Raw genomic sequence first — 55,227 nt, 5'->3', positions numbered from 1 at the left:
CGGCGGAATAGGCGGCGGTGTTGAGGATCAGCACGATCAGCGCCCCGAGCCAGGCCGCCGACAGCGGGTCAAAGATGGAGGACACCGATTTCAGTTGCAGGAACAGGAAGTAGGCAAAGAAGAACTGGATGAACAGCGGCGAGCCACGGAAGATGAATATGAACCATTCCGCCGCTTTGCGCAGCGGCGTGGAGGTGGAATTCTTGGCCAGGGCCACGCCATTGGCGATGACAAACCCGATTATGACGGCGATCGCGCCGAAATAGATGTTCCACAGCATCCCCGAACCGATCAGCACAAACTGGTCGCAGAGGGTGAAATCGCTGCGCGGCAACATGCGTTCGCCGATGCCGAGGGCGCGCAGGCCGTAATCTTGCAGTGTCTGGATACAGCTCATGACGCTTTCCTTTGCGCTTCGCCGGCCAGCGTGGCCTGACCGTGGGAGAGCCGGTCGCGGATCCGGTCCAGCACCAGTTCGGAGAGTTTGGTGAACGCGAGGTAGAAGACCAGAAGGCCGAGGAAATACCACATGCGCCAGTCGCCATGGGGGTATTCGGTGAAGCGGGCCGTCTTGGAGCCGCCGAGTTCACGTGCCCAATAGACGATATCCTCAACCCCCAGCAGGAACAGCAGCGGCGTCGCCTTGATCAGGACCATCCACAGGTTCGACAGACCGGGCAGCGCATAGGTCCACATTTGCGGCACCAGAATGCGCCAGAAGGCCTGTCGGTGGCTCATGCCATAGGCTTCGGCGGTTTCGATCTGGGCGCGGGGCACAGCGCGCATGGCGCCATAGAGCACATTGGCGGCAAAGGCGCCGAAGACGATAGCGAAGGTGACCACCGCAAGGGTGAAGCCATAGACCTCATGGATCCACTGTTCGGAGGTGCTGAGCGGCATCTTGGCGATGTCACAGACCACAAAATCATTGCCCTGGCGCACCGGCGCGTCCCAGTCGGGGCATTTCACCTGATGGCGCAGATATTCGATGCCCTGATCCAGAGCGATGACGAAGAACAGGAAAAAGGCAATGTCCGGCACGCCGCGCACAATGGCGATATAGGCCTTGCCCAGCCAGGAGAGCGGCGCGAATTGCGCGCGGGCAGCCATGGCGCCGCCAAAGCCGAAGGCCAGCGCCGCGGGCGCAGTGACAGCCAGCAGCAGCAGAACCGTCCCGAAGGAGGCGTAGAAGGCAAAATGCTTGCCGGTGGTGAGATAACAGCTCAGCCACTGGAAACCCTCCAGGCTGGCCGGATCGGTGCAAAAGGAGAAGATGGCGGGCCTCGTTCGGACAGGGACCGGTCAGGGCGCCACAGCGGAGCGGGACCGGTCAAGGGCGAAGGGGGGCCATGCCGCCCCCCTTCCTTGATATCAGGATGATGCGAGGGCTCAGAACCGGCCTTCGATTTCCCATTTTTCCAGCAGGGCGTTCAGCGAGCCGTCTGCCTTCATCGATTCGATGGCAGCGTCGAACTTGCCGCGCAGCTCATCATCGGATTTGCGGAACGCCATGCCGATGCCACCGCCCAGCAGCACGTCCTCTGCAACGAAGGACAGCTCGGTTTCGTCGACGATCGGGATCAGGAAGTCCTTGTCGGCCATGACCGCGTCGACTTCGCCAGCTTTCACCGCAGCGACGGTTTCATCCGGGGTGGGGAATTCGACCAGGGTGGCGCCGGTGGAGGCGACATGGGCGGCCTGAATGGTGGAGGCCTGTGCTGCCACAACGGCGCTGTTCACATCGACATCAGCCGACATCGCCGCATAGGCGGAGGGCGACGGGCGGGTGTAGCCGGTGGTGAAGTTCACAACTTCCTTGCGCTCTTCGGTGATCGACATGCCGGCGATGATGGTGTCGTAGTTGCCCGACAGCAGGTTCGGGATGATCGAATCCCAGTCATTGGTGACCCATTCGCAGTCCAGTTCGGCGCGCTTGCACAGCTCGTCGCCCAGCTCACGCTCAAAACCGTCAACCTGACCGTCGTCGTTCAGGAAGTTGTACGGAGGGTAGGCGCCCTCGGTGCCCAGACGCACGGTGTCGGCCATCGCGATACCGGCCGTAAGAGCCAGCGCAGCGGTGCTGAGGATAAGAGATTTCATGAGGTTACTCCCGTTTGGTTTGGTTGTTATGATGATTATTTACCGTGTCGCGTGGAGGCAAGAAAGCCCCGCAGGCGTTCGGAGCGGGTGTTGCCAAAGAGTTCGTCCGGGCAGCCTTCTTCTTCGATGAGGCCCTTGTGCAGAAAGACGATATGGCTGGACACATCTGCGGCCATGTTCATGTCATGGGTCACGATGATCATGGTGCGGCCTTCGGCGGCGAGATCCTTGATCACCCTGACCACTTCCTGTTCCAGTTCGGGATCAAGAGCAGAGGTCGGTTCGTCAAACAGCAGCGCCTCGGGTTCCATGCAGAGTGCGCGCGCAATGGCGGCGCGCTGCTGCTGTCCGCCGGACAGCTGCGCCGGATAGGCATCGCATTTGTCGCCGATCCCCACCTTGGTGAGGTATTTGCGCGCGGCCTCCTCGACCTCGGCACGGTCGCGACCGAGCACGGTCAGCGGCGCCTCCATGACGTTTTGCAGAATGGTCATATGGGCCCAGAGATTGAACTGCTGGAACACCATGGACAAGTTGGTGCGGATGCGCAGCACCTGTTTCGGGTCCGCGGGACGCCGTGCGAGACCGCGTCCTGACCAGCGGATCGGTTCGCCTTTGAAGAGGATGTCACCCTCCTGGCTGTCCTCCAGAAGATTGCAGCAGCGCAGCAAGGTGGATTTGCCCGAACCGGACGATCCAATGAGAGAGACCACATCGCCCCGGTGGGCGGTGATATCAACACCTTTGATCACTTCCAGCTCGCCATATGACTTGTGCAGGCCGCGGATTTCCAGAACTGGTGTTGTGTCGGTCAAGGTGTCTCTCGTTCAATTGTCGTTGAATTCGTCCTTATTGGACCGAAAAAAAGAGCGGATGCAACGTGCAAACCGATAAGGCCGGTGCGGAATTTATCATTTTGGCGGGTAATCTGATCAAATTGTACTCATACATGTGGAGGCTGTGGCAGATGCGAGATCTGCCTGTAATCAATGGGCGAGTTTGTGGCCCTTCGACTGCTCGCGGCGTGGTTGTCAGGCCCTCGCGCACCCTCCGGGCCGGCTCAGCGCGGGCCCTGAGGGTGGGAACCAAGGGGTCAGACTGCGGCCTGCTGGCGGATGGATTGTTCCGTCAGCACCGGCCCGAGCGGTGTCGGGACCGCCAGATAGGCGCCGGGGGCAATATCGCTGACGCCCTTCAGGTACAATACCTGACGGTGGGTCTCGTCCAGCTCGGCGACAGCCTGGGCCACGGCGGCGCGCAGCGGAACCGGGTCGCGGGTCCGGGCGGTGATCAGCGGCAGGCCCGGCGTCGGTTTGGTGCGGGCGATTTCCACAAGCTCCGTCGCCCAGTCGTCATGCTCCTGCATCAGCGCCCAGCTGACGGCATCAAGTGCCGCGAAATCTGCGGTCCCGTCGGCGACGGCGCGGGCGGATGCGCGATGGCTGCCGGATTGGAACAGGCTGCCGGGCAGCAGCGAGAGGTCGCGCAGGTGCATCATCGGTGCGGCCCAGCCCGATTGCGAGAGCGCTTCGTTATAGGCAAAGCTGCCGCCCGCGATGGTCCGAAGATCCGCGCCGGATCGGTCGCGACGGGCGACAAAGACGCTGGTGTAATAGCCCGGCGGACAATCCGCGACGCCGTGGTCCAGCGTGGTGACCAGATTGACCTGTTCATAGAGCCGCGTGCGGTAGGGCAGGCCACAGGTCTGCGCCAGCAGCAGTGTCGAATCGGACCAGATCGACCAGAGGTCGCCGCCTCGGCTCAGGGTTTCGGGGGCCTCGATTGAGGCATCGGCCAGAGCGCTGCGGATCGCCTGCCACAGGGCATCGAGCGCTGCGGCGGTTTCCGGGCGATCATACATCGCCAGGCTGGCAATCATGAGCTGGCCTCGGCGCGTTGGCGGGCGCGGGCGCTGTCCATATCGCTGACCCCGAGCAGGCTGGCGGAAAGCCGCAGGAGCGCATCCTCGGCGTCGTCGCGTTTGCCATCGGCCAGCACCACCTGCCACAGCGCCTCAACCACGGCCATGCGGTTTTCATAGGGCACCGCGTCCTTGATCGCGCGGGTGAAGCGGACGGTGTCGGGGGCCTCGGCCTCCAGCGCCTCGGCCTGTTCGCGCAGCAGGATCGCACCGCCCATGTCGAGGTCGTAACGAGCGCGCAGGATCCGGTCGATCCGGTCCCGTTCGTCATCGGAGTAATTGTGATCGGAGCGCGCAATCCGCACCAGCAGCGCGCAGAGCGCCAGTCGGGCGTCGCGGTCATCCAGCGGTTCGGGCGCGGGCGCCAGAAGCCGTCCCAGCAGTTCCTTGATCATGGTTGCGGTTCCCTGTCTGGAATGGGCGGCGGCGGGGTGTCCTCGGCCGTGCCTACAGCCTGCGGTCGCTGGGCTGCGGCAATGGCTGGCTCCGGGGCGAGCAATTTGCCCTGCGCGCGGGCGCGGGCGGTGTCGCTGTCGGCCCTTGACAGACCCATCGCCTTGCGCGCGTCCTCGACGATTTTCATCTCGCCGGGGTGTTCGTGACCATCGGCCAGCACCACCTCCCAGAGCGCATCCAGCGCCGCGAGCCGTTCCTCAAGCCCGGTGGTTTCGCGGATCAGACGCCCGAATGTGTCGGTTTCCGGCGCGGCGGCATGGAGTTTTTCGCAGGCGGCACGGACCTTTGCCGCCTCGATCGCATCGTGCTGGTAAAGGCGGGCCAGAATGCGGTCGATCAGGCTGATTTCTTCCAGCTGGTAGTCGCGATCCGATTGCGCCACACGCACCAGAAGCGCACCCAGGGCCAGCTCGGCATCCGGGTCCGGCTGGGCGGGGGTCTTTTGCGGTCGAAAGACCTGAAACAGTTTCTTCAGCATGGCATTACTCTACTGTTGAGTGCGTCCAGGGCCAAGCGGGTCCTAGTCGCCGTAGCCTTCGATGATTTCCATGTCGCCGGTTGCGACCGGATCGCGCAGCGCCTTGGCCTGCTGGTAGGCGACAGAATCATAACAGGCCTTGGCGGTGGCGAAATCCTTGAACTCGATGACCACGGTGCGCGCGCGCGTCTGGCCTTCGCGCACTTCCTTGGCACCACCGCGGATCAGGAATTTCGCACCATATTCGGCAAAGGCGGTGGCATTGGCTGCGACATAATCCTTGTAGCGGTCCATATCATCAACGTCGACATGGGCGACCCAGTATCCTTTGGGCATGGGGGGTCCTTTCTGGCGCGGATATCAAGCTGTTGGCACAGGCTGATACAGAACCGGAGCAAAGGCAATGACCGCGTTGTGTGGTTTTTCCCCTTATGGGGACGATTTGACGGGATGGCTCAGCCAGGAGGGCAAATCGGGGCGGCAGATCGCGCCGTTTATGCAGGGCATATGACCTGATCGCGGGCGGTTGCTGCCGCGGCGCAGGATCTCATCTTTGGAGATCGTATCGGGGCAAGCTGGTAGGAATACCAATGGCTTGCCCCGCAGTTTGTTGTGATCAGCCGATCTCGGCAAGGCGCGCGAGCGCTTCCTTCACCTTGGCTTCTTCTTCCTCGCGCAGGTTCAGGTTTTCGCGGGCCTCAGCGACCACCTCTTCGGGGGCGGAGGCCGCGAATTTGGGGTTGTTGAGACGTCCGCGCAGGCCGCCCAGCTCCTTGGCCAGCTTGCCCAGGGTTTTCTCCAGACGCGCCTTTTCGGCGTCCACGTCGATGACATCCGCCAGCGGCAGACCGAAGGAGGCACCGGGGGCGGCGACGCTGGCGCAGCCCTTGGGGAAGGTGTCGACCTGTTCCAGCGTGGTGATGCGGGCCAGTTTCTGGATCATCGCCTCGTTCTTCTCCCAGGCGCTGCGCGCCTGATCGGAGAATTCGGTCACCACCATCGGGATCTTGGCGCCCGCCGGGACGTGCATCTGCGCGCGGGTGGAGCGGATGTTCTCGATCGCGGTGATCACCCAGTTCATTTCGGCGTCCGCATCGGCGTTCACCAGCTCGGTGCCATAGGTCGGCCAGTCTTCATGCACCAGCATGTTTGACCGCTTGGCGGTATTGCCCCACAGCTCCTCGGTGATGAAGGGCATGATCGGATGCAGGAGGATCATGCACTGATCCAGCACCCAGCCCAGCGTCTGCCGGGTTTCGGCGATCACCGCCTCATCCTCGGAGCCGAACAGCGGTTTGCTGAGTTCAATGTACCAATCGCAGACCTTGCCCCAGACAAAGGCGTAGAGGCCGAGGGCGGCGTCGTTGAAGCGGAAGGCCTCAAGGGCGGCATCCACCTCGACCCGGACCTTGGCGGTTTCGCCGATGATCCACTGGTTCACGGCGGCTTTGGCATCAGGGATGTCATAGGCAGGGGTGTCGGCGTCATAGACATTGTTGAAATGGGCGAAGTTCACCGCATTCCACAGTTTGGTGCCAAAGTTGCGGTAGCCCGCAATGCGCTGCATGTCGAGCTTCAGCACGCCACCAAGGCTGGCCATCGCCGCATTGGTAAAACGCAGCGCGTCGGCGCCATATTCGTCGATGATATCCAGCGGATCGACAACGTTGCCGGTGGATTTCGACATCTTTTTGCCCTTGGCGTCGCGGACGAGGCCATGCAGGTAGACGGTGTCAAACGGGATGCGCTGTTCGACCGGCAGATCCTGATCCAGAACCGCCAGCTGCATCATCATCATCCGGGCAACCCAGAAGAACAGAATGTCCTGACCGGTGACGAGGGTCGAGGTCGGGAAGTATTTCTGCATCTCGGCGGTATCTTCCGGCCAGCCCAGCGTGCCGATCGGCCAGAGGCCGGAGGAGAACCAGGTGTCCAGCACGTCGGGGTCGCGGAAAAGTGGGGCTTTGCCATCTCGGGCAAGTTGCATCGCTTCTTCCTTATCCGAAGCAAAAACAACTTCTTGGCTCCAATGACCATAGTGTTCACTGGCTTGTTGAAGCACCTCTTCTTGCGTAGCGCCGCAGAATACCGCCAAATCACCCTTGTGGTATTTGTTCATCGAAGCTTTAGCTGACGTCGGATCTTTGACAAACGAATTGCAAAGGTGTTTCGGCCCATACCAAACCGGGATCTGGTGACCCCACCACAGCTGGCGCGAGATGCACCAGGGTTCGATGTTTTCAAGCCAGTGATAATAGGTCTTCTCGCCGCTCTCCGGCAGGATCTTGACGGTGCCGTCTTTCACGGCGTCCAGCGCCGGGCCGACGATCTTGGCGGCGTCCACGAACCACTGGTCGGTCAGCATCGGTTCAATGACCACTTTGGAGCGGTCGCCAAAGGGCTGCATGATCGGCTTGTTCTCGACATAAGGCGTGGTCTCGGTCACCTCGGTCTCGTTGCCGTCCTCATCCTTTACCGTTCTGCTGGTGGTCTGCATCACGGCGAGACCTTCGGCGGTGATGTCGGCGACCACGCGTTTGCGTGCCTCGAAGCGGTCCAGGCCACGGTATTCTTCCGGCACCATGTTCATCGCGGCGATGCTGGTTTCGGTGAACTCTGCCTCGCCATTGGCGATGGCCTGTGCTTTGGCGGCTTCCTCGGCATAGGGCGCGCCGTCGCTGCGCATATTCGCCTTGGTATCCATCAGGTTATACATCGGAATGCCGCCGCGTTTGGCGACCTGATAGTCGTTGAAATCATGCGCGCCGGTGATCTTTACGGCACCAGAGCCGAAATCCTTGTCCGGGTATTCATCAGTGATGATCGGGATCAGGCGGCGGTGCGCCTTGGGGCCGACAGGGATTTCGCACAGCTTGCCCACAATAGGCGCGTAACGTTCATCCGAAGGATGCACAGCCACCGCGCCGTCGCCCAGCATGGTTTCGGGACGGGTGGTGGCGATGGAGATATAGTCGCGCTCTTCCTCGAGGATGACATTGCCGTCCTCGTCCTTCTCCACATAGGTGTAGGTGGCCCCACCGGCGAGCGGGTATTTGAAGTGCCACATGTGGCCCGCAACCTCGATATTCTCCACCTCAAGGTCGGAGATCGCGGTCTCAAAATGCGGGTCCCAGTTCACCAGCCGCTTGCCACGGTAGATCAGCCCCTTGTTGTACATCTCAACAAAGACTTTGATCACGGCATCGTGGAAGTTGGGCGAATTCTCATGGCCCGTACGGGTGTCGCCCTGCGCGCCGGCCATGGTGAAGGCGGTGCGGTCATAGTCACAGGAAGCGCCAAGGCGCTTCAGCTGGTTGATGATGGTGCCGCCGGATTGTTCTTTCCATTCCCAGATCTTTTCCAGGAACTTCTCGCGGCCCAGTTCTCCGCGGGAGGGCTGCTGGGTCTGGGCCAGCATGCGCTCGACCACCATCTGGGTGGCGATGCCCGCGTGGTCGGTGCCGGGCTGCCAGAGCGTGTCATACCCCTGCATCCGTTTCCAGCGGATCAGGATGTCCTGAAGCGTGTTGTTGAAGGCATGGCCCATGTGCAGGACGCCCGTGACATTCGGGGGCGGGATCATGACGCTGTAGGTTTCGCTGCGCTTGGCGTTTGCACCTGCGCGGAAACAGCCTGCCTTTTCCCAGGCCTCGGAAAGCCGGGTTTCGGCTTCGGCTGCGTTAAATGTCTTGTCCATCGCCATCGGAATGTCCTGCCTGCGTATCCATCTAATCGGCTCATCCCATAGCGAATGGCGGGGGAAAGGGAAAGGCTCGATAGGAGGCGGCGGTGCTGGCGGGGCGGTGTTGGCGGATGATTTTTGAAAAACCAAAATTAAATTGGAACGATCGCGGTGATAACGGCGTTTTAAGCTTAATCCGGCACGGTTGGTGGTGGGGATATCGGGATGCAGATGACAGTGAGTGATGTCGCGCCCGGGTCACCGAGGTGGAGTTCCAAGCCGCCTTTGTCCACAGGGATCTCCCTCGGATCCTGATTGCCGATGTCTATGGTTTCAAGCCGCCCGGGCGCCCTTGATGCGGATACCGCAGGGGCGGCCGGGCGCACGACTTTTCACGTTTTCCAGGGTTTGAATGTGGTGAGGCGCGTTGGCACGTGTTGCGGCGCGTGGGAACACTATTGGCCGGTGCGGTCCAGTTTGGTTGCGAGATGGATCAGGCTTTCGGAAGAGCGCACGCCGCGTGCCTCGCCGATGCGGTCAATGGTTTCGTCCAGCTCCGCCGTGGTCTGCGCCACCACCTGTGCCAGAAGGTCAAAGCGCCCCGAGGTGGTATGGACCACCTCGACGCCGGGTAAGCCGCGCAGCCGGGCCAGCACCTCGGGGCCGGAGCGGGGTTCAATCGAGATCAGCACAGTCGCCTGAAGCGGCGGACGCGCCTGCGACGAGGTGCGCAGCGTGTAGCCGCTGATCACGCCTGAGGTCTCCAGCCGCTCGATCCGTGCCTGCACCGTCGTGCGCGCCAGCCCCAGACGCCGGGCCAGATCCGCCACAGGGCGGCGGGCGTTCTCGCGCAGGAGCGTCAGCAGATGTTGGTCGGTTTCGTCGGTTTGCATGTTTGACCTGCGATATGACGGTGATTTTCGTCACTATAGTCAATGTGACGAGCGAAATCGACGGGGTTTCGGCGGAAACTGATAAAAACACCACCGAATATTCCAATTAGGGCCGTTCCCCATGCAGCAGATCCCACCCCTCTGGCTTTCCCCTGAAACCCATCTGGCGCGCAGCACCCCGGATCATCCGATCCTCTATTTCTCGCCGCGGGTGCTGCATGATGTGGCCAACCGCTTTCAAAAAGGCTTTCCGGGGCTGGTGACCTATGCGGTGAAGGCCAACCCGCATCCTGCTGTGCTGTCCAATCTGGTGGCGGCGGGGATCACCGGTTTTGATGTGGCGTCGCCTGCGGAAATGGATGCGGTGCGCGCGGCAAGCCCCGATGCGGTGATGCATTACAACAACCCGGTGCGGTCGGAGGTGGAGATCGCCGCAGGGATCGCCCATGGCGTTGCCAGCTGGTCTGTGGATGAGGCCAGCGAGCTGGACAAGCTGGCCGAGGTGCCCAAGACCTGCGAAATCGCCGTGCGCTTTGCGCTGCCGGTGGCCGGTGCCGCCTATGATTTCGGCAGCAAATTCGGGGCCGAACCCGAGCTGGCGATTGAGCTGCTGAAACGGGTGGCAGCTGAGGGCTGGACCCCGGCCTTGTGTTTTCACCCCGGTACCCAATGCGAGGATGAGAGCGCCTGGGTCGAATATGTTCATGCCGCCAAACGGATCGTGGATGCCGCCGGTGTCCGCATTGCCCGGCTCAATGTCGGCGGGGGGTTTGCTGCCAACCGTGACGGGGTGGCGCCGGACCTGGAAAAGGTTTTTGCGGCGATTTCAGCTGCCGCCGATGAGGCTTTTGGTGCGGAGAGGCCGCAGCTGATCTGCGAGCCGGGGCGCGCGATGGTCTCTGAAAGCTTTACCCTGGCGGCGCGCGTCAAGGGGATGCGCAAGCAGGGCGCGGTGGTGTTCCTGAACGACGGGATCTATGGCGGGCTGGTCGATATCCGCGACATGGGCCTGCCGGGCCGGGTCGAGGTGGTGGCCGCCGATGGCACCCGCCGGGTGGCGGACTGCCAGCCGCGGGTGGTCTTCGGGCCGACCTGTGACAGCCTGGACCGGCTGCCGGATGGGCTGCCGCTGCCAAGCGACACCCGGATCGGTGACTATGTGCTGTTTCCGGGGCTTGGTGCCTATTCCTCGGCCATGAGCACGCAGTTCAACGGTTATGGGCTGTCGGACGTGGCGACAGTGATCGAGCTGTCTGGACAAGCGCGCCCCTGAGGCTAGTCTCGCTTTTGACAGGATCAACACGGCGGCGCAGGGCGGACCCGGCGCCGCTGTGGACGTTTTGCAGCTGAAACGCGATCCGACACGCAAGGCAGGTCAGGGGCAGTGATGGATAAATTCGGCAAGAGCCAACCCGTGAGACGGGTCGAGGATGTGCGGTTTCTGACCGGGCAGGGGCGCTATCTGGAAGATATCGCGCCAGCCGGGGCGCTGCGGGCCTGGGTGCTGCGCAGCCCTGTCGCCCATGGCACCATCACCCATCTGGATCTCGACATGGCGCGCGAGGCCGACGGCGTCGCGGCGGTGCTGGCGTTGGCTGATCTTGAGGCAGCTGGACTGATCGTGGGCATGGACGGTGTCGTGGTGACCAACCGCGATGGCAGCAAGGCAGCTGCGCCTGAACGGCCAATGCTGGCACGCGAGCGGGTTCGATTTGTCGGTGAGCCGATTGCGGTGGTGATTGCCGAGACGCTGGATCAGGCGCGCGACGCAGGCGAGATGATCGAGCTTGATATCGACGATCTGCCGGCGAAACTGGATCTGGTCGCAGGGGGCGAGCAGCTGCACCCGGAGGCGCCTGACAACCGGGCCTTTGACTGGGGCATGGGCGATGAGGCCGCGACGGACGCCGCATTCGCCGCTGCCGCCCACCGGGTGGCGCTACAGGTCGAAGACAACCGGATCATTGTCAACACGATGGAGCCGCGCGGCTGTTTTGCGCGCTGGGCCGATGGCCGGTTGCAGTTCACCTATGGCGGCCAGGGCGTCTGGGCGATGAAAAAGCAGCTCAGCGAGAAGCTGGGACTGGCGCCCGAGGCGGTGCATGTCACCACACCGGATGTCGGTGGCGGCTTTGGCATGAAGGCGATGCCGTATCCTGAGTATTTCGCGGTTGCCCATGCCGCGCGGTTGCTGGGGCGGCCGGTTCTGTGGGTCTCGGACCGTACCGAGGCGATGCTGAGTGATAATGCCGGGCGCGATCTGACCTCTCTGGCGGAGCTGGCCTTTGATGCGGATCTGCGCATTACCGGCTACCGGGTCCACAGTCACTGCAACCTTGGCGCCTATAATTCACATTTCGGCCAGCCGGTGCAGACGCAGCTGTTCAGCCGGGTGCTGGCCGGGGTCTATGACATCCGCGCCACCTGGCTGCGGGTTGAGGGGATCTATACCAATACCGCTCAGGTCGATGCCTATCGCGGGGCCGGTCGGCCGGAGGCGATCTATGTGCTGGAGCGGGTGATGGATCACGCCGCTCACGCGCTGGGCGTCAACCCATGGGAGTTGCGGCGACGCAATTTTATCCGCGCCGACCAGTTTCCCTACCAGACCGCAACGGATGAGACCTATGACGTCGGCGATTTCCACCAGCTGCTGGCGCGCACCGAAGAGGCGGCAGATCTGGCGGGATTCGCTGGGCGCAAGGCCGCTGATGCGGAACGCGGAAATTTACGGGGCGTTGGGCTGTGTTACTATATCGAAAGTATTTTGGGCGATCCTTCTGAAAGCGCGGAGGTCGCCTTTGAAGCGGAGGGTCGGGTGAGCATCTATGTCGGAACGCAGAGCAACGGGCAGGGCCATGAAACGGTCTATGCGCAGTTTCTTGCGGATCAGACCGGAATCCCTGCCGCCGATATCACCGTGGTGCAGGGCGACAGCGACAGGATTGCCCAGGGCGGCGGCACCGGCGGATCGCGTTCGGTGACCACCCAGGCCAATGCCACGCTTGCAGCCGTCGATGTGATGATCGCCGCCTTTACCCCCTTCCTTGAGGAGGAGCTGGGCGTCGCCCATGGCTCCGTCACCTTTGACGGGGAACGGTTCACTGCCCCGGGCAGCAACCAGCGGCCAAGCCTGGTGGAGGCCGCAGAGATGGCCCGTGCGCAAGGTCGCCACGAGTTGCTGCGTCACGCGGCACGGGCCAAACTGCCGGGGCGTTCGTTTCCAAACGGAGCCCATGTTGCCGAGATCGTGATCGACCCGGAAACCGGGCTGAGCCATGTCGATCGCTACACGGTGGTTGATGACTTTGGCAATCTCATCAACCCGTTGCTGGCTGAAGGTCAGGTTCATGGCGGGGTGGTGCAGGGGCTGGGGCAGGCGATTCTGGAGCGTGTCGTCTACGATGCCGACGGGCAGCTGCTCACAGCATCGTTTATGGACTATGCCTTGCCGCGTGCCGCCGATGTGCCGATGATTGAGGTAGGCTTTGCGCCGGTGCCATCGACCCAGAACCCGATGGGTATGAAAGGTTGCGGCGAGGCCGGAACCGTGGGGGCGCTGGCGGCGGTTGCCAATGCGGTGCAGGACGCGGTCCGGGAGCGCGGCGTTCAGCAGATAGAGATGCCGTTTACACCACTTAGACTATGGGAAGCATTGAGGAATGTCGCTGACGCAGCTGAGTAAGAGGATCCTGGGATGGCTTGGGCGGCCTTTGCGCTCCGAGCATTCCGCCGAGACCAAGCTGCGTGGGCCGCAGGCGCATGTGATCATCCTGGATGGCACCATGTCGACGCTGGAACCCGGACATGAGACCCATGCGGGCATGGTCTACCGGCTGTGCCGCGAGGTCGGCCCGCAGGTTTCGGTGTTCTATGAGGCCGGTGTGCAATGGCAGAGCTGGCGCAAGACGACGGATGTGATGATCGGGCGCGGCATCAACCGTCAGATCCGCCGAGCCTATGGCTATCTTGCCTCGCGCTATCGTCCCGGCGACCGGATCTACCTGATGGGCTATTCGCGGGGGGCCTATGCGGTGCGCTCCCTTGCGGGGGTCATCGACGAGGTTGGGCTGCTGAAGGCCGAACATGCCACGGTGCGCAATATCCGCACCGCCTACCGGCATTATCAATGCGGCGGGGCCTCGGCCAGCGGGATGCGTGATCATACCGCCACCAGCCTGCCGCCCGTGGCCGAGATGGGCGCAGAGACGGCCCCTGAACCCGATGCGACCGGTCATGGGCAGGCAATGGCGCAGACCGGAGCCTGTGTCGCCTCCACCTTCAGCGAGCGGTATTGCCACCGAAATGTGGAGATCGAAATGGTGGGGGTCTGGGATACGGTGAAGGCGCTGGGTCTGCGCCTGCCGCTGCTATGGCGCTGGGCGGAGCGGCGACACGGATTTCACAACCATCAGCTGGGCCGACATGTGAAGAACGGCTTTCACGCGCTTGCTCTGGACGAAACCCGCCGGGTGTTTGAGCCGGTTCTCTGGGAATGCCCGGATGGTCACGACGGCAAGGTTGAGCAGGTCTGGTTTCGCGGCAGCCATGGCGATGTCGGCGGGCAGCTGGGCGGGTTCGAAGCGGCGCGGCCGCTGTCAAATGTCTCGCTGGTGTGGATGCTGGAACGGGCAGAAAACTGTGGCCTACCGTTGCCGCGCGACTGGCGGATGCGGTTTCCGGTTGATCCGACGGCGCCCTCCGTCGGGACCTGGCGCGGCTGGGGCAAGATTTTCCTGCTGCGCGGCAAGCGGCGGGTCGGGCTGGACAGCAGCGAGAGGCTGCACAGCAGCGTTGGCGCCAATGCCACCGACAAACGTCTGGCGCATTGGCAATCAGAGATGTCGAAGGCAGCCCGCTAGGCGCGCAGTAGGGCGCGCCATTGTCTGTGAGCGGCTGTGGGGGCCGGGATGGTGGATGCGAAGATGACGAGCACACAGCTGCGGGCAAAACCTGGCGGCTGCGGGAAGAACACTCACAGTCGTTGGTCCGAAAGGGGGCAGGCCTGAGGGCAGGTTGCGGCTGAAGTTATTCGCCGCGCTGGAGGAGGTGTGAGAGCAGGGAGATGTATGTTCCTGGTTCATCATATCCTGCGGCAATTTTCTGTGACATATGGCGCGGCCGCGAAAGTCATAGAGATGCCGACAGTTACGCCTCTTTGACCAGATGCGGTGCGTTCTCGGCGTCCTCAAGGAAATCGCGCCAGGCTCGATCGCCCAAACAGCCAGGATTTCGGACCCAGTCCGGCCCTTCACCACGAGCGTGCAACGGTCCGGAGCGCGGGACGGGGACGAAGCCGCGACGGCGGCAGGGGCGCTCGGTGATGCCGTTGCGGGATGATCTGACGACTGAGATTTTGGGAATGGGCGTGTCTGTCTGACGATTGGGGTCTCTCAATCAACAGACAGGAGTTTCCCATGGCGGACATGAAGTTGACACCGCTTCGAGAGCGGATGATCGAAGATATGCGGATCAAAGGGCGAGGGGAGAGTTCGCAGAAGGCGCACATCCGGGCCGTTCGATATTTTGCCGAGTTTATTGGCCGATCGCCGGATACTGCAACGCCCGAAGACCTGCGCGCTTATCAGCTGCATATGGTGAACACGAACGTCACCCCGTCGACCAACAATGCGCGGCTTGTCGGGCTGCGGTTCTTTTTCGAGACGACGTGTAAACAGCCCGAGATGAAGGATTGCCTGCACTTTCGCACGGAACCGCGCAAGCTTCCGGTGGTGTTCAGCGCCGAAGAGGTGTTCGAGATCCTCAGGGTCGCGCCCGGCCCTCGGCTTAAGTATCGAGCGGCGCTCAGTATTTCCTACGGTACAGGGGTGCGCGCGTGGGAAGATTTGCAATCTCAAGGTCACGGATATCGACAGCGATCGGATGTTGGTCCACGTCGAGAAGGGCAAAGGCGGTAAGGATCGCAAGGTAATGCTGTCGCCCGGATTGCTGGAGCTTCTGCGTGACTCCTGGCGTGAGGCTCCACCGGATGGCTGGCTCTTTCCCGGAAAGCCCCGGATCAACCCGCTCTCACGGCGGCAATTGCATCGCGCCTTCAGCGCAGCCAACTGCGCCTCATGTCGGCCATCGAGATCTGTCGCACGGAAGCGCTCGGCGCCCGTGTCGGCTTGACCAGCGTGCTGCACAGCTGGGGATCAGCGTCGTGCTGAAAGCACGCCTCCGGCGTGGCCCCATCATCCCCACATCCACATGATCGTCCCGGGTGGCGGCCTGCCGCCGGACGGCACCCGGTGGGTCGCGTGCAAGCCCGGATTCTTTCTGCATGTCGCCTGCTGTCCCGGCGGGTGTATGTCGAAGGCCTGATGGCCCTGCACCGCGCAGGACAACTGAGGTTCTCTGGTGATCTCACCGTACTGGCATACCTGTCCCGCTAAACCCACCGCATCGCCATCTCCAACCACCGCCTGGTCAGCGCTGATGCAAACACCGTGGCCTTCAAATGGAAAGACTACCGGATCAAAAGTGGGGATCGCATGAAGACAATGCCGCTCAATACGTATGAGTTCATCCGCCGCTTCCTGATGCACGTCCTGCCAAACCGGTTCCATCGCATGCGCCATTACGGCTTCCTGGCAGGTGCCGGTCGCAAAGAGGCTTTGCCCCAATCCAATCCATGCGTCGCAACGGGGGCCAAACCGACGCAGTAAGGCCGATAAACGAGACCAACCCCATGCCAAAGGCACCTGCGCGGAGCCTACAAACTCAGAAAAACCGCGAAACTCTAACCGATATTATGGACCGATGTCTGCGCTTTCCCCATAGCACGGCGCTTCCATCCCGTGGCTTCCACCTTGTCAGATTGGTTAACGCGGTCCACACGCATGACACAAGCCTAACCAACTGATCCAAATGGAAAAATATTAGATAGAACGGGCTTCCGCTGCGGCTGCGCCAAGATCATTTTTGATGATTTAGCGGTGTCAAAACCGGTCCTTTCCGCCGGTGTTAGAAACTGTTGAGTCTTGGCAAAGAGTGCTGCCTTCGGCGCTGTTAACTGGAAGCCGCACTCTTTTTTATTGGTGGATCGAGCGAGAGCCTCTCTTAGAGCTCAAGACCAAACGTAATTGCGTCAATTAGCTGCAAGTGCGCAGTGGTGCGATCCGCGCCTTTCGGGTCCGTGCAGATCGGGTCGTCCTGCTCCTCTTCAAGCAACGCGGCGGCACCAGATTTGCAGGTGCCGAGGAACGTGAAGTGGTTTGCCGCTGCAATCTCAACGTATGTTGCATCGGGCAACCTATTCGCGAGGTCATTTCCATCCGGTCCCACGTCAACAGCTCCGAGCCTGTCTGCATCACCCAGGTTGATGAGAGTAATCCCCGCCAAAGCGCCCTGGAGCGTCCCTGGATCAGCGGCACCGCCAAAGCCGGGGTCGACAATCACGGCCCGTGAGATGCGCGGGTCGCGTGCATCCGCTTCGAAACCGGGGTAGTCGGCAAACCGTACTCCGCCACGGCGGAAGAAAACGCAATCAGCAGCATCGGGACCAGTGCTGCAATTCGTGTCTTGCGCAGCACCATCGAAGCGGACGCCGGCCATCCCGAGAGCGGTGGTCCCGCCCAAGGAGAATCCGACGACGCCAATCCGATCTGGATCGATGAATGGCGCAAAAGCAGGGTCAGCGAGGATCATGTCGAGCGCGGCCGTCAGGTCATTTGCGCGCGCGCCCAGATCAACCGATCGGCGAGGGGAACTATCGCCGCTTGTGGATCCCGGATGGTTCACCGCCAAAACAATCGCCCCGTTCGCGACAAGGCCGCTTGTCAGCCATCCCAGGCTATCGGAATTACCGCCTGATCCATGGGACAAAAGTACAAGCGGATGCTCTCCCTGTGCAATGGAGGGGCCAATGAACGCGAAGGTCGGGTCGAAGATCGGACCATCGCCGACAGGCGCGCGATATGTGGGGTTCGCTGCCGGATACCAAATCGAGGCGGCGATGGGGCTGGCGCGGTGGTCGGCTGTCAGATCGAACCGGTCGTAACCGGGCAGCATATCCGCCGCAACCGGAGCCGCGATTGGCAATCCAAGCATGGTGAGAAGGGCAAGGCGTTTCATGGGAACCTCCGTTTTTGAACACATGCCAATTGATGTGCGGACAACGGCAGTTTATCGCGTCCTATTTTCGGGATTCAGGTCGTCACAATCCGGATTTTGGACAATAGTCGTGGCATGCCCATGCTCCCGATCCCTGCTTTTGCAGCCATTGTCCTCGCGTATCTTGCCGCTCGCACCTTTATGTCAGAGGGCAGGCCGCTGCTTGTCGCCTTCCTTACCGCCTGCGCGGTTCAATCTCTTCTGGTCGCTCTGGTTCTGGGCTACGATATTGCGTGGCTCAGACCCATTTTGCCAGTCAGTGCCACGGTCATCCCGCCGCTCGCCTGGATCACATTGCAGGATGCCCTGATCAGCCGGATATCGCTGCGTCAAACCGTGCTGCACGGCGCGGCCCCGTCATTTACACTGTTCTGTCGTGTCTTCGCGCCCGAGACGACGGATATCGTCGTGCCGCTAGTCTTTACTGGCTATGGCTGCGCGATCCTATATCTGTTGCACAGCGCCACAGACATGCCCCTTGCCCGGCTGGACGCCGGGCGAGTCCCTAAGGTTCTTTGGCAGGTCCTGGGCTGGGCGTTGATTGCTTCCGCCCTCAGCGACGTTCTCATCGCGGTCGCCTTCATGACGGGCAACGAAAAATGGGCTGGATTGCTGATCACCTTCTCTTCGTCTCTGGTGCTTGTGCTTTTGGGGTTGCTCAGTGGCAGCCCCTCTGCAGCGGGTGTGGTTGGCGAAGACCCAGATGAGCCAGCTCCACGCCCCAGAGAAACGAGTAAAGAGGACATTGAAATCTTGGAAGTGCTTGAGACGTTTTTGAGGCGCGAGCCCATGCATCTTGATCCCAACCTGAGCTTGTCGCGGCTTTCGCGCCGCTTGCATCTGCCGGAGAAGCGCCTTTCGATGGCCGTCAACCGCGCGACCGGTGCCAATGTCTCTCGCTACATCAATAGCTGGCGCATTCGTCATGCCTGCAAGCTTATCGAGGATGGTGCAACCGTCACCGATGCGATGCTGGATAGCGGTTTCAACACCAAATCGAACTTCAATCGAGAATTTGTACGAGAGACCGGCGTTCCGCCGAGCCAATGGAAACGCGGAGTGCAACCATCTGCAAATGTGGCGCGGATTTTCGACGCGGGCAAAGGTGCTTGAACCGGTAAGCGTTTGAACATTATCCCCCTGCAAGCCGCCAGGCGCAAGAAACGGCCCTTTTGCCACGCACTGCCTGAAGCCCGAAGTCTCCGGAAAATCTCGCGCCACAACCCTGTGGCAAAACCTCGTTTGGTTTTAGTATGTTTTGGGCTGCCGACGGCCAACCTGTCATTCGTCGCCCCGCAGCATCCCTACACGTTGGGCTCAAACTGTTCGTCTGGAGCACCTTTCGCGAACGGCTGGTTTTGCGCTCCGCTGCCTCCGGTGCAACCCGCAGCATCCCATGAAGCAACTTGGCCCTGCCGAGCGTCCGCTTCCGGGGAAATGACCATGGAGTTTCGCACCAGCAGCATCTTTGGCGCGGCACCACTTATCCACGACAGCTTTGGGCTGCGTCCTTCCCTTAGCTGAGTATCCATTGGGGTACTGGATTGTGACTTTATCGACTAATTCAGAGACCGAATCATCACCGTGAACTGCAGCGCCCTTCCTGCGCTGGAAGGTTTGTGGCTTTTTCCGAAGCTTGGGGATCCATCCCCTGGATTGACGGAAAAGACCTCTTAAAAGCGCTGATTTGTGCTCTCGACGCATGATTGCCGCCTTGACGCGGTCGGGTCCTTTCGGAAGAAATAACCGCATGGCGTTTATGGCACATATTCTTCGGCTGATCAGGGTGACTGCTACATGTGCAGTGATCATTGTGCTGGGTTTTTCGCTGCCATCCGCCGCGCATACTGTCGCGGGGCACCACGGCAATACGCTGACTGCGCAAAGTGCTAGCAACCACGGCGACGTTGCCGTGATCGCCGCGGCGCAAGACGTTTCCACGGCCGGGGCGCATGATCCCCAGGAGGCGTCGCAAAATGCTGCCGACACTGGAAACTGTTGCCTAGGCGCCTGTATGGCGGTTGGCGTGATCTCCCTGGAGTCGGCGGAAATCGCCCTCAAGCGCCCAGTGCGCTGGCGGCAAGCAGCTTCGCAGCTGCCGTCCCAGCAACTGAACTCCCTGCTGCGTCCTCCGAAAGCCTGAAACATCTGAACCGTTTTTAACGGCCGCTAATCACTCCTGCACATCCATGCAGGAGCCGCGCAGATATTTCTCAGGAAAAACACATGAAATCTCTCTTACTGGCCGGGGCGGGCGCCCTGCTGCTGGGGGCGTGCGCCAAGTCACCGGCGGCGCTGCCCGATACCGCAGACTTGCAACGTGCCGCCGCGCCCTCCGGCCCCTACCGGCCCCTGAATTACCGGTCCCCTTTCAGGGGATTTGAAAACCACACGCCCCGCGGCCCTGCGTCCTGGCGCGGTGTCAACGGGCAGCAGCAGGAGAACCACTGATGACAGCGAAAACTTGGCGCGTTCTTTTGGCGTCGCCCCTGGTGCTGGCCGCCTGTTCGGCGGCGGTGCCGGAGAAATACACCAGCCCGCAGGCCGGGTTTCAGGAGGTCGCCAGCCAAACCGCGGCCGCAATCGGCAAGCGTACCGCCTTTGCCCAGACACAGGCCCAGAACGAGGCGCTGGCGAAAGAAGTCCGGCAGTTGGTGCAGGGCAAGACAATCTCTGCTGATACCGCAGTGCAGGCGGCTCTTCTGAACAATAAAGGCCTGCAGGCGTCTTATGCCGCTGTCGGGCTGTCGGCAGCGGAGGCCTGGCAGCAGATGACGCCGGAGAACCCGGTGGTCTCGATCGGCCTGATGGGGATCGGCGCGCCGGAGCTGGGCCTGTACCGCGCCCTGGAATCCACCATCGCCATGAACCTGCTGGACGTGAAGACCCGCAAGCAGCGCATCGCCGTGGCTGAGACGCAGTTCCAGCAGGCGCAGCTGAACGCGGTGAACGACACGCTGGCGCTGGCCGGGCAAACTCGGCAGGCGTGGATCAACGCCGTGGCGGCCTTTGAGCGGCTGAGCTATCTGCGCCAGGCTGGCGAGACAGCAGCGGCGGGGGCAGAGCTGGCCAGCCAGCTGGGTAGGACCGGCGCGCTGAACAAGGCGAGCCAAGCGCGGGAGTTCGCCTTTAACGCGGAGCTTGCAGGGCAGGTGGCCCGCGCCCGGCTGGAGGCAAAGCTTGCCAAGGAGGAGCTGACCCGGCTGATGGGGTTGTGGGGCAGCGATGCCAATTACTATGTGCCCGATGCGCTGCCGCCGCTGCCCAAATCGCTGAGCAAAGTGTCGGCAATCGAAAAGGCGGCGCTGCAGAACCGGGTAGACCTGCAGGTGGCCAAGCTGGGGCTGGAAGCGCAGGCTCGGGCTTTTGGCCTGACAGACCGGACCCGGCTGGTCACCGACCTGGAACTGATCGCTGGGGCCGAGTCCGAGCGCGAGCGGGAGGACGGGGTGACAGACACCGAAACCCTGCCGCAGCTGGAACTGGAGTTCGCCATCCCGGTGTTCGACACCGGCAAAGCGCGGATGCGTAAGGCGGAGCTGTCCTACATGCAGGCGGCCAATGCGCTGGCGGAACGGGCGGTCACTGTCCGCTCAGAAGCCCGCAGCGCAGAGCTGGCCTATCACTCCTCTTACGAGATTGCGCGCCACTACCGCGACGTGCTGCTGCCGCTGCGCCGGACAATCGAGGAGGAAGGGCTGCTGAGTTACAACGGCATGATCACCAGCACCTTCGAACTGCTGACAGACGTGCGCGAAAAGCTGGCGGGCTCGCTGGAAGCGGCCAACGCCAAGCGCGATTTCTGGCTGGCTCAGGCAAATGTCAGCGCCGCGATCTATGGCGGCGGTGCGGAATCAGCTCCGCAGGGCGCCAGCGCCGAGATCGCTGCCGGCGGCGGCGCAGGCCATTGAAAGGATCAAATGACATGATGAACAGACGTCAAATGCTTGGGGCCGGCGCGGCGGGGGCTGCGCTGGTGTCCAGCCAGGCTTGGGGCAAGACCGCGAACATGGGCCTGCCCGAGGCCGCCAGCATGAACAGCGCGGCAACCCAGCCGCCGCTGGCCCCAACCACCGGGCCGGACTACAACCCGGTGGTCACGCTGAACGGCTGGACGCTGCCGTTCCGGATGAACAACGGGGTGAAGGAATTCCACCTGGTCGCGGAACCGGTCGAGCGCGAGCTGGCCGACGGCATGATCGCCCACCTGTGGGGTTACAACGGCCAGTCCACCGGCCCCACCATCGAGGCGGTGGAGGGCGACCGGGTGCGGATCTTCGTCACCAACAAGCTGCCGGAGCATACCACGGTACATTGGCACGGGCTGATCCTGCCTTCCGGTATGGACGGGGTTGCCGGCCTCAGCCATCCCGGCATCCCGCCCGGCAAGACCTTTGTGTATGAGTTCGACCTGATCAAATCCGGCACCTTCATGTACCACCCGCATGGCGATGAGATGGTGCAGATGGCGATGGGCATGATGGGGATGTTCATCGTGCATCCCAAGGACCCCTCCTTCATGCCCGTCGACCGTGATTTCCTGATCATGCTGAACGCCTTCGACATCGACCCCGGCTCTTATGTGCCGCGGGTGATGGAGATGACAGACTTCAACCTGTGGTGCTGGAACAGCCGGATCTTCCCGGACATCGACCCGCTGGTGGTCAATCAGGGCGACCGGGTGCGGGTCAGGACCGGCAACCTGACCATGACCAACCATCCGATCCACATGCACGGCTACGACTTTGAGGTCACTTGTACCGACGGCGGCTGGGTTCCGCAAAGCGCCCGCTGGCCGGAGGTGTCGATCGACATTCCCGTCGGCGCCATGCGTGCCTATGAGTTCGACGCGGTGCATCCGGGCGACTGGGCGATCCACTGCCACAAGTCCCACCACACGATGAACGCCATGGGCCACGACATTCCGACCTTCATCGGGGCCGACAAGCGCAAGCTGACCGGTCAGATCCGCAAGCTGCAGCCAGAATACATGCCGATGGGCACCTCAGGCATGGCGGATATGGGTGAGATGTCGATGCCGCTGCCCGACAACACCGTGCCGATGATGGCCGGTTGGGGGCCTTACGGGCCGCTGGAAATGGGCGGCATGTTCTCGGTCGTGAAGGTGCGCGAGGGCATCGGCGCAGACGACTACAGCGATCCCGGCTGGTACGAGAACCCGCCCGGCACCCAGGCCTATGAGTGGACCGGACAGCTCCCGGAGACTGCCCGCGTCGAAGACGCGCAGACGCGCATTACCCCCAAACCACCCGTTAAGGGCTGACCAGCCCTTGACCTCAACCAAACCTAATAAGGAAACAAACATGAACAAAGCTCTTTACACCGCCCTTCTTTGCCTACTTCCCGCAGCCCCGGTCTTTGCCGATGGAACACACGGCGGCGGCCATGATGGCGGCATGGAAGTTGGCAAGCCCGGCGACCTGTCCCGCACGGACCGCGAGGTCGCCGTCACCATGATGGAAACCGATGACGGGGAGATGCTGTTTGAGCCTTCCAGCTTTTCTTTTGTTAAGAATGAGACGGTGAAATTTGTGATTACCAACGCCGGTGAGCTGGAGCATGAGTTTGTGCTGGATACGGCAGAGCGTAATGTTCGGCACAAGGCGATGATGGCCGAAATGGAGATGGAACATGATGATCCGAACTCGGTGCGCCTAGATCCGGGTGCAAGCGGAGAGGTCATCTGGACCTTCTCCAATGCAGGCACATTCGAGTTCGCATGCCTGATCCCTGGTCATTATGAATCGGGCATGCACGGGCCGGTTGCCGTGCTGGCTGATAGCGCAGGTAGCTTCACCAAGGGCACGGTAAAAAAGCTCGATACCAAATCTGGCAAGGTTACCATCATCCATGAGGAACTGGTGAACCTGGAGATGCCCGCGATGACCATGGTGTTTCGGGTAGCGGATCAGGCGATGCTGGACCAGCTCGAGGTTGGCGATGCCATCGAGTTCGTTGCCGAGCGGATCCAGGGCAAGCTTACCGTGACGGCCCTGAACTAAGTTAGGCGGGAGGCGGGCCATCCCGCTTCCCGCGTTTTCCAGCAGAGAATTCGATGCCCAAATTTCACAGTCTAGCGCATGATGCAGCGGCGGCACTTGGCTTCAGCTATGACAGCAGCGCGCCGGCCTGGCTGCATCCGGTGATGCATCTGGTGCTGGTTCTCGCCCCGGCACTGCTGGCAGCAACCTTGGCGGTTCAGGCGGCCTTGCTGCTGCGCAGGCATCTTCGGACCGTCGTGTCACCTGATGAAGCGATACCGGGGCAAGCAGCCGGAATTCGGGCCAGCCTTCCGCGCCATATCCTGACCGCCACCGGACGGCAGCAGGCAGTCCTAGTTGTGCTGAGCCTGACCGCCATGCCCACCCTCTACCTGACACTTGAACTGCCCAAGCAGATCGTGAACCGTGTTTTTGAAAGCCAAGACGGGACGGTTGCGGTCCTGGGATATGACCTCCCGCAAATCTCGCTGCTGTTTGTGCTCTGCGGCGCCTATCTGGCGGTTATATCGCTCAACGGCCTCAATAAATACTGGCTGAACATCTGCAAGGGTCGGGTCGCCGAGAGCTTCGTGCGCCGGCTCCGCCTTGCAGTCTACCGCCAGTGGCGACGAAAGCACCCCGCGCAGCGCCAGGCTGCCATCATGCCAGTACTTGGTCCCGAGGTTGAGCCTGTCGGCGGCTTTGCCTCCGAACTGCTGGCAGTCCCGCTGCTTCAAGGCGGAACCCTCGCGACAATCCTTCTGTTCATGTTCGTGCAGGATCCGATCCTCGCGGCTGCTGCGCTCACAGTGCTCCCTTTGCAACTGATCATCGTGCCGCGACTGCAGCGGCGGGTAAATGCGGTATCCCGCAAACGTATCCGCGAGATGCGCCTGCTTGGTAGCCATCTGGACTTGCAACTGCGGGAGTTGGGCTCCGGCGTTCTGCCGGTTGCGCAGAGCTTCCGCCAACTGCAGGATCTGCGACTGCAGATCCACCGGCTGAAATTCCTTGCCAAGGCCATCAACAACTTCCTGACAGCCTTGACCCCGTTCCTGTTCTATTCCCTGGGCGGCTATTTTGTTTTGCAGGAGCGCGTCTCGCTGGGTGCGCTTGTGGCGATGCTATCGGCACACAAGGAGTTTTCCTCACCGCTGAAGGATCTGTTCCGTTTCTACCAGCAAAGCGAGGATGTGCGGATCCGCTACCAGGAAATTCGCGCCTTCGCGGCGCTTTCCGGCGGGATACTGAGACCAGCGCCTGACTTCCAAAGATGAAAGAACTTCTCATGAACAAAATCACCACGATCATTGCTGCTGCGACCTTTGCAGCGGGAGCGACCTATTTCGTACTTCGCAGCGCTGGCGGAAACGATGCGGCCCTGCAGGGTTCCGTTTTGGAATACGGTGCCCCCCTTACGGAGGTTCAGCTGCCGCATGACTTGAGCCAGACTGCAGCAATCGGCAAACGCGCCTTTGATGCGATCTGCGCCGAGTGCCATGGTACGAATGCCGCCGGACGAAACGGGATTGGGCCGCCGCTGGTTCATAACATCTATGAACCATCTCACCATGGTGACGCTGCCTTCCTGCTCGCCGTCCGCAACGGAGTGCGGGCACACCACTGGGATTTTGGCAGCATGCCGCCGCAGCAGGGGCTTACTGATGGCGACGTCAGTGGCATCATCCGCTATGTGCGGGAACTGCAGGAAGCAAATGGTATCCGCTAACTAGGGTCAGGCCCCATTGATTTCCGCTTGGCTGGATGGCTCTCGGTTCGAAAACGAGCGGTGAACATGTCTGATCTTTTCTGGCTGAGGGACGCGCAGGTGGCGCGCCGTGAGCCTTATTTTCCGAAGTCCCACGGCGAACCACGCGTTGATGACGGGCGGGTGCTGAGTGGGATTATCTTCATTAATCGCAGTGGCTTACGATGGCGCGATGCGCCTATAGCATATGGCCCGCAGAACACCCTCTAAAACCGTTGGAAGCGGTGGAGCGACAAGGGCATTTTCGCTCGGATGATGGTCGGCCTGGCCGCCGAGGATGGCGAACAGAAGACCGTGATGATCCCCTCTCATTGATTGCTGCGTAATCAACTGCCGGGCAGTGGACGCGACGTATCTGAAGGCCCACCGGACAGCGACCAGCATGGGCGTCAAAAAGGGGGGCGCGGTAGTCTGATCGGTCGCACCAAGGGCGGCATGAATACCAAACTGCATGCCATCCGCGATAGCCAGGGCCGACCGCTCAACCTGTTCGTCACGGCCGGTCAGGTCAGCGACTACATTGGCGCACGGGCATCGCTGAGCAGCCTGCCTGATGCCGACCGGCTGCTTGGGGACCGCGGATATGACGCTGATTGATTCAGAGATGTGTTGAAAGACAAAGGGATACGCGCATGTAAAAGGATGCTGCGCGCAGGGCGAAAGCCTGCTATGTGACTTGTTATTAGGGGGAAAATTGTGACTACATGACTGAGCTGAACACAATAGAAGAACATGACGCATTTCTTGTTCGGAAATTGCCTCTTTGGGCGAAGTTACGTTTTGTGCGCCACGAGGCTTGGGTGCTCAAGGTCGCAAGGAGAGTGCCTCTCCTGGCTATATTCGCCTTCGGAACGCTGTGGATTTGGTTCTTTTTACCCATGATCCCTGTTGGCATTCTGTCCGTCCTCCTGCTTGAGAAAACGGGTATTTTCGGAGCAATCGTCAACATGGTTCTGGGCATCGGAGTGTTGGTGCTCTTCGCCCCATGGTTCTTTCGTTGGTATTTTATCTGTGCAGGCTTGATGTGGGGGCGCACCAGGATGGCGCAATCTAAAGAGGATGAGGTTTCAGATCGCATTATGCGGCTCACAAGATCGAAAGCCGCACGAGAAACCTGATGATTGCTTTTCAGCCAAATGGTCGATGCAACTAAGGTCGCAAAGTTGTGGCAATCAATCAGGACTGCAAGCGCTCTTAACCTCCAAAACTATCGAACTGAAAAATAAATGATTCTTGCGGCACAAAACATCTTCGCGGCGGCAAAGATCAAACGCCCAACATGCTTTACAGATATTGCTTGATTTTTTATGCGTTGGCCAAAAGAGCCTGGCGCGCTCCCTCTGGGAGTGATCTTTGGGGGAGTTTCCGAACTCCAAGCCGCGCCTGCACCGCAGGGGAAGCGCTTCGGCGCCTAGTCGGCGGTGATCTGCATCACGATGCAGGTGGTGGAGCCGGTGGCATAGAGGCGGCCATCCGCAAGCCCGCGCAGCTCACCATGGGCGACACCGGTCGAGCGCCCGACATGGTCGGTCATCCCGATACATTCGATTTCAGTGCCGAGTGGGATGGAACGCAGGATATTTACCTTGAATTCCAGTGTGGTATACACAGACCCCTTCGGCACGCGGGTCATCACTGCGCAGGCCATGGCGCTGTCCAGCAGGGTGCCGTACCAGCCGCCGTGGACCGTGCCCATTGGATTGGTCACAGCAAATTCCGGGGTGCCGCGAAACACCACTTTGCCTGCCTCGACGCTGTGCAGGTGGTAGCCCAGTGTCTCGCCAATGGGCGGACCGGGCAGGCGACCTGCGAGAATGCCCTGCATGAAGTCCAGCCCGGACATGCCGGTGATGTCCTCGGGGCGCAGCAGGTCGTCCGGGCCGGTCGCGCGGCGCAGAGGGGAAGCGGCTGCGGCGGTGGTGGAGGACGTCTTGGCCGACGTTTCGGGCGTAGTTATGGGTGAGGTCATGCAGAAATCCTGATCCGGTCGGCAAAGACGATGCCCCCGCCGACAGCGGCAGGGGCGACCAGATCAAAGGCTAGGAGGACAGCGGTGGCAGGACAAGCGCTACGCCACGTTCTCCAGCGAGACCGTTGGTGTGATGCCGAGCGCAAAGCAGACATCGCGGGTCAGCTCGGGCCGGTTCAGCGTGTAGAAATGCAGCTTGTCAACGCCGTTGTCCATCAGATCGGAGCAGAGCTCGGTGCACAGCGCCGTGGCAAGCAGGTCCTCGCGCCCATCGCGGATCGCCTTGTCAAACGCATCGTCGATCCAGGCCGGAATATTGGTGCCACAGCGTTTGGCAAAATTGCGCGCGCCCTTCCAGTTTTCGATGGGCAGGATACCGGGCGTGATGCGGCTGGTGTCGATCCCGGCCTTGGCGCAGTCATCGCGAAAGCGCAGGAATGTATCGGCTTCAAAGAAGAACTGGGTCAGCGCCTCATCGGCGCCAGCGTCCAGTTTGCGCTTCAGCCAGTCGACATCTGCACGCGCGCTAGTGGCCTCCGGGTGGCGGTCGGGATAGGCGCCGACGCGGATCGAGAACTGATCGCGTTCTGCCAGCGCCGAGATCAGCTCGACCGAATTGGCAAAACCCTCGGGGTGGGGTTCAAACCCGGCGGAGCCTTTTGGCGGATCGCCACGCAGGGCAACGATTTCGCGCACGCCGGCCTCGGCAAACTGGTCGGCAATCTCCATGGTCTCGGATTTGCTGGCGTTCACGCAGGTCAGATGCGCCGCGACATTGAGACCGGAGGATTTATGCAGCGTTGCCACCGCATCGCGGGTCAGGTCGCGGGTGGTGCCGCCGGCCCCATAGGTGACGGAGACAAAGCGGGGCGCCAGCGGCGCCAGTGTCTGAACCGTATCCCAGAGCCGGAAAGAGGCCTCCAGCGACTGCGGCGGGAAGAATTCAAAAGAGATGTCAGGGGTCGTCATTTTCAAAAGCGCTCCGCATGATTTCATCTCTTGTTGCATAGCGTCTATTGTGAAACAATTTCATAATACTCAAGAACAACATGAGCGACACGATAGATGCACATCGAATTTCGTCACCTGCGCACCATCAAGGCCATACATCAGGAAGGCGGGTTGGCGCGGGCGGCCGATCAGCTGAATATCACTCAGAGCGCGCTGAGCCATCAGATCAAGGGGCTGGAGGATCAGGCGGGGGTCGAATTGTTCCTGCGCCGCTCCAAGCCGATGAAACTGTCGGCGGCGGGGCTGCGGCTGCTGCGGCTGGCGGATCAGGTGCTGCCACAGGTGGAGGCGATGCAGGCGGAATTCTCGGCCCTGCGTGACGGAAACACCGGGCGGATGTATATCGCCATCGAGTGCCACGCCTGTTTTGAATGGCTGTTCCCGGTGCTGGAGGGACTGCGCAAGAACTGGGCCGATGTCGATGTCGATATTCGCCCCGGCCTTGCCTTTGACGCGCTGCCTGCATTGCAGAAGGAGGAGGTCGATCTGGTGGTGTCCTCGGATCCAGAGGTGCTGCCGGGAATCGAGTTTATCGAGTTGTTTGACTATAAACCGGTTTTTGTAGCCTCGGCGCTGCATCCGCTGGCTGAGAAACCCTATGTCGAGGCCGAGGATTTTCGCGGCGAGACCCTGATCACCTATCCGGTGGACAAGGCACGGCTGGATATCTTCAGCCAGCTGCTGACGCCTGCGGGCGTGGAACCTGCCGGCATCCGGCAGGTGGAGCTGACGGCGGTGATCCTGCTCTTGGTGGCGTCGAACCGGGGTGTTTCGGTGCTGCCGGACTGGGTGGTGCGGGAGGTCAAATATTCCTCCGACTATGTGACCCGGCCGCTGACTTCCAAAGGGATCACCCGCAGGCTTTATGCGGCGATCCGCAGTGAAGATCGTGAAAAACCCTATATGCAGGAGCTGATCCGACTGGCCAAGGTGGAGGCGCGCAGGCTGCAACAGCAGTAGTGCGCGAACACTGGCGGTGGCGCAGGGGGCAGAGCAGGGCATACCCATGCGCCTGAGGCATAGCTCTCATGTGTCGTGCTGGTGCGTTCAGGCCCCTATTGGGCCTTGGCAAGCGGCAATCAGGCGCGTATAGGCACGGTTTGACCGACATCTCCCCCTTTTCGCTCAGGAGTCTTTCGCATGATTGGCAGCGCAAACCTCAACATCATGATCAAAGCTGCCCGCAAGGCGGGGCGGTCGCTGGTCAAGGATTTTCGCGAAGTTGAAAACCTTCAGGTGTCGAGAAAGGGGGCAGGCGATTTTGTCTCCAAGGCCGATATCGCTGCCGAGAAGATCCTGAAAGAAGAGCTGATGGGCGCCCGCCCCACTTACGGCTGGCTGGCCGAAGAGGGTGGCGAAGAAGAAGGCGCAGATCCGACCCGCCGCTGGATCGTTGACCCGCTGGATGGCACCACCAACTTCCTGCACGGTCTGCCGCATTGGGCGATTTCCATCGCGCTGGAGCATAAGGGCAAGGTTGTCGCCGGTGTTGTGTATGATGCCGCCAAGGACGAGATGTTCTTTGCCGAAAAAGGTGCTGGCGCCTGGATGAATGACACCCGGATCCGGGTCTCGGGCCGTCATCGCATGATCGAGTCGATCTTTGCGACGGGGCTGCCGTTTGCCGGTCGTTCCGACCTGCCTGCGACCCTGCAGGATCTGGCGCGTCTGATGCCTGCCTGCGCCGGTGTGCGTCGCTGGGGCGCGGCTGCGCTGGATCTGGCCTATGTGGCGGCGGGCCGCTACGAGGGCTACTGGGAGCGCCGCCTGAATGCCTGGGATCTGGCTGCGGGTGTGATCATCGTGCAGGAGGCAGGCGGCCTTATCGAAGCGGTGAACCCCGAGGATGATATCCTTACCTCCGGCGATGTGCTCTGCGCCAATGAGTCGATTTACGACAGCTTTGCCAAGGTGATCCGGGGCTGATGCCGCCCCGGTTTTTTCGCTGGATTTGACGTATTGAAACGCGGCCCCTCGGGTCGCGTTTTTGTTTTGCGGCTGATCCGCGGCGTCTGCCTAGCGGTCAGAGGGGTGATTCACCCCGTCGTGCCAAGGAATGTCACCATAGGTTTCGGCGTGGGTGCGCGGGTTGCCACCGTCGATACAGCCCAGATTGATCCCGCATTCTGCCGGATCGGAACGGCGCTGGTGATAGACGTAGATGCCGCATGTCTTGCAGAAATAGTGTTTCGCCGTATGGCTGCCCCAGGTGTAGAGGCTGAGATTTTCGGCGCCTTTGAGAATGGTCAGGCTGGCGGTACGCGCGGTCACTGCCGCGGCCCCGCGACGGATGCAGAAGGAGCAATTGCAACGGCTGGCTGAGGCGAGCCCGTCAGGCAGCTCGGCTCTGATTACAACGGCGCCGCAATGACAGCTTGCCTGCCAGGGCTGGGCGCCGTTCTGCGGCGTGGCGGAGGTGGATGCGGACATCTGCTGCGGCCCTTTGTTTGAGATTGCGATATCTGGACGGCTACTTGCCCCAGGGGGTGTTGCGCCGGTTGGGGGCGGATGGCCTGCGCTGCACGCGTGGGATGCGGCTGTCGGTATAGCTGACCTCGGGATGAGGTGGATGGCCGTGGGTCTTGCCCCAGTACACCGGCCCGCCGCGCCTGAGCCAGAGCGGTAGTGTCAATACCAGCCCGACGCCGAAACCGCCGGCATGCGCCCAATAGGCGACGCCGCCTGCCTGAGGGTCAGAGCCAATCCCGCCGAGGAACTGCATGCCCAGCCAGACGCCCAGCATGACGAAGGCAGGGATCGAGAAGACGCGGAAATAGATGATCAGGATCAACAGGATATCGACGCGCGCCCGTGGGAACAGCAGTAGGTAGCCGCCCATGACACCGGCAATGGCGCCGGAGGCCCCGACCAGCGGCACCAGCGAGTCCGGGGCACTTGCGACATGGACCAGCCCGGCGCCGATACCGGAAACAAGGTAGAAGGCGAGAAAGGTGAAATGCCCCATCTCGTCCTCCATGTTGTCGCCAAAGATCCATAAAAACAGCATGTTGCCGCCTAGGTGCATCCAGCTGCCATGCAGAAAGGTCGAGGTGAGCAGGGTTTTCCAGTCATAGCCTGCCATGATCTCCGCCGGCAGCAACGCATAGGCGTTGTAGAGCGCGGTCAGGCGGCGCGGGCTGTCATAGCCAAAGTAGGTCAGCGCAAAGATCGCGATATTCGCAACCATGAGCGCATAGGTCACATAGGGCGTGCGCCCGGAGGGGTTGTGGTCACGGATTGGAAACATGGGGGAACGCTGGGCCGGATATGGCCCAGCGTCAAGAGTTTAGCCGGATATTGTGCGCATTGGCCTGACGCTCGCGGTCAGGACATGCCGCCAAGCAGGGCTGCGTTGCCGCCTGCGGCGGTGGTGTCGACGCAGACATGCCGTTCGGCCTGTACCCGTGCCACATCCGGCAGGCCGGGGATCAGCGGCAGGATTGGCCCGTTGCGTCGCGCCAGCCCAGTTTCAATCTCGCGCGCGGTTGCCTCATCACCCCACCAGATCACCCCGGAGATGCCCTCTGCGGTCAGAAGCAGGGGCATATCGCAGGGGCCGGTCGCTTCGATCGCGGTGCCGCCGAGCGCGTGAACGGCGCGGGCCTGGGCCGCCACGGCCTGTGGTCCCGGTCCCAAGCAGAGCAGCGGTGGGCGGGCCTGCTGCGACAGGCGGTTCGATTCGCCGGTCGGGCCGGGCAGGCTGGTTGTGGTCTGCTGCATTGGCTGACCTGTTGGTGCTGGCAGGGACACCATCGCTGCGGTATCGGCGGGCCAGCTGTCGGTGCTCTGCTGACGGTCAGGCGCACAGAAACGCGTCATGTAGAAGGGGCCGCCGGCCTTGGGACCGGTGCCGGACAGGCCTTCGCCCCCAAATGGCTGGCTGCCGACGATGGCACCGATCTGGTTGCGGTTCACATAGAGGTTGCCTGCGTGAATACGGTCGCAGACATATTGCACCCGGTCGTCGATCCGCGTGTGCAGGCCAAAGGTCAGCCCATAGCCGGTGGCATTTATATCGTTGATGATCCGGTCGAGATCCTGCGATCTGAAGCGGGCGACATGCAGGACCGGGCCAAAGATCTCCTGTTCCAGCGCGCTGATGCCGGAGACTTCGATCAGGGTTGGCGCCACGAAGGTGCCGCCCTGCGGTGCGGTCAGTTCCTTCAGCACCCGGCCCTCGGCGCGGGCGGTGTCGATATGGGCGAGAATACCGGCGCGGGCGGCCTCGTCGATCACCGGTCCGCTGTCGGTTGCCAGGTGCCAGGGATCGCCAAGCCGCAGGGCATCCATCGCGCCTTTGAGCATTTTCAACACGTTATCGGCGATATCTTCCTGGAGGTAGAGGCAACGCAGGGCCGAGCAGCGCTGACCTGCCGACTGAAAGGCGCTTTCGATGACGGCCTGAACGGCCTGTTCCGGCAGCGCGGTGCTGTCCACGATCATCGCGTTGAGACCACCGGTCTCGGCAATCAGCGGCGCGCCGGGACGCAGGTGCTCGGCCATGGCAGCGCGGATTTTCAGTGCGGTTGCAGTGGAGCCGGTGAAAGCGACGCCGCCGACGCGCGGATCTGAGGTCAGCGCGCCGCCAACAGCGCCGCCGCCGGGCAGCAGCTGCAACGCCTCTTTCGGGACGCCTGCCTCATGCAGCAGCGCGATGGCGCGATGGGCGATCAGCGGGGTCTGCTCGGCCGGTTTCGCGAGCACTGCATTGCCGGTTGCCAGGGCGGCTGCAATCTGGCCGGAGAAAATCGCCAGCGGGAAGTTCCAGGGCGAGATGCAGGTGAACACGCCGACCGGCGGCTCTGCTGGAATGCGGGCGGCGTAGTAGCGCAGGAAATCCACCGCTTCGCGCAGCTCGGCCACACAGTCGGGCAGCGTCTTGCCCGCTTCGCGCGTCAGCAGCGCAAACAGTTCGCCATAATTGGCCTCGTAGAGGTCGGCGGCCCGGTTCAGCACTTCGGCGCGGATGTCGGCGCTGGCTTGCCACGGGGCTGCGGCGCCGAGGGCCGCCTCGATTTCGGCCTGACCGGCGCTGTGCACCTGGCCTACCGTGGTGAGATCAGCCGGGTTGCGTACTGCGTCTTCGGTGGTGCTGGGGCTCGCGGGCGCCTTGGCCAGCAGGGGCGCTGCGGTCCAGCTGTGGCTCTTCCAAGGCGCGCGGGCGGCGTCGATCGCCGCAAGGGTGGGGGCGTGGCCCAGATCGAACCCGGTGGAGTTCGGCCGCTCCGGCTGGAACAGCTCCGGTCCGCTGCGCAGGTTCGCAGTCAGATCCTCGACCTGATCGAAGGGATCGGCGGCGACCACTTCGGGAGGCACGTTTTCATCAACGATCTGGTTCACAAAGGAGCTGTTGGCGCCATTCTCCAGCAGACGGCGGACCAGATAGGCCAGCAGGTCGCGATGGGCGCCAACCGGCGCATAGATCCGGCAGTGGGTGCGGTTCTGTTCCAGCACCATCTGATGCAGGGTCTCGCCCATGCCATGCAGGCGCTGAAACTCATAGGCGCCTTTGTCGGTGTCCTTGGCCATATGCAGAATGGCTGCGACGGTATGGGCGTTATGGGTGGCAAACTGCGGGTAGATCCGGTCAGTCATCGACAACAGTTTGCGGGCGTTGGCGATGTAGGACACATCGGTCAGCGATTTATGGGTGTAGACGGGGAACCCATCGACGCCCTCGACCTGGGCGCGCTTTACCTCGGTGTCCCAATAGGCGCCTTTGACAAGGCGGACCATCAGGCGGCGGTCATAGCGGTTGGCCATATCATAGAGGGCATCCAGCGCCACTCCGGTGCGCGGTCCATAGGCCTGCACCACCACACCAAACCCATCCCAGCCAGCAAGCGCGGGATCGGAGATCACCTCTTCGATCACCTCAAGCGACAGGGACAGGCGGTCGGCCTCTTCGGCGTCGACGTTCAGCCCCATGCCGGCGGCCTTGGCCAGCAGCGCCAGCGCCTGCAGGCGCGGCACCAGTTCCTCCATGACGCGGGTTTCCTGCGCCAGTTCGTAGCGCGGATGCAGCGCCGAGAGTTTGACCGAGATACCGGGGTTCTGGCGGATATCCTCGCTGTCGCAGGCGGCGGCGATGGCCGAAATCGCGCGGGAATAGGCCAGGTGATAGCGGGCGGCATCCGCTTCGGTGCGGGCGGCCTCTCCCAGCATGTCGTAGGAATAGGTGTAGCCTTTGGCTTCCATCCCGGCGGCGCGTTTCATGGCCCCTTCAATGGTCTCGCCCAGCACGAACTGGCGGCCCATTTCCTTCATCGCGCGGCTGACGGCGGTGCGGATCACCGGTTCGCCCAGACGTTTGATGGCGCCGCGCAGCGCCGAGACCGGGCTGCGCTTTTCGTCGAGCACCTTGCCGGTCAGCATGAGGGCCCAGGTCGACGCATTGACCAGTGAGGAGGTGGATTTGCCCAGATGCTTGCCCCATTCCGACGGCGCGATCTTATCCTCGATCAGCGCGTCGATGGTGTCGGCGTCGGGCACCCGCAAGAGCGCCTCGGCCAGGCACATCAGGGCAACGCCCTCGTCGGTGGAAAGACCGTATTCGGCGAGAAAGACTTCCATCAGGCCGGGCGAGGAATGGCCCCGGATGTCGCGCACCAGGGCGGCGGCATTGGCGCAGATGGTGCGACGGTCCGCAGCGCTGAGATCGGCCAACGCAAACAGCCGGTCGCGCATCTGAGCCTGATCAACATAGGTGCCCGCGTCGATGCGGTAGCGCAGCGCCTCCGCGTGGTCCGCAGTCTGCGCGGAGGACAGGGGGGGCGTGGGCCGGGATTGGGTCGCTGTCATTTTAGGGAACTCTCCGAAGGAACCACAGATCGTGCCGTGGTTGGTCTATCCGCATATGATATCGCGAAATTGCCGGGACAATCGCCCTATGTTGTGCAATCAATAGGCATAACGCCCAAAAAAGGATCTCAGGACAATGCAAATAGACTTTCCGGGCATGGATCGGTTCGATCAGGCGATTCTGGAGGCGCTTGGAGAGGATGGCCGCATGTCCATCGCGGATCTGGCGCGGCGGATCGGCCTGTCCAAAACGCCGACACAGGCGCGGCTGCGGCGGTTGGAGACCGAGGGCTTCATTACAGGCTATCGGGCGCTGATCGATCCGATCCGGCTGGGCCTGGATCACGTCGCCTTTGTCGAGGTGAAGCTGACCGATACCCGAGAGGAGGCGCTGGCGAAATTCAATGCGGCGCTGGCGCGGGTGCCCGAGATCGAACAGGCCCATCTGATGGCCTCGCATTTCGACTATCTGCTAAAGGTGCGGACGCGGTCGATGTCGGCTTATCGTGCGGTGCTGGGCGAGAAGATTTCGGCGCTGCCGCATGTCGCGTCGACCTCCACCTATGTCGCCATGCAGGCAGTAATCGAGGATAGCGCGCTGCTGCCGTGACCCCCCAAGTCGTGACGTCCACGCGAAATCGTGACTTGTCCGGCGATCGCTTTGCGGCAGAATAGGGGGATGCGACAGTCTTGGATTGCCCCGTTTCTAGCTCTTGGCCTCGCGGCCGCTGCACCCTTTGCTCTGGCCGAGGGGGCGGGCCAGGCGAGAGAAGCCGAGGCGGCCGGGGCCTGTCCTGCCGCACCGGATCACCGTAATGCGGTCGAAGGGCTGATCCGCCGCGTGCAGGCGGCAAGCGATGAGATGACGGCGCAGGCCATTTCCAACCAGTTCTGGCAATATTGGGCAGATGCACCCAATGCTCAGGCGCAGGCGCTGCTGGATCGGGGGATGACCCGGCGCTCGGCCTTTGACTTTCTCGGTGCACTGGAGGCATTTGACAGGTTGGTCGCCTACTGCCCGGATTACGCCGAGGGCTACAATCAGCGCGCTTTTGTCCATTATCTGCGGCGGGATTTTGGCGCGGCGCTAACGGATCTGGATCGCGCAATCGCCCTGTCGCCGCGTCATGTTGCGGCGCTGAGTGGTCGGGCGCTGTCGCTTTACGGGTTGTCGCGCCTGACGGAGGCGCGCCAGGCGCTGGAGCAGGCGCTGGCGCTCAATCCTTGGCTGCCGGAGCGGCATCTGGTGGCGCCGGGTGGTCCATTGGCACCGGAAGGGGCAGGCCCGACGGCGCCCGAAGTGGACCTGTGATCTGTGGGCATTGAGACCCCTGTTTCGCATGACGCGGCGTCCGAAACACCGATGCGGGAAAAATTCCATGATCCGTGAGATATCCCATTGTGCCGCTGCGGCGTCCTCGCTAGGTCTGTGATTGCAACGGGCCAAGCCCGCTGTGCGGACGTGGTGGAATGGTAGACACCGGAGACTTAAAATCTCCTGGCCGTATGGCCGTGCGGGTTCGAGTCCCGCCGTCCGCACCATCATTCAAACAGAACTGAACGTGTTTGAATATTTATCCATACAAAACTAAGTGGTTGCGGGTTTTGCTTGCCTGAGTGGCTACCCATGATCTGCAGGAATGTGTATTCGTTTACGCATATTTTCCGCACGGTGCGTAATTCATGGCGTCTATTCGTAAGCTAAAATCGGGATATCGGGCCGAGGTTGCCCGCAAGGGTGTCCGGAAGTCAAAGGTATTCCCGACAAAGCAAGAAGCCAAAGACTGGGCCGCTCGGGCTGAGTTCGAGATCTTGAACCAGGAAAAGGTTGCGGCGAGGCTGACGCTGGGCGAGCTGTTTGAGCGCTATGCTCGCGAGGTATCACCTTCAAAGCGGGGGCATCGCTGGGAGGTGATACGGCTGGAAAAGATCGGTCGAGATGAGATCGCCAAGATCCGGCTGGAAGATTTGTCTGCCAGAGATTTCGCAAAGTGGCGTGATCAGCGCCTAAAGGAGGTCGCGCCCGCGAGCGTAATTCGCGAGATGCAGCTCATGTCTTCGGTTCTGACCGTTGCGCGGAGAGAGTGGGAATTGATCTCAGCGAACCCCATTAGCGACGTGCGAAAGCCTACGAAGCCGCAGCCTCGTGACCGTTTGCCGACCTCAGCTGAGATCGAGGCCATGCAGTTGAGTGCAGGCGAGGATCTGACCAAAGCAACAGCGCGGGCGTTCCACGCGTTCAGGTTTGCTTTGGAGAGCGCGATGCGCGCGGGTGAGATTGCGGGCTTAGAGTGGGATCGGGTTGATTTGGATCGCCGGGTCGCTCTGCTAACGCACACCAAAAATGGCAGGCCGCGAGAGGTTCCGTTGTCGACCAAGGCCGTTGAACTGCTTAGAGCCTTGCCGGATCTCAATCCGGTGTTTGGTCTCTCGTCTCGCCAACTGGATGTTCTGTTTAGAAAACTGCGGGACAGGGCAGATGTCACCGGTTTGACGTTCCACGATTCCCGTCATGCGGCGATCACTGCGCTCTCAAGAAAGCTCGATGTTCTGGCGCTAGCCAGGATGGTAGGGCACACGGATCTGAGGCAGCTGCGCGTGTACTACAATGAAAGCGCTGAAGAGCTCGCCAAGCGCCTCGATTAGGCATCTGGGTTCTTGACCAACTTCTGTTTACGTTCAAGCTGGCCATCCCTGATCCATCGTCTTACCGTCGCCTCGGATTTCCCCACCTTTTGCGCGTACTCTGCAACGGTAATCCATTTTGCTGGCGGGCTGATTTTTGAGGACAATAGGAGACGCTTTATTTCTGTCAGCTCGTCTTGGAGACTTGCGAGCGCATTGGCATCTACGGCGATGAGTTGCTGTGTCATTTCTGGCTCCCGATAAGGGTCTGAGTATTCCTTGAGGCTGGTAATTCCTGCTGGCTCTTAAAGTCCCTGACCCACTGATAGACGCGAGATTTGGCGATGCTGGGTCCGGGCATTGCTTTCATCACAGGGATGATCTTGGTTGCCGATACGCCCGCCAGGGCAAGTTCTGCCGCTTTCTCGATCCGTTCTGGTGTCATCGTCTGCGGTCTGCCGTGACGCGCGCCGCGATCGCGGGCCGCTTTGACGCCTGCGATGGTGCGCTCTCTGATCAGGTCACGCTCCATCTGCGCCAGAGCGGCCATGATGTGAAACATACCTTTGCCCATCGGGCTGGCGAGGTCGAAGCGCTCTGTCAGGCTGACCAACAGGACGTCGTTTGCCTCAAACACCTGCATTGCGCCGATGATGCCCAGCAGGGTGCGGCCCAACCTATCCAGCTTCCAAACCACGAACTCGCCACCGGTCTCCGCCGCGGTTGAGATAGCCGCTTGCAGCCCTGGGCGGTTTTGCTTCGCGCCGCTCATTTTGTCGGTAAAGATCATGGCGTCTGTGACGCCGTATTGTTTGAGGGCTGTGATCTGCATGTCGAGGTTCTGCTCTATTGTCGAGACGCGGGCATATCCCACTTTCACGGTTTCAGGCTTGGTCACGGTAGTCCTGCGATTGGTGCATTTAGTCGCAGGGTACGAACTCAATCACGAGCTGGCCTGGATCTTCGGGGATGCCATCAGCGGTCTGCTGCACACCTTCGTGGCAGGGGTAGACGTCAATACCTTTGATATCGCTGTCGGTGGTGTAAATCGGCAGATCGCCGTGTTTATCTTGGGCGGCTTTCAGGCAAGCGATCAGTCCAGAAATCTTGATGGTCATAGGTGGTTCTCCCAGGCGGGTGCGTTTCGGGGTTGGGGTTATTTGGACTATTCGGGCAGGCGGGTTGCCAGCTCGTATTTGACAGAGGTCAGGTTGAACTTCCGCGCGACGGCTGCCCCCAGTCCAATGCCGAGTTCGTCGGCCAGTAGGTCCAGGGCAATCAGTGCGTCTGCCATTTCTTCGGCAATGTCGCCAATGGTTGCCGTGCTGCCCTTGATGCCGCGGACTGCGCGCAGGTGCTTTTTCACGGCTTCGGAAACCTCGCCGAACTCACCCGCGACCTCGATAGCCCGAAAGGCAACGTCGGCTTTTTCGTTTCCGGGCCACTCCTGCTGGCGTTCCCGGTTCGCTGCGCGCAGCGCGTCAAATGACAGTGCTGTCATGCTGTGTTCTCCTGGTTGGGGTTAGGTGGAATTAGGATTCCGGCCGGTCTTTCATGAAAACCAGCCAATGAGATTTCGCGGTCCTGCCGCAGCGGTTGCCAAACAGCGGCTTGGCGTCGGTGAGATTCAGAATTTCGGAAACTCGGATCTGATCCTCATTCCACTTAAAGATCAGCGTTCCTTCGGGTCTGAGGACGCGAAAGCACTCGGCGAAACCGGCGCGCAAGTCGTCGCGCCAGTCGGCTCCCAGCTTGCCGTACTTCTTGCCAAGCCAGCTTTTAGGCCCGCAGCTAATGAGGTGCGGCGGGTCGAATACAACGAGGCTGAACGTCTCGGCCGGAAACGGCATGTCTCGGAAATCCATCAGCACATCCGGGTCGATGATCAATTCCCGGCTGCCGCCCTTGCTGGACTTGTCTTTCAGCGTGTGCGTCTCGCGGCGCTGATCGCCGAACACGGCGCGCGCGTCATGCCGATTGAACCAGAACATGCGACTTCCACAGCAGGCGTCTAAAACAGGCGGGGGCATATCTCTCTCCATCAAAGGGGTGCGGTTCTGGGACGGGGCGCGGCGGGTGTTCCGTGAGTGGTGTGGCTGCGCCCCAGTCGCAGCGCTCGCGCTGCGGGTGTGGTCAGCTGCTGCTTCTGGCGCGCTGCATTCGGCGGGTGCATTTTCGCCTGATCAGGCGTTGTTCTTCCTTCAGTCCGTGCAGGGCATGTTCTTTGCGGCGGATACGCAGGTGAAGGATTGCAAGGCGGCGCAGGTCCATTTCGTCGGCAAAGTGAAGCCACAGCGCTCTGAGGCCGAAGATCTCAATCCTTTTCAGACTTTTGCCGGTCTGCTTTGGCGCGGCCTGTGTACCTGTGACGGGTACACGCGGTGGGGTGTGTGCTCTGGTTCGCATGGTTGCTCCGATCACCGGTAAGGGGTCGCGATTTTGCCTGTCCAGGCGTCGAATTCGGTGCACAGGGCGGCAAAGCGGTCGGCAGCGGCTTTGTTGCTGTTGAGCAGGCCACGGCTGTTCACGCCGCAGATCATGCGGACGTATTCAGCGGCGGCGCTGGACATCAGCGATTTGCCGGGAAAGCCGCTGCGCTGTGCGGCGAATTCCTGAAATCCCGGGTCATTGCAGAGGATCCCGGCCTGCTGGGCGGGTGGCATCTCGGCAAAGGGCTGGCGGGTCATGCGAACGCGCCTTGGGCGATCAATGCCGGCGGACGGGCGGGAAGGCCTGTTGCAGCGATGTGACGGCGGATGCGGTGGGTGAGCCCATTCGCAGCTAGTGGCGCTTCGCTAGCGGGGTGGGCGTCGCTGGGTTGGGGTTCGTGATGCAGCCGGATTGAGAGTTTTGTACGGCTGTTCTCAGTTGGACCATGAATTGCAAGCTGCATTGCGGCTCTCCCTGTGTAGGTTTTGGGATAGCATAATGTCCAATAAAATGGATAGTCAAGATGTGTGTCCGATATTTAGGACAATTACTTGCACGACTCGCGCGATTGGTAGCACATCGGAGCGATGTTATGAGTGTGGGTTGTTGGGGGTCAGCCCAACGAGAAAAAGGAGTGAATTATGCGAACAGTAGCGTTGGCTGAGGCGATTGGACGTTTGAGTGGCCGCCTGTCGGATTGGGGGTATGTGGTCAAGGAGGTTGATGATGTTTCAACCGTGCCGGGTTTGGTCGAATTATTGGGAAAGTCGTACCTCACACCCTTGTCAAGTCCAGGACACAACGATTTCACGGAGACCAACGTTATATGGCTGGTCGCAATGAAAGGGGATACTCCGGTGTTTGCGGGATGTGCTCGCCTAGAAGATATTGGGCGCGAGAGTATATCCAGATACTGGTCCAGAACCCTAAAGCGCGCATATCGGGCAAATTCGGATGCCCCGGTGATTGAAAAAGTTCGCCCAGAGGTGGAAAAAACACTATCTGGGCGTCTTGTCTACTTTGGGGATCTTTACGTCAATACATCCGAGAGAGGTTCACGCGTAGCGCTTCGCTCTTTTGTAGCATTGGGGCACTTGGCCGTTTCCTTAAAATGGGATCCCGACTGGGTTTACTGCTTTATCCGAGAGGAGGATTTGGCGCGGGGGGCGGGTGTGATCTATGGGTTTTCAACCTTGCTTCCTGAACCTTTCAATTGGTTGTCCCCGCCGCCGCCTAGGTCGAACTCTGAATGGCTTGCGTTGCTTCCCAGAGATGAAATTTGGGCGTTTGCAGGCGCTTCGCTCCGTGCAGCGCTTCGCAGTGATGGCCCTCGACGAGATCGCTCAGACAATCAGCAGAGAGTAATTAAGGATGCGCCTGCCGAGTGTGTCGGATCTCACGGGGAATAGCCCGCGGATGAATTCCATCTTTACTCGTACAGGGTGGTTCGGCATTTGAACGTCTAACGTTTCCAGCGATACAAGCGGGCCGTTAGTTGAGGTGCTGGCATATGCAGAAACCCAGCGCCTCTTGAGTTCTTCGTCGGGGACCGTATCAAGGGCGGTCTGCAAGATGCGGGCGTTAGGTCGGCCCATCGTGATGGTGGCGAGGCTTTTTGCTCCGACTTCAATCACTTCCAAGCTGGAGGCGCCAGGTGCGCATGGAGCATATTGGTCGCAGTACGCCAGTGTTTCTGAAAAGCCCTCGAGGACACCTCCGCACTTTAAATACGTCCGCATTAACGAGTCGATGCTAGGTACTCCATTGCTCCGTGAGTGTTGGGCGACCAGCGTGGCTGAGGCGTGGCTGAGGAGTTGATCGGCGCTGTCAAGTTGGGTGGATAAACGGCGTAAAGGTGGCGCTATCCCCGCGAGATGATCTAGCGTTGTTCCAAGTAGGGACGCTACCCGAGCCATGCCAAATAAACCGGGTCCAGTTTTTGAGATGTCCAGTTTCTTGTCGTTAATGATGTTGTAGAGCGTCTTCTTGCCCAAGCCTGCTGCTATTGAGAGGCGCCAGATGTCGTCACCATAGGGTGAGTTTTTCACGGCCTCGCTAAGTCTTTCTCTAAATCCATGCATATCAAAGATGTTCCTAAATTTAGGAATAACCATGCAACTGCTTGACCTCTTAGGTCAAGGCATTGCAGCTATTGGTTGTGAGGATATTTATTCGCCCGGAGTAGTAGATTGAAAGTAGCTAAATTTTGCCAAAAATTACTTGGTATGAGTGAGCGGGAGTTGGCTGCTTTGCGGGTCTACGGTGAGGATGCTAGTCTTTTTCTAGCAGAGCAAGAATGCCGTCGCGCGCGCGAGTATCTTGCTCCATCAGCGTCATCAGGCGCTCGGTCTCAGGGGAAATCTCAAAGCCAAAAAGAACAAAAGCAAGACTAAACCCATTCGCTTCACAGATCTTTGCGAGCTTTTGAACAGTAGGTTCGGCTCCATCCTTTAGGACGGAGTGTAGATATCCGGGGGTTGTACCGCCGCGCTTGCTTGCCTCGCGCATGGACAGGCCGGACTGCTCAAGTAGCAGCAGTAGGCGCTTCCTCATCGCGTTGGTGTCATATGTGCCATTCATGCCGAGATTATCCATTAGATTGGATATGTGCGCACGTCCTTTATTTTGGAATGTTGACGTGTCCAAAATAATGGATATTACTGCGAAGCATGAAACCAGTTGAACATACATGGCTTGACGTCTCAGGCGGCCCCCTCAGTGGCGAAATCCGGCTTCTCCTTGAGCGGATTGAGAAATATTGTGAAGCGCGGAATTGGACGCTCGGATATTTCGGCAAGCATGTTGCAGGTGATGACACAATTATCCGCAGGCTCCGTGATACGGGGCGTGTGCAGGCCCGCCTCATGCTCGTAGTGGAGCGGTTTCTTGATGAGAATGAGGTGGCGGCTCGGTCCGGTGGTGACGCGCAATGACTATAGGTTGCAGGTCGCACAACCCATGTCGATTTGGCGGGGCGGCATCGCGATGCCGCCCGTTGCGATCAGTGCATGATCGGGTTTCAGTTGTTGATACTCTTCCAGGCCGTTGCTTGGTTACCTGTGCAGTATGCAATCATGTCCCACTGCGGCTGCCATTTTTTGGAGCAATCAAGCAAGATCCTGTCAGCGGTTTCTTTCGGGAGACCTGCGGTCGTGGCTGGAACGGAGCGCATGGCGTCGAGATTTTCACGCGTGCAATATGCTGTCATGTCCCATTTGTGGCCCCACTTGTTTGCGCAGTAGTCAAGGGTGGGACCGGCAATGTCTGCGACGATTTTGTGGACTTTCTGAAAGTAGTCAAACCCCTCTTTGCGTTCGTCCATACAGTATTTGACCATGCTGAAGTCGGTCGCCCATTTGTCGGTACATTCAGCCTGTACCCTATCCCGATCGAAGATGATTTCAGCGTGCGCGACTTCAGGAAGGCTTGCAGTGGTCATCAGAATGGGGATGAGGGGTGCAAAAGTGTTTTTTTTCATCGCTATTTCCTAATCGAAAAGATGTGCAACTCTAGCTTGTGCGAATGTCTGGCGTCCACCCTTAGGTCGGTAGTTGCATTCATCAAAAACACAGTGGGCACAGAGGGCCGCCACCCTCGCTTCGTAGCCGATTGGGGGCAGGCGCGCCTGCATGATGTGGCCCCCGTATCCTCCCTGTTGGAACTTGGGCGCGTTGGTGCAGCTTGTGCCGCGCGCCCCTTTTTCGAAGGGGGTTGCCATGCTTGACCTTCAATCCTCCGCATTGGCGTTTCCTGACCGGCCCGATTGGGTCTGGTTGCGTTGGTATTGGGGGGTCACAGATTTGCTGCGGGACGGGGTGACGCTTGATGACGTTGCTGCGCGTGAACGGGGGCGGATTGCCTGCCTCGCCACGCCCTATTCGGATTTTCCCGGTGGTCCTGTGTTGGCGGCTGACTACGCGGCGGAATGGGCGGGGGTGTTAAGTGGGGCAGGGCTGCTGCCCTTGTCGCCTGCGCTATCGGGGTTTGAGGCTGGCGCGGCCAGCGCTGAGGTTGGCCCGGTTTCTCGCGTTGCGGAGATTATCGTGGTGCCGCCGATCGAGGGCTGGCGGCGGTCGGCAGAAGTGTGGCGCGCTGTCTGCACCGGGCTGGGCGCGATGCGGCCTGTTTATCTGCTGAATGGGAGTGCCTGATGGCTGAGCGGGATCTTTGGCGGGCGATCTTGGCCCTGGCGGTATCGGATACGCTCTATAAGGGGAATTCACCGGTCGCCTGCGATGCACGTGATGCGGCGCGCGAGTGGTTCCGGTTTGGTGGCCGTGATTTCCGCTTCACATGCGTGATGGCGGGATTTGACCCCGATGCAGTGCAAGCACGGTATATGGCCGGCAAGTTTTCAGCGGTCGCCGAGGCTGGGCATGCGTTCATGCATCATTCTGGGCGAGAGCCGCGTGTTCCAGAGAGGGCGCGCGCATGGCTGCGCGTTTCAGCCCATCACCAACAAAGATCAGAGCAGCAGGGAGGTCAGAATGGACGGCCAAATCAATGACGTGGTGCAGGTGATGCCTGACCCATGGCCGCTGAAACTGGGGGAAACCCTATCATCGCACGACTGGTTTCCGTTCCATGGGCATCAGTTCCTTGGCTCTTCTTTCGTGCGCACATCGGTGATGGCGGGGCGACGGGAAGATATCGGCACCGCCGTTATCCTACAGGCGGAGGCCATGCGGGAAGATCCTGCGGGCACCCTGCCGACCGATGATATCGAGTTGGCCGACCTCGCACGGTTTCGCAGCCTGGATGAGTGGCTGGAGGTGCGGGCGCGGGTCTTGAAAGGGTGGATCACCGTGTTGGTCGAGGATCCCAGGACTGGGGCGGTGACTGAGCGCCTTGGTCATCCTGACATCGAGGACGTGGTGAAGGACATGTACAAGCGCAAGCGCGGCAGGGACGCGGCGCGGGATTCCTCGCGTATGGCGCTGAAGCGGCACAAGATCCGAACCAAGATGCAAGAAATGGGTGTTCCCGAGCATATGGCTGCGGACAAGGGGGCAATTCAGATGTTGGCTGAGCATTTCGATCATGCTGACATCTACATTACGCCCGACAATCTGCGCGCGGCCATGGCCGAGGTGCTGGGGTATACCGGCGCTGTGACGCCTCTGTCAGCGCATCGGCGCACGTGAAATCCTACTGAAATACAACTGAAATGATTTCACTACATTTCAGCACGATTTCACCCGGCAAGTGAAATTGCCCTACAGAACAGAACAGCACAAAACAGAATAATACAGAACACCTTACTAGCGCAGAACTCTGGCGGGACGCCTGTGGATAACTTGGAATTGCTTAGAAGAAAGGCAGAGCAGACATGGACGCTAGAGAGCAGCAGGCGGGCGAAAAGCGGGTGCGGGAGCACCTGATTGATCCGCTGACCCGGTTAGGGTTGGTGAAGCCATCGGGAATGACCGTGGCGCAATTCAAGGTGATGCAGGACGAACTCTGCGGCAAGCTGGCCTATATGACGGATCTGAACCTGCAGGCGCTGGCCGAACAGGTTCGATCAATGCCGAGCGGCAAGAGCAAGGATCGGTTTCCGATTGCCGCCAAGGTGCTGGGCTGGGCGGCGCAGATCCAAGCGCCCGCCGATGACGCCTCGCCTTTGTTCCGCGCGGTGTTCGGTGGTGCTCTCGGCAAGGCTGCGATGGCGGAGGATTTCGCGCCGGAACTATTGGCGCATCTGCGGAGCCATCGGGTATGGCCGCGCGAATACGATGTGCGCCAGATCCGCGAGCGGTCAGCTGAGGCCAAGCGGCGCATCACTCGGATGACTGAGGCCGAGCAGCGCGGCGCTGTCGTGTCTGAGGAAGATCAGCGGCTGCGGGCTGCGCGGGCGCAAGCAGCAGAGAAATGTCGGCGCATTGTTGCGATCGTCGAGAGCGGGGGTGCAGCATGACCGAACATGTGGTGATTGTCGCGCCCGATGGTGTTGCGCGGCTACAGGCTGAGGCGGATCGAATTGCCGCGATCAAAGCGCGCTGCGCTGTTCCGTCGGCCTGTGGTGATGAGATCCGGTTGGCCCCCGGTCGTGGTCCCATGATCCAGTTCACGCCTCGGGAGATCCGGCAGACCAGCGCCGGTGGCTTTGCCGCTGTCAAGTCGGGACATGAAGGCAAGGATGCCGCGCGGGTGGCTGATGTTTTTGATGAGATGGACCGAGCCGCGCGTAAAGCGTATCGGGCGGTTCAGCACCGGTTGGCGCAAGAGGGGAAAGATCCGCAGCCTTATGTGCCGCCGTTCACGTCCGGTCAGATCAGCGCGGGCCGAGATTATGCCGCGCTCGTGGAGCGGGTGAGCGCATCGGGTGTCAAGTGCTCCTCCCTTGAGGCGGTCAATTCCAGCGGTGGTGGCGGTGATCGGGAAGAGGCGATCTTCCGTGACTTCCAACGGTTGCGCGCGTTGCAGCGTCGTATCGGCGATGGGCTGGCAAAGGAGGTGCGGCGCATTCGCCCCTCGCAGAATGGGGGGCGCAAGCGGTCGGCCATCTATGTTCGGCGACTTGTTGACCTAGTATGCCTTGGCGATCTGCCGCTGGAGGGCGTGTTGGCTTCGCATGGTTGGGCAAAGGATGGACGCGCGATCCAGTCGCTGCGGGCTTCACTCTGCGCCGCTCTGGATAGAATGCAGGGCTATGACCTGTCAGGCTGAGAAAGAGTGTTGACACTTAACCCACCTGCGAGGCATGTATAGTACATCATCACGAAATGCGCCCACGGGAAACCGGCGGGCGCTTTTGCATTGGTGCTTCCTGAACAGTGAGGGTTTCCCGTGCCGCAGCTAAAGATCTGTGTGGCCTCTGGCTGCGAAGACTATGCGCTGCCTGGGTTGTCTCACTGTGATCGGCATGAGGCGGAGCGTCAGGGCAAGCTGAAGGCGCGACGAGCTAAGGCGCAGACATCAGAGACGGCGCTAATGGCGCGAGCGCTCTATGCGGATCCACGCTGGCGCGCTGCTAGCAAGGCATTCTTGCGCCAGTTCCCCATGTGCCGCGATTGTGGCGAGTTGGGTGTGATCGAACCGGCCACGGATGTTGACCACATCGAGCCTCACAAAGGTGATCGGAAACTATTCTGGGATCGAAAGAACTGGCAGTCGCTTTGCCACAGGTGCCACAGCCGAAAGACGGCGCGCGAGGTCTTCCACGGTGGGGGGGTATCCAAAAATTAGAGGTGTTATATCCGTAACCGGCGGCCATACCTTTGTTTTCGCGAGCGTGAAATTGGAGAAAAAAACCCACTTTGAAAGGAGGGGCAGAGATGAAGGGACGCAAGCCGAACCTTGAAAATGTCATTCCCATGAAAGGTGACATGCCCAAAGAGATCCCGGTTGCGCCGGATTTCCTTGATGATCTGGGACGGCAGGTCTGGGATGAGCTGGCGCCGGAGCTGGTCAAGAAGGGGCGGCTTGAACTGCTCTACAAATACCAGTTCGGTTCTTACTGTTCGGCAGTGTCGAACTTTATCCAGGCGACGAACACGCTGGCGCTTGAAGGCCTGTTCTATGAAACCGGCAAGGGTCGCAACGGCAACCAGCGCCGTAAACACCCGGCGCTGGCATTGCAGGATACTGCCGCCGCGAGCATGCGGAGAGACTCTGCGCTGTTCGGTCTGTCTCCGGTCGATGCCGCCCGCTTAGAAGGCGGTGATCAGGGTGACCTCTTCGATGAGGTCATGAAACAGTTGAATGGAACCGATTGACCACCCGGTTTCCCGTTATGCGCTTGGGGTGGTCGAAGGGGATACCGTCGCTGGGGAACTGGTTCGCATGGCCTGCGAGCGCCACTTGCTGGATCTTGAGACCGGGGCAGATCGGGGTCTGGTCTTTGATTGCGAGGCAGCCAGTCGGATCATTCGCTGGGGTGGCATGCTCCAGCACACAACCGGGCCGATGGCTGGTCAACCGCTGAAGCTGGAGCCGTGGCAAGAGTTCCGGCATGGGTCGGTCTTCGGGTGGAAACGTGCTGAAACTGGCCTGCGCCGGTTTCGCTCAACCTATCATCAGGTTGGCAAGAAGAACGGCAAGACGACCGATACGGCGGTGCCGATGCTCTACACTCAGTTGTTTGATGGTGAGGCGGCGCCGCAGGGGTACTGTGCTGCAACCACAAAAGATCAGGCAGGGCTACTGTTCAAAGAGATGAAGCGGATGATCAAGCGATCGCCGCTGTTGCGCCAGATGATGAGGGTCTGGCGCGCGTCGATCGAAAGTCCGCGGACAGATGGTCTCATCGCGTGTCTGAGCCGGGACGGGGATTCCTCGGACGGGATTAACCCCAGCTTTCTAGCACGGGATGAAATGCACCGCTGGACCGATCGGGAACTGGCAGACACGATCGTTGAATCGATGATTGCGCGGGCGCAGCCGATTGACTGGGTGATCACTACCGCTGGGCAAGATCGCAGCTCACTCTGTGGCGAGTTGCGCGACTATGGTGAGAGCGTCCTGCGCGGATCCGTTGAAGATGATTCCTTCTTTGGTTTCATTGCGGAGCCGCCTGCGGACTGTGATCCGGCAGATCCGCAGTTCTGGGCCATGGGAAACCCGAACCTGGGTGTCAGTAAGCAGATCGATGCGATGCAGGACACGCTCAAGAAAGCGTTGGCCATTGCGGGCCGGATGCCGAACTTCAAAAGGTTTCACCTGAACCTTTGGACCGAGGGCGCTGAGACTTGGATTGCAAGGGATGTCTGGGATCAGGGTCTTGCGAAAGCGCCGTTTGATCCGGCGATGCTCTATGGGCGCAAGGCTTGGGTGGGGCTGGATCTGTCAAACAAGGTCGACACCACAGCGATCGTGGTGGCGGTGCCTGTTGATGGGGTGATCTATTTGATCACATACACCTTTTTACCGGCGGGTCCGAAGGGGTTCATCCAGCGGGCACAAACGGAAAAGCGCGAATACGTGGGCTGGCGGGATCAGGGCTGGCTGGAGGTTCATCAGGGCGGGACCATTGATGAGGATGCCATTGCCGATCGACTTGAGTGGATCCGCAAGCATTTCGATTTGCAGGAAGTGGCCTATGACCCTTGGGGTATGAAGTATCTGGCTGACAAGCTGGATAAGCGCCGGTTCCCGATGGTCGAACACCGGCAGGGCTATGGCTCAATGTCGAACCCAATGAAGCGGTTCGAGGAAAAGGTGGCCCAGGGCAAGATCCGCCATGGCGGCAATCCTGTCCTGGCATGGCAGGTCGGCAATGTTCATCGCGACGAAGATGCGGCGGAGAACATCAAACCGAACAAGAAGAAATCGACGGGGCGTATCGATGCCGCTGTGGCTGCCATTATGGCGCTGGGGCGGGCTGAGGTGGGCGAAGAGAAACGCAAGGCGCGGGAAGTTGAGGTCGTATGAAAGTCTTCGGTCTGGAAATCACACGCGGCAATTCGGCCAATACCGAAATGCCGGTTCGGGTTGAGCCGCCGATGGTCGAAGCTATTGCTGAGACTTCTGGCGTGGCCCGACCAGAACCATGGATGACTGAAATCGGCTTTGGTGGTGGCCGTGGCGGCACCGGGTCTCAGCGCCTTCCAAATGTCACTGCGCGGCGGGCGGAGCAACATGGCACGGTGTTTGCCTGCTGTAATAATATTGCTGGGGATCTGTCCAAGGTTCCGCTGAAGATCTGGGAGCGCAAGGCGGATGGCCAGGAGGTCCGTGTGCGCGATCATCCTGCGGCCTATCTGCTGAACGTCGAGGCATCAGAGGGGGTGCCCGCAAAGGTCATGCGCTTTGCGCTGGTCTATGCTTGGGCTTTGCGTGGCAACGGTTTTGCCTATGGCCCCCGTGATGGTGGCGGTGATCTGGAAATGATCGAAGTGATTGATCAGGATGGATGCAACCCGCTGCGGGCTGGCCGCGCCCGGTTTTACGATTTCACCGATGGGGCGGGTGTGTATCGTCGTGTTCCTAGCCGATCGATGGTGCATCTGCGCTACATGGCTCTGGACGGTTGGACGGGGCGTTCTCCGCTACAGGTGGCTAGTGAGACGGTAGGGCTTGCATTTGCGGGGCAGGAATCTGCTGCGCGGTCTGTTTCTGGCGCACATTCCAAGGCGTTCATGAAGCTGGGCGATCACTATGAAGACGACGCCGCGCGGACCCGAAATGCGAAGCGGTTGAAGGATCATCTGACCAACCCGAATTCGGACGGCATTCCCGTGCTTGGTCCTGATGACGATATCAAGAGCCTGGATCTGACCGCCGCAGATCAAGAGCTGTTGTCCAGCCGCAAATTTGATCGTGAGCAACTTGCCGCAATCTACCGAATGCCGCCGTCAAAATTGCAGATGCTGGAATACGGCGTGAAGGCAAATGGGGAGCAGCAGGCGATCGACTATCTGACAGATTGTCTGCTGCATTGGTCAGGTCTGGCAGAACAGACGTTGGCGCTGTCGATCCTTACACGGGGTGAGCGCGATCGAGGATTGTTCCTGCGCCATGATTTTGGGGCGCTACTACAGCCGACAATCAAGGATCAGATAGAGGCCGTGACCAAGGCGGTTGGTGGCCCTGTCTACACCCCGAATGATGGGCGGAAAAAGCTTGGCCTGCCGCCAACAGAGGGCGGCGACAAAATGAATCCTGCACCGAACATGACGCGGGATGACAGCAAAGACGCAAAGGGGAAAGAGAAATGAGCGGGACAACCATTGGTGCGCTACTGGGAACAGCTGCGGTTGCGATCTGTGCAGAACATTTGCCCATGCTTGACGCCGTTCTTCCAGGTCAGGCTCCTGAGAGTGTCGACGCGATGCAAGCCATGGTTGGCGCTGGCGTCAAGGTCGAACGGGGTGAGCGCTATGTGGTTCATCGTGGCATCGCCTATGTGCCTGTTCGCGGGGTCCTGTCTCCAAATTCTGAGATCCTTGAGCGCTGGTTTGGTTGGGCCACCTATCACGGGCTGATTGACACCATGAGTGCGCTTTCTGCGAGTGATGAGGTGCGCGGTGTGGTGCTGTTTTTTGACACGCCGGGGGGAGCGGTCGTAGGTGTTCAGGGTGCAGTCGAGGCGGTCAAGGCTTGTGCTGCGGTGAAGCCGGTGCATGCGTTTGTCTATCCGCTCGCGGCTTCTGCTGGCTATTGGCTTGCCAGCCAGTGCACAGAAATCATTGTCAGCCCTGGTGCGTGGGTGGGGTCGGTGGGCACCATGATGAACAGCAACCAGCCGGTGCAGTCGGGTACTTCAGGCTATCAGGACTATATTCTGACCTCGCACCATGCCGGAGCCAAGCGTCCGGACCTGTCCACGGATGAGGGGCGGGCGCTCGCACTGGACCGCTTGAACGCCATGGAGGCAGATTTCCACGCTGCCGTTTCTGAAGGACGCGGGATCCCGGTCGAAGATCTGAAGGTGAGCCTGAGCCGCAGCGGCAACACCGCACATGGCGGGGATGTTTTCTGGGGTAATGATGCTGTTGAGCGTGGGCTGGCAGATGGCCTTGAGGATATCTCTACCTTTATTGCGCGGGTTTCGGCGCTCTATGCCCCGCCGCAGCAGAGGCAGGTGCGGGCCATGATGGCGCGGGCTAAAGCGGCACAGGCGAAAGCCTCTCTCTAACTCTCGGCGGCCAATTCGGCCTGTGTAGACCTCGCGCATTTGCGGCGGGGCCAATTGGGCTGCGCGGGTGCAGCCTTCCATGTCAAAAGGAGAAACAACATGGATATCAACGATCTTCGCCGCATGCTGAAGGCAGCGGCGGACGACATGCAAATCAAGGCCCAAACAATCGAGGATCTGGAAGGTGCCGATACTCCTGATGGGGATGCAATCAAGGCGGCGGTGACCGCATTTGAAGCCTCCGAAGCGGACTTCAAAAAGGTGCAGGTCAAGCTGAACCGTGCCCAAGCGATCGAGGACGCCAAGGCCGCGACGGCGACCTCTGAATTGGAGGCGGTCACTGCGCCTCAGGCAGCCCCTGCTGCGGTGGCAAACCCTGAGGAAAAGGGGATCGAGATCGGCTTTATGGCTCATGCGCTGATCAACGCCAAAGGTGATCGTGACAAGGCGGTAGAGAGCTTGGAAAAAGACGGTCACAGCGCCGTATCCGCAGCCCTGTCCGGTGCAAGTGAAGGGGCTGGTGGTGTCACACTGCCCCGCCCGCAGGCTACGCAGGTAATCGAGCTGCTGCGGCCGCGTGTGACGGTGCGTGCATCTGGCGCGGTTGTGCATGACCTGCCTGCGGGTGAGCTGCGCAATGCGCGGCAGGCCACACCCGCCAGCGCTTCTTATGGCGGCGAGAATGCTGCAATGGTTGAGAGCGAGCCGACGTTCGACAAGGTGGAAGAAAAGTTCCGCAAACTGACCTCGCTTGTACCAGTGGGCAACTCGCTGCTGCGCCATTCCAGCGCGTCGATCGCAATCATGGTGCGCAATGACATTCTGCGGGAGATGGGCCTGAAAAACGATCTGGCATTCCTGCGGTTTGATGGCTCGGGTGTCCTTCCCAAGGGGCTGCGTCATTGGGCGTTGGCAGATCACTGGGAGGCGACGGTGGGCAAAGACCCGGCTGTGGTCGAACAGGCTATTCGTCGGATCAAGAGCAAGGTTGAAGATGCCAATGTGGCGATGGTTGCGCCTGGCTGGATCATGCGCGCATCTGCGAAGAACTTCCTTGGCAGTCTGCGCTGGCCTAATGGGTTCAAAGTGTTCCCGTCGATCGATGACAGCGGCACCCTGCATGGTTTCCCGATCAAGGTAACATCGCAGATCCCGGACAACCTCGGCGTTGGTGGCGATGAAACCGAAGTCTATTTTGCGGACTTCGCTGAAATCATGATCGGTGACGCGCTGCAAATCACATTCGGTACCAGCTCTGAAGCGGCGTATGTCAATCAGGCGGGTGATACCGTGTCAGCCTGGGCGCAGGACCTGACCCTGATGCGGGCGATTGCGGAGCATGACATGGCACCGATGCACGATGAGGCCATCGCCGGTCTGAACGGGGTCGGCTGGAGCCTCTAGGGCGCGCATCTTTCCTTTATGTTTTGGGCCTCGGCGGTGATCGTCGGGGCTTTCTCTTTTCTCCTGAAATCAAGGATTGCTGAAATGACGAAAGTAATCGTGGAATTCCTGCGCGCGCATGGTCGCTTTGTTCGTGGCGATATTGCCGGGTTCGCCCCTGATGTTGTGAAAAAGTGGCCTGCCGGGGTTTGTGTTCCCTATGACCCGGACAAGCCCAAAGCGGGCGGTGTGGCCGTCATCGGTAACATTGAGCTTGATGCTGATGGGGTTCGGAAAATGATCTCCGACGCTGAAACAGAGTTCGCTGCAAAAACTGATGCACTCAGTCAGCGCGAGCAGGAGCTTGCAGATCGTGAGGCGGAATTGGCTGCGCGGGAGCGCGAGCTTTTGAGCCGTGTCGCCGCCGAACAAACAGATGCATCCGCAGAGCCAGAGGAGGCCGCTGCTGTGGATGAGGAAGCAGCCAAAGATGCCACCAAGAAGACCGCCGGCGCACCGCCCAAACAGGGCGCTAAGGCTTAAGGGGGCGAACTGATGCGGGTGATTGAGGTGGATGCCATTCCATCAGGTTTCGAACTGGACGATTTCAAGCGATCTGTTCATATGATGGATGATGAGGCGGAGAACGATCCAGCTCTCGGCCTGGTGTTGGAATCTGCTGAGGCGGCAGTTGCGACTGCGACTGGTCGCCCGGTCACCCCGCGTCTGGTTGAGTTCATCGTCGTTCGTGGCCAATGGTCTCGGTGGTGGTTTCCGGTTCTGCCGGTGCAGGAGCTGACCGGGCTTGCGGTTGATGATGGGGCAGGAGGTTGGATCGATCAGCCTCTTGGTGGAGCGTGGCTCCAGCAGGCGCATGATGAACCGCAGTTGGTGATCGGCCCGTCTTGGGCGGGTCGTTCTGTCCAGGGTGATCTGCTGCGCATTCGGGCGCGCGTTGGTGGCGCCGAGGTTTCCACCTTCCCGCGGTTGCGCCAGGCTGTTTTCCTCTTGGCGAAAGAGTGGCTTGACGCTGGTGTTTCGATCGAGGGGGAGACTGTGCCGCAGTTGTCTTTTGGTGTGAGGCTGCTGATCAAACAGGCCCGCTACATCCGACCATTTGAGGTGGCTTGATATGGCGGGTCGCTTGGATCGCCGCATTGACATTGTGAAGCCCCGATTGGTGCCGGTTGGGCTTGGTGAGTTCAAGGAAGATGGCTTTGTTGATGTCGCGACCAGATGGGCGAAATACACCCCTGTGAGTGACGCTGAGAAGCTGCGGGCGGCAGCGGTGGAGCAAAAGACGGATGCGCGTTTTGTGATCCGGTATTCCCGCGCGTTGGCGTTGCTGGATGAGGATCACAAGATCCGGTTTGATGGCAGTATCTGGTCCATCTCCGGTGTGAAAGAACTGGGTCGCCGCCGTTGGCTTGAGTTCACGGCGCACCGAACCGGCAGGCCAGAGGTGTAGCATGTCCATGAAAATGAAGATTGAGGGGGCGGGCGATATTGAGCGCGCCCTCGGTGCTTTGGCGCGGGGTACCGCAAAAGGCGTCACCCGCAGGGCCATGAAGAGAGCGCTTCAGCCGGTGGCCCGTGCGGCAGAAGGATCACCCTTTGTGATCGCTGTGACCAGTAAGCTGGCGCGGGATCAAAAAGGGTGGGCAAGGAGAGATCAGGGCCGCAGCAAGATTGCGATGTATGTCGGCCCGGTCCAGCAGGATGGATCACATGCACCGCATGCCCATCTGATCGAGTTCGGCACTGGCGATCGCTACCACGAGTCGGGCAAATATGTCGGCGCTGTTGTGGCGGATCCGTTCATGCGTCCTGCCTGGGATGCAAACCGAGAGCGTGTTCTTGAGATCCTGAAACGCGAGACTTGGGCTGAAATTGAGAAGACTGTCGCCCGCGCCGCCCGCAAGGCTGCAAGGGGGTAGGGATGGAAGATGATCTCTATCAGGCGCTTTTGACGCTTGGACACCCGGTTGCGTGGCTGGCCTTTAACAAAGCCGTTGGCT

At 60.5% G+C, this 55,227-nt stretch carries 58 protein-coding genes, 1 tRNA gene and 3 pseudogenes (2 of these 62 running past the window's edge); 37 read left to right on the top strand and 25 right to left on the bottom strand.

What is annotated here, in order from left to right:
- From VWY60_RS09610 to VWY60_RS09565, 10 genes are all read right to left on the bottom strand, one after another.
- Positions 1-397: the 5' end (the start) of an ABC transporter permease gene (locus tag VWY60_RS09610; RefSeq protein WP_340545219.1), read on the bottom strand. It extends 410 nt beyond the left edge of the window; 397 of the gene's 807 nt are visible here — the first part of the coding sequence; its start codon is at positions 395-397; the stop codon falls past the left edge of the window.
- Complete coding sequence (locus VWY60_RS09605) at positions 394-1,275, bottom strand: ABC transporter permease (RefSeq protein ID WP_340546298.1); 882 nt, start codon at positions 1,273-1,275, stop codon at positions 394-396. Before VWY60_RS09605 ends, VWY60_RS09610 begins: the two co-directional genes overlap by 4 nt.
- A gap of 114 nt (positions 1,276-1,389) precedes the next feature.
- Positions 1,390-2,100: a transporter substrate-binding domain-containing protein gene (locus VWY60_RS09600; RefSeq protein ID WP_340545220.1), complete on the bottom strand. Its 711-nt coding sequence runs from the start codon at positions 2,098-2,100 to the stop codon at positions 1,390-1,392.
- 35 nt (positions 2,101-2,135) lie between these two features.
- On the bottom strand, positions 2,136-2,915 hold the full coding sequence (locus VWY60_RS09595; RefSeq protein WP_340545221.1) for an ABC transporter ATP-binding protein: 780 nt from the start codon (positions 2,913-2,915) through the stop codon (positions 2,136-2,138).
- A 278-nt stretch (positions 2,916-3,193) separates the two neighbouring features.
- Positions 3,194-3,979, bottom strand: a complete 786-nt coding sequence (locus VWY60_RS09590) for a phosphate/phosphite/phosphonate ABC transporter substrate-binding protein (RefSeq protein ID WP_416540353.1) — start codon at positions 3,977-3,979, stop codon at positions 3,194-3,196.
- Positions 3,976-4,416 carry a TerB family tellurite resistance protein gene (locus VWY60_RS09585; RefSeq protein WP_340545223.1) on the bottom strand — a complete coding sequence of 147 codons (441 nt, stop codon included), beginning with the start codon at positions 4,414-4,416 and terminating at the stop codon, positions 3,976-3,978. The genes VWY60_RS09590 and VWY60_RS09585 overlap by 4 nt, the downstream gene beginning before the upstream one ends.
- Positions 4,413-4,955, bottom strand: a complete 543-nt coding sequence (locus VWY60_RS09580; protein ID WP_340545224.1) for a TerB family tellurite resistance protein — start codon at positions 4,953-4,955, stop codon at positions 4,413-4,415. Before VWY60_RS09580 ends, VWY60_RS09585 begins: the two co-directional genes overlap by 4 nt.
- Before the next feature lie 42 nt (positions 4,956-4,997).
- On the bottom strand, positions 4,998-5,291 hold the full coding sequence (locus VWY60_RS09575) for a DUF1330 domain-containing protein (protein WP_340545225.1): 294 nt from the start codon (positions 5,289-5,291) through the stop codon (positions 4,998-5,000).
- Between the two features lie 280 nt (positions 5,292-5,571).
- Positions 5,572-8,658: a valine--tRNA ligase gene (locus VWY60_RS09570; protein ID WP_416540352.1), complete on the bottom strand. Its 3,087-nt coding sequence runs from the start codon at positions 8,656-8,658 to the stop codon at positions 5,572-5,574.
- A 434-nt stretch (positions 8,659-9,092) separates the two neighbouring features.
- Entirely contained in the window at positions 9,093-9,530 is a 438-nt protein-coding gene (locus VWY60_RS09565; RefSeq protein ID WP_340545227.1) for an Lrp/AsnC family transcriptional regulator, read from the bottom strand.
- A 121-nt stretch (positions 9,531-9,651) separates the two neighbouring features.
- Between VWY60_RS09565 and VWY60_RS09560 the strand changes: the two genes are divergently transcribed.
- The 5 genes and pseudogenes from VWY60_RS09560 to VWY60_RS09540 form a co-directional block, all read left to right on the top strand.
- Positions 9,652-10,803: a type III PLP-dependent enzyme gene (locus VWY60_RS09560; protein WP_416536286.1), complete on the top strand. Its 1,152-nt coding sequence runs from the start codon at positions 9,652-9,654 to the stop codon at positions 10,801-10,803.
- A 114-nt stretch (positions 10,804-10,917) separates the two neighbouring features.
- A complete protein-coding gene (locus tag VWY60_RS09555) occupies positions 10,918-13,215 on the top strand; it encodes a xanthine dehydrogenase family protein molybdopterin-binding subunit (RefSeq protein ID WP_416540351.1) in 2,298 nt (765 codons plus the stop codon).
- On the top strand, positions 13,193-14,392 hold the full coding sequence (locus VWY60_RS09550) for a DUF2235 domain-containing protein (RefSeq protein ID WP_416536284.1): 1,200 nt from the start codon (positions 13,193-13,195) through the stop codon (positions 14,390-14,392). Before VWY60_RS09555 ends, VWY60_RS09550 begins: the two co-directional genes overlap by 23 nt.
- 555 nt (positions 14,393-14,947) lie before the next feature.
- A pseudogene (locus VWY60_RS09545) lies at positions 14,948-15,596 on the top strand (tyrosine-type recombinase/integrase); the annotation flags it as partial.
- Positions 15,597-15,640: 44 nt separating this feature from the next.
- Positions 15,641-16,141 (top strand): annotated as a pseudogene (locus VWY60_RS09540) (transposase); the annotation flags it as partial.
- Positions 16,142-16,592: 451 nt separating this feature from the next.
- Here the strand turns inward: VWY60_RS09540 and VWY60_RS09535 are convergent.
- Positions 16,593-17,543 (bottom strand): alpha/beta hydrolase family protein, encoded by a 951-nt coding sequence (locus tag VWY60_RS09535; protein WP_416537347.1) that lies wholly within the window; start codon positions 17,541-17,543, stop codon positions 16,593-16,595.
- A 177-nt stretch (positions 17,544-17,720) separates the two neighbouring features.
- Here VWY60_RS09535 and VWY60_RS09530 point away from each other — a divergent pair, with 177 nt between their 5' ends.
- From VWY60_RS09530 to VWY60_RS09485, 10 genes and pseudogenes are all read left to right on the top strand, one after another.
- On the top strand, positions 17,721-18,758 hold the full coding sequence (locus VWY60_RS09530; RefSeq protein WP_416540350.1) for a helix-turn-helix domain-containing protein: 1,038 nt from the start codon (positions 17,721-17,723) through the stop codon (positions 18,756-18,758).
- Between the two features lie 637 nt (positions 18,759-19,395).
- Positions 19,396-19,788 (top strand): hypothetical protein, encoded by a 393-nt coding sequence (locus VWY60_RS09525; protein ID WP_260108715.1) that lies wholly within the window; start codon positions 19,396-19,398, stop codon positions 19,786-19,788.
- A gap of 83 nt (positions 19,789-19,871) precedes the next feature.
- On the top strand, positions 19,872-20,096 hold the full coding sequence (locus VWY60_RS09520) for a hypothetical protein (protein ID WP_416540349.1): 225 nt from the start codon (positions 19,872-19,874) through the stop codon (positions 20,094-20,096).
- Entirely contained in the window at positions 20,096-21,556 is a 1,461-nt protein-coding gene (locus VWY60_RS09515; RefSeq protein WP_416540348.1) for a TolC family protein, read from the top strand. The genes VWY60_RS09520 and VWY60_RS09515 overlap by 1 nt, the downstream gene beginning before the upstream one ends.
- A gap of 14 nt (positions 21,557-21,570) precedes the next feature.
- Complete coding sequence (locus VWY60_RS09510) at positions 21,571-22,929, top strand: multicopper oxidase family protein (RefSeq protein WP_416540347.1); 1,359 nt, start codon at positions 21,571-21,573, stop codon at positions 22,927-22,929.
- Positions 22,930-22,969: 40 nt separating this feature from the next.
- Complete coding sequence (locus VWY60_RS09505; RefSeq protein ID WP_416536278.1) at positions 22,970-23,668, top strand: copper-binding protein; 699 nt, start codon at positions 22,970-22,972, stop codon at positions 23,666-23,668.
- 53 nt (positions 23,669-23,721) lie between these two features.
- Complete coding sequence (locus VWY60_RS09500; RefSeq protein WP_416540346.1) at positions 23,722-24,924, top strand: ABC transporter ATP-binding protein; 1,203 nt, start codon at positions 23,722-23,724, stop codon at positions 24,922-24,924.
- Positions 24,925-24,935: 11 nt separating this feature from the next.
- Entirely contained in the window at positions 24,936-25,376 is a 441-nt protein-coding gene (locus VWY60_RS09495; protein WP_416540345.1) for a c-type cytochrome, read from the top strand.
- Between the two features lie 66 nt (positions 25,377-25,442).
- Positions 25,443-26,009 (top strand): annotated as a pseudogene (locus VWY60_RS09490) (IS5 family transposase); the annotation flags it as partial.
- A 110-nt stretch (positions 26,010-26,119) separates the two neighbouring features.
- Positions 26,120-26,533 (top strand): hypothetical protein, encoded by a 414-nt coding sequence (locus VWY60_RS09485; RefSeq protein ID WP_416540344.1) that lies wholly within the window; start codon positions 26,120-26,122, stop codon positions 26,531-26,533.
- 293 nt (positions 26,534-26,826) lie between these two features.
- Here VWY60_RS09485 and VWY60_RS09480 read toward each other — a convergent pair whose 3' ends face one another.
- Positions 26,827-27,258 (bottom strand): PaaI family thioesterase, encoded by a 432-nt coding sequence (locus VWY60_RS09480; protein ID WP_416540792.1) that lies wholly within the window; start codon positions 27,256-27,258, stop codon positions 26,827-26,829.
- A gap of 225 nt (positions 27,259-27,483) precedes the next feature.
- Positions 27,484-28,353, bottom strand: coding sequence for a methylenetetrahydrofolate reductase [NAD(P)H] (metF, locus tag VWY60_RS09475; protein ID WP_260087554.1), 870 nt, complete (start codon positions 28,351-28,353; stop codon positions 27,484-27,486).
- A 96-nt stretch (positions 28,354-28,449) separates the two neighbouring features.
- Between metF and VWY60_RS09470 the strand changes: the two genes are divergently transcribed.
- Together VWY60_RS09470 and VWY60_RS09465 are read left to right on the top strand one after the other, a co-directional pair.
- Positions 28,450-29,355: a LysR family transcriptional regulator gene (locus VWY60_RS09470; protein ID WP_260087555.1), complete on the top strand. Its 906-nt coding sequence runs from the start codon at positions 28,450-28,452 to the stop codon at positions 29,353-29,355.
- A 180-nt stretch (positions 29,356-29,535) separates the two neighbouring features.
- Positions 29,536-30,321: an inositol monophosphatase family protein gene (locus VWY60_RS09465; protein WP_340545240.1), complete on the top strand. Its 786-nt coding sequence runs from the start codon at positions 29,536-29,538 to the stop codon at positions 30,319-30,321.
- 90 nt (positions 30,322-30,411) lie between these two features.
- Here the strand turns inward: VWY60_RS09465 and VWY60_RS09460 are convergent, their stop codons facing one another.
- From VWY60_RS09460 to putA, 3 genes are all read right to left on the bottom strand, one after another.
- Positions 30,412-30,825: a GFA family protein gene (locus tag VWY60_RS09460; protein ID WP_416536271.1), complete on the bottom strand. Its 414-nt coding sequence runs from the start codon at positions 30,823-30,825 to the stop codon at positions 30,412-30,414.
- A 40-nt stretch (positions 30,826-30,865) separates the two neighbouring features.
- The gene (locus VWY60_RS09455; RefSeq protein WP_340545242.1) at positions 30,866-31,642 is read right to left on the bottom strand and encodes a rhomboid family intramembrane serine protease; all 777 of its coding nucleotides are present in this window, start codon (positions 31,640-31,642) and stop codon (positions 30,866-30,868) included.
- A 77-nt stretch (positions 31,643-31,719) separates the two neighbouring features.
- Entirely contained in the window at positions 31,720-35,196 is a 3,477-nt protein-coding gene (gene putA, locus VWY60_RS09450; RefSeq protein WP_416540343.1) for a bifunctional proline dehydrogenase/L-glutamate gamma-semialdehyde dehydrogenase PutA, read from the bottom strand.
- Between the two features lie 136 nt (positions 35,197-35,332).
- Between putA and VWY60_RS09445 the strand changes: the two genes are divergently transcribed.
- The 4 genes from VWY60_RS09445 (at position 35,333) to VWY60_RS09430 (ending at position 37,842) form a co-directional block, all read left to right on the top strand.
- Entirely contained in the window at positions 35,333-35,806 is a 474-nt protein-coding gene (locus tag VWY60_RS09445) for an Lrp/AsnC family transcriptional regulator (RefSeq protein WP_416536269.1), read from the top strand.
- 69 nt (positions 35,807-35,875) lie between these two features.
- Complete coding sequence (locus VWY60_RS09440; RefSeq protein ID WP_416536268.1) at positions 35,876-36,508, top strand: tetratricopeptide repeat protein; 633 nt, start codon at positions 35,876-35,878, stop codon at positions 36,506-36,508.
- A 144-nt stretch (positions 36,509-36,652) separates the two neighbouring features.
- Positions 36,653-36,738, top strand: a tRNA-Leu gene (locus VWY60_RS09435).
- Between the two features lie 141 nt (positions 36,739-36,879).
- Positions 36,880-37,842, top strand: a complete 963-nt coding sequence (locus tag VWY60_RS09430; protein ID WP_416592520.1) for a tyrosine-type recombinase/integrase — start codon at positions 36,880-36,882, stop codon at positions 37,840-37,842.
- Here the strand turns inward: VWY60_RS09430 and VWY60_RS09425 are convergent.
- From VWY60_RS09425 to VWY60_RS09385, 9 genes are all read right to left on the bottom strand, one after another.
- A complete protein-coding gene (locus tag VWY60_RS09425) occupies positions 37,839-38,069 on the bottom strand; it encodes a hypothetical protein (protein WP_052465769.1) in 231 nt (76 codons plus the stop codon). The genes VWY60_RS09430 and VWY60_RS09425 overlap by 4 nt on opposite strands.
- Positions 38,066-38,719 (bottom strand): recombinase family protein, encoded by a 654-nt coding sequence (locus tag VWY60_RS09420; protein WP_416592519.1) that lies wholly within the window; start codon positions 38,717-38,719, stop codon positions 38,066-38,068. Before VWY60_RS09420 ends, VWY60_RS09425 begins: the two co-directional genes overlap by 4 nt.
- A 22-nt stretch (positions 38,720-38,741) precedes the next feature.
- Positions 38,742-38,939: a hypothetical protein gene (locus tag VWY60_RS09415; RefSeq protein WP_416592518.1), complete on the bottom strand. Its 198-nt coding sequence runs from the start codon at positions 38,937-38,939 to the stop codon at positions 38,742-38,744.
- A gap of 47 nt (positions 38,940-38,986) precedes the next feature.
- Positions 38,987-39,322 carry a MazG-like family protein gene (locus tag VWY60_RS09410; RefSeq protein ID WP_416592517.1) on the bottom strand — a complete coding sequence of 112 codons (336 nt, stop codon included), beginning with the start codon at positions 39,320-39,322 and terminating at the stop codon, positions 38,987-38,989.
- Positions 39,323-39,353: 31 nt separating this feature from the next.
- On the bottom strand, positions 39,354-39,812 hold the full coding sequence (locus tag VWY60_RS09405) for a class I SAM-dependent methyltransferase (RefSeq protein WP_416592516.1): 459 nt from the start codon (positions 39,810-39,812) through the stop codon (positions 39,354-39,356).
- Between the two features lie 426 nt (positions 39,813-40,238).
- Entirely contained in the window at positions 40,239-40,508 is a 270-nt protein-coding gene (locus tag VWY60_RS09400; RefSeq protein ID WP_416592515.1) for a hypothetical protein, read from the bottom strand.
- A 1,086-nt stretch (positions 40,509-41,594) separates the two neighbouring features.
- Positions 41,595-42,365 (bottom strand): hypothetical protein, encoded by a 771-nt coding sequence (locus VWY60_RS09395; protein WP_416592514.1) that lies wholly within the window; start codon positions 42,363-42,365, stop codon positions 41,595-41,597.
- Between the two features lie 157 nt (positions 42,366-42,522).
- Positions 42,523-42,942 carry a helix-turn-helix domain-containing protein gene (locus VWY60_RS09390; RefSeq protein ID WP_416535804.1) on the bottom strand — a complete coding sequence of 140 codons (420 nt, stop codon included), beginning with the start codon at positions 42,940-42,942 and terminating at the stop codon, positions 42,523-42,525.
- A 328-nt stretch (positions 42,943-43,270) separates the two neighbouring features.
- A complete protein-coding gene (locus VWY60_RS09385) occupies positions 43,271-43,729 on the bottom strand; it encodes a hypothetical protein (protein ID WP_416592513.1) in 459 nt (152 codons plus the stop codon).
- Between the two features lie 238 nt (positions 43,730-43,967).
- On the opposite strand from VWY60_RS09385, the gene VWY60_RS09380 reads away from it, so the two are divergent.
- The 16 genes from VWY60_RS09380 to gp17 form a co-directional block, all read left to right on the top strand.
- Complete coding sequence (locus VWY60_RS09380) at positions 43,968-44,402, top strand: hypothetical protein (protein ID WP_416592512.1); 435 nt, start codon at positions 43,968-43,970, stop codon at positions 44,400-44,402.
- Entirely contained in the window at positions 44,402-44,758 is a 357-nt protein-coding gene (locus tag VWY60_RS09375) for a hypothetical protein (RefSeq protein WP_416592511.1), read from the top strand. Before VWY60_RS09380 ends, VWY60_RS09375 begins: the two co-directional genes overlap by 1 nt.
- Positions 44,739-45,395, top strand: a complete 657-nt coding sequence (locus VWY60_RS09370; RefSeq protein WP_416592510.1) for a hypothetical protein — start codon at positions 44,739-44,741, stop codon at positions 45,393-45,395. The genes VWY60_RS09375 and VWY60_RS09370 overlap by 20 nt, the downstream gene beginning before the upstream one ends.
- A 185-nt stretch (positions 45,396-45,580) precedes the next feature.
- The gene (locus VWY60_RS09365; protein WP_416592509.1) at positions 45,581-46,165 is read left to right on the top strand and encodes a hypothetical protein; all 585 of its coding nucleotides are present in this window, start codon (positions 45,581-45,583) and stop codon (positions 46,163-46,165) included.
- Positions 46,162-46,917: a hypothetical protein gene (locus VWY60_RS09360; RefSeq protein ID WP_416592508.1), complete on the top strand. Its 756-nt coding sequence runs from the start codon at positions 46,162-46,164 to the stop codon at positions 46,915-46,917. Before VWY60_RS09365 ends, VWY60_RS09360 begins: the two co-directional genes overlap by 4 nt.
- A gap of 141 nt (positions 46,918-47,058) precedes the next feature.
- Positions 47,059-47,436, top strand: a complete 378-nt coding sequence (locus VWY60_RS09355; RefSeq protein WP_416592523.1) for an HNH endonuclease signature motif containing protein — start codon at positions 47,059-47,061, stop codon at positions 47,434-47,436.
- A gap of 89 nt (positions 47,437-47,525) precedes the next feature.
- Positions 47,526-47,966 (top strand): phage terminase small subunit P27 family, encoded by a 441-nt coding sequence (locus VWY60_RS09350; protein WP_260099784.1) that lies wholly within the window; start codon positions 47,526-47,528, stop codon positions 47,964-47,966.
- Positions 47,953-49,620, top strand: a complete 1,668-nt coding sequence (locus VWY60_RS09345) for a terminase large subunit (RefSeq protein WP_102876935.1) — start codon at positions 47,953-47,955, stop codon at positions 49,618-49,620. Before VWY60_RS09350 ends, VWY60_RS09345 begins: the two co-directional genes overlap by 14 nt.
- A complete protein-coding gene (locus VWY60_RS09340) occupies positions 49,617-50,906 on the top strand; it encodes a phage portal protein (protein ID WP_416592507.1) in 1,290 nt (429 codons plus the stop codon). Before VWY60_RS09345 ends, VWY60_RS09340 begins: the two co-directional genes overlap by 4 nt.
- Complete coding sequence (locus tag VWY60_RS09335) at positions 50,903-51,826, top strand: S49 family peptidase (protein ID WP_416592506.1); 924 nt, start codon at positions 50,903-50,905, stop codon at positions 51,824-51,826. The genes VWY60_RS09340 and VWY60_RS09335 overlap by 4 nt, the downstream gene beginning before the upstream one ends.
- Before the next feature lie 99 nt (positions 51,827-51,925).
- Positions 51,926-53,230: a phage major capsid protein gene (locus VWY60_RS09330; protein ID WP_061048228.1), complete on the top strand. Its 1,305-nt coding sequence runs from the start codon at positions 51,926-51,928 to the stop codon at positions 53,228-53,230.
- An 84-nt stretch (positions 53,231-53,314) separates the two neighbouring features.
- Positions 53,315-53,752 carry a hypothetical protein gene (locus VWY60_RS09325; RefSeq protein ID WP_416592505.1) on the top strand — a complete coding sequence of 146 codons (438 nt, stop codon included), beginning with the start codon at positions 53,315-53,317 and terminating at the stop codon, positions 53,750-53,752.
- Between the two features lie 18 nt (positions 53,753-53,770).
- Positions 53,771-54,340 (top strand): hypothetical protein, encoded by a 570-nt coding sequence (locus VWY60_RS09320; protein WP_416592504.1) that lies wholly within the window; start codon positions 53,771-53,773, stop codon positions 54,338-54,340.
- 1 nt (position 54,341) lies between these two features.
- Positions 54,342-54,677, top strand: a complete 336-nt coding sequence (locus VWY60_RS09315) for a phage head closure protein (RefSeq protein ID WP_416592503.1) — start codon at positions 54,342-54,344, stop codon at positions 54,675-54,677.
- Between the two features lie 7 nt (positions 54,678-54,684).
- Positions 54,685-55,146: a hypothetical protein gene (locus VWY60_RS09310; RefSeq protein WP_416592502.1), complete on the top strand. Its 462-nt coding sequence runs from the start codon at positions 54,685-54,687 to the stop codon at positions 55,144-55,146.
- A gap of 2 nt (positions 55,147-55,148) precedes the next feature.
- A protein-coding gene (gp17, locus tag VWY60_RS09305; RefSeq protein WP_260099792.1) for a tail completion protein gp17 crosses the window boundary here: on the top strand, positions 55,149-55,227 show its start. It continues 278 nt past the right edge of the window; the window shows 79 of its 357 coding nt (coding positions 1-79); it begins with the start codon at positions 55,149-55,151; its stop codon lies off the right edge, out of view.

Origin of the sequence: Phaeobacter sp. JH20_26, from assembly GCF_048056275.1 — a bacterium.
GTDB lineage: Bacteria > Pseudomonadota > Alphaproteobacteria > Rhodobacterales > Rhodobacteraceae > Phaeobacter > Phaeobacter bryozoorum.
The sequence above is the reverse complement of the archived record's forward strand: the minus strand, read 5'-3'. Positions and strand labels throughout refer to the sequence as shown.

What these genes read in the sequence shown, in the direction of transcription:
- VWY60_RS09560 (WP_416536286.1), top strand. Translation starts at nt 9,652, where the DNA reads ATGCAGCAGATCCCACCCCTCTGGCTTTCCCCTGAAACCCATCTGGCG.
- VWY60_RS09515 (WP_416540348.1), top strand. Translation starts at nt 20,096, where the DNA reads ATGACAGCGAAAACTTGGCGCGTTCTTTTGGCGTCGCCCCTGGTGCTG.
- VWY60_RS09600 (WP_340545220.1), bottom strand. Translation starts at nt 2,100, where the DNA reads ATGAAATCTCTTATCCTCAGCACCGCTGCGCTGGCTCTTACGGCCGGT.
- VWY60_RS09565 (WP_340545227.1), bottom strand. Translation starts at nt 9,530, where the DNA reads ATGCAAACCGACGAAACCGACCAACATCTGCTGACGCTCCTGCGCGAG.
- VWY60_RS09325 (WP_416592505.1), top strand. Translation starts at nt 53,315, where the DNA reads ATGACGAAAGTAATCGTGGAATTCCTGCGCGCGCATGGTCGCTTTGTT.
- VWY60_RS09530 (WP_416540350.1), top strand. Translation starts at nt 17,721, where the DNA reads ATGCCCATGCTCCCGATCCCTGCTTTTGCAGCCATTGTCCTCGCGTAT.
- VWY60_RS09470 (WP_260087555.1), top strand. Translation starts at nt 28,450, where the DNA reads ATGCACATCGAATTTCGTCACCTGCGCACCATCAAGGCCATACATCAG.
- VWY60_RS09365 (WP_416592509.1), top strand. Translation starts at nt 45,581, where the DNA reads ATGGACGCTAGAGAGCAGCAGGCGGGCGAAAAGCGGGTGCGGGAGCAC.
- VWY60_RS09405 (WP_416592516.1), bottom strand. Translation starts at nt 39,812, where the DNA reads ATGTTCTGGTTCAATCGGCATGACGCGCGCGCCGTGTTCGGCGATCAG.
- VWY60_RS09520 (WP_416540349.1), top strand. Translation starts at nt 19,872, where the DNA reads ATGAAATCTCTCTTACTGGCCGGGGCGGGCGCCCTGCTGCTGGGGGCG.
- VWY60_RS09400 (WP_416592515.1), bottom strand. Translation starts at nt 40,508, where the DNA reads ATGACCCGCCAGCCCTTTGCCGAGATGCCACCCGCCCAGCAGGCCGGG.
- VWY60_RS09555 (WP_416540351.1), top strand. Translation starts at nt 10,918, where the DNA reads ATGGATAAATTCGGCAAGAGCCAACCCGTGAGACGGGTCGAGGATGTG.
- VWY60_RS09460 (WP_416536271.1), bottom strand. Translation starts at nt 30,825, where the DNA reads ATGTCCGCATCCACCTCCGCCACGCCGCAGAACGGCGCCCAGCCCTGG.
- VWY60_RS09495 (WP_416540345.1), top strand. Translation starts at nt 24,936, where the DNA reads ATGAACAAAATCACCACGATCATTGCTGCTGCGACCTTTGCAGCGGGA.
- VWY60_RS09570 (WP_416540352.1), bottom strand. Translation starts at nt 8,658, where the DNA reads ATGGCGATGGACAAGACATTTAACGCAGCCGAAGCCGAAACCCGGCTT.
- VWY60_RS09440 (WP_416536268.1), top strand. Translation starts at nt 35,876, where the DNA reads ATGCGACAGTCTTGGATTGCCCCGTTTCTAGCTCTTGGCCTCGCGGCC.
- putA (WP_416540343.1), bottom strand. Translation starts at nt 35,196, where the DNA reads ATGACAGCGACCCAATCCCGGCCCACGCCCCCCCTGTCCTCCGCGCAG.
- VWY60_RS09465 (WP_340545240.1), top strand. Translation starts at nt 29,536, where the DNA reads ATGATTGGCAGCGCAAACCTCAACATCATGATCAAAGCTGCCCGCAAG.
- VWY60_RS09340 (WP_416592507.1), top strand. Translation starts at nt 49,617, where the DNA reads ATGAAAGTCTTCGGTCTGGAAATCACACGCGGCAATTCGGCCAATACC.
- metF (WP_260087554.1), bottom strand. Translation starts at nt 28,353, where the DNA reads ATGACGACCCCTGACATCTCTTTTGAATTCTTCCCGCCGCAGTCGCTG.
- VWY60_RS09505 (WP_416536278.1), top strand. Translation starts at nt 22,970, where the DNA reads ATGAACAAAGCTCTTTACACCGCCCTTCTTTGCCTACTTCCCGCAGCC.
- VWY60_RS09500 (WP_416540346.1), top strand. Translation starts at nt 23,722, where the DNA reads ATGCCCAAATTTCACAGTCTAGCGCATGATGCAGCGGCGGCACTTGGC.
- VWY60_RS09445 (WP_416536269.1), top strand. Translation starts at nt 35,333, where the DNA reads ATGCAAATAGACTTTCCGGGCATGGATCGGTTCGATCAGGCGATTCTG.
- VWY60_RS09485 (WP_416540344.1), top strand. Translation starts at nt 26,120, where the DNA reads ATGACTGAGCTGAACACAATAGAAGAACATGACGCATTTCTTGTTCGG.
- VWY60_RS09415 (WP_416592518.1), bottom strand. Translation starts at nt 38,939, where the DNA reads ATGACCATCAAGATTTCTGGACTGATCGCTTGCCTGAAAGCCGCCCAA.
- VWY60_RS09590 (WP_416540353.1), bottom strand. Translation starts at nt 3,979, where the DNA reads ATGATTGCCAGCCTGGCGATGTATGATCGCCCGGAAACCGCCGCAGCG.
- VWY60_RS09385 (WP_416592513.1), bottom strand. Translation starts at nt 43,729, where the DNA reads ATGAAAAAAAACACTTTTGCACCCCTCATCCCCATTCTGATGACCACT.
- VWY60_RS09535 (WP_416537347.1), bottom strand. Translation starts at nt 17,543, where the DNA reads ATGCTGCCCGGTTACGACCGGTTCGATCTGACAGCCGACCACCGCGCC.
- VWY60_RS09360 (WP_416592508.1), top strand. Translation starts at nt 46,162, where the DNA reads ATGACCGAACATGTGGTGATTGTCGCGCCCGATGGTGTTGCGCGGCTA.
- VWY60_RS09580 (WP_340545224.1), bottom strand. Translation starts at nt 4,955, where the DNA reads ATGCTGAAGAAACTGTTTCAGGTCTTTCGACCGCAAAAGACCCCCGCC.
- VWY60_RS09335 (WP_416592506.1), top strand. Translation starts at nt 50,903, where the DNA reads ATGAGCGGGACAACCATTGGTGCGCTACTGGGAACAGCTGCGGTTGCG.
- VWY60_RS09345 (WP_102876935.1), top strand. Translation starts at nt 47,953, where the DNA reads ATGGAACCGATTGACCACCCGGTTTCCCGTTATGCGCTTGGGGTGGTC.
- VWY60_RS09585 (WP_340545223.1), bottom strand. Translation starts at nt 4,416, where the DNA reads ATGATCAAGGAACTGCTGGGACGGCTTCTGGCGCCCGCGCCCGAACCG.
- VWY60_RS09390 (WP_416535804.1), bottom strand. Translation starts at nt 42,942, where the DNA reads ATGTATGTTCAACTGGTTTCATGCTTCGCAGTAATATCCATTATTTTG.
- VWY60_RS09310 (WP_416592502.1), top strand. Translation starts at nt 54,685, where the DNA reads ATGAAAATGAAGATTGAGGGGGCGGGCGATATTGAGCGCGCCCTCGGT.
- VWY60_RS09425 (WP_052465769.1), bottom strand. Translation starts at nt 38,069, where the DNA reads ATGACACAGCAACTCATCGCCGTAGATGCCAATGCGCTCGCAAGTCTC.
- VWY60_RS09525 (WP_260108715.1), top strand. Translation starts at nt 19,396, where the DNA reads ATGGCGTTTATGGCACATATTCTTCGGCTGATCAGGGTGACTGCTACA.
- VWY60_RS09510 (WP_416540347.1), top strand. Translation starts at nt 21,571, where the DNA reads ATGATGAACAGACGTCAAATGCTTGGGGCCGGCGCGGCGGGGGCTGCG.
- VWY60_RS09370 (WP_416592510.1), top strand. Translation starts at nt 44,739, where the DNA reads ATGGACGGCCAAATCAATGACGTGGTGCAGGTGATGCCTGACCCATGG.
- VWY60_RS09550 (WP_416536284.1), top strand. Translation starts at nt 13,193, where the DNA reads ATGTCGCTGACGCAGCTGAGTAAGAGGATCCTGGGATGGCTTGGGCGG.
- VWY60_RS09430 (WP_416592520.1), top strand. Translation starts at nt 36,880, where the DNA reads ATGGCGTCTATTCGTAAGCTAAAATCGGGATATCGGGCCGAGGTTGCC.
- VWY60_RS09480 (WP_416540792.1), bottom strand. Translation starts at nt 27,258, where the DNA reads ATGTCCGGGCTGGACTTCATGCAGGGCATTCTCGCAGGTCGCCTGCCC.
- VWY60_RS09350 (WP_260099784.1), top strand. Translation starts at nt 47,526, where the DNA reads ATGAAGGGACGCAAGCCGAACCTTGAAAATGTCATTCCCATGAAAGGT.
- VWY60_RS09455 (WP_340545242.1), bottom strand. Translation starts at nt 31,642, where the DNA reads ATGTTTCCAATCCGTGACCACAACCCCTCCGGGCGCACGCCCTATGTG.
- VWY60_RS09575 (WP_340545225.1), bottom strand. Translation starts at nt 5,291, where the DNA reads ATGCCCAAAGGATACTGGGTCGCCCATGTCGACGTTGATGATATGGAC.
- VWY60_RS09395 (WP_416592514.1), bottom strand. Translation starts at nt 42,365, where the DNA reads ATGGTTATTCCTAAATTTAGGAACATCTTTGATATGCATGGATTTAGA.
- VWY60_RS09410 (WP_416592517.1), bottom strand. Translation starts at nt 39,322, where the DNA reads ATGACAGCACTGTCATTTGACGCGCTGCGCGCAGCGAACCGGGAACGC.
- VWY60_RS09380 (WP_416592512.1), top strand. Translation starts at nt 43,968, where the DNA reads ATGCTTGACCTTCAATCCTCCGCATTGGCGTTTCCTGACCGGCCCGAT.
- VWY60_RS09315 (WP_416592503.1), top strand. Translation starts at nt 54,342, where the DNA reads ATGGCGGGTCGCTTGGATCGCCGCATTGACATTGTGAAGCCCCGATTG.
- VWY60_RS09330 (WP_061048228.1), top strand. Translation starts at nt 51,926, where the DNA reads ATGGATATCAACGATCTTCGCCGCATGCTGAAGGCAGCGGCGGACGAC.
- VWY60_RS09375 (WP_416592511.1), top strand. Translation starts at nt 44,402, where the DNA reads ATGGCTGAGCGGGATCTTTGGCGGGCGATCTTGGCCCTGGCGGTATCG.